A 57671-nucleotide genomic window follows, 5' to 3' on the forward strand; every position below is an offset into this window, starting at 1 on the left:
GTTGCTGGTTTACCAGAACCTGTAACAGTAGCACCTTTAATAGATGGTTGAGTTTCAGTTACTTGTAATACAACTGTTGAAGGTAATGAAACCCCAATTACTTCTGTTCCGTAGAATTGGATTTTAACTTCCATGTTTTCCAAAATGTATTTCAATTCGTTTTCGATTGTTTCTTCTGGAATTTCATATTGTTCATAGCTTTCTAAGTCCATGAATACACCAACGTTATCTTGGCTGTATAAGTATTGAACGTCTTTTGTATCGATGTGAGCACGTTCTACTTTTTCATCAGGTCTCATTGTAGTATCAACTGTTGATCCGTTACGAACGTCACGGATTTTCATACGCATGACAGTATTTCCTTTACCTGGTTTGTGGTGGCTGATTTCCAACACTTTAATTAATTTTCCATCAAGAATGAAAGTCATTCCTGCTTTTAAATCACTTACGTTAATCATGTTAACTCTCCTTCATATTTTGTTTACTATACGTTTATACCATATTTTTTAGAAAAATGCACTAATCAAGTCCAACTCTGTGGAAAATTTCATCAACTTGTCGAATATGATAGTGATAATCAAAGGCATCATTCAATTCTTCTACACTTAAATGTGACATAATTTCTTCGTGTTTTTCAATAATTTCTCTAAATGAACGTTGTTCATCCCAAGCTAGTGCTGTACATGGTTGTACTAAGTCATAAGCTTTTTCACGGCTTAATCCTTTATCAATTAATTTCAACAGAACACGTTGGCTATAAATTAATCCAAATGTTGCATCCATATTTTTAAGCATACGGTCAGGGAATACCGTTAAGTTTTTAACAATATTACCAAAACGATTTAACATATAATTTAGTAAAATCGTGCTATCTGGAATAATAATACGTTCTGCTGAAGAATGCGAAATATCTCTTTCATGCCATAAATTGACATTTTCATACGCTGTTACCATATGTCCACGAATCACTCTAGATAAGCCAGCCATATTTTCTGAACCAATCGGGTTTCTCTTATGTGGCATTGCAGAAGAACCTTTTTGACCTTTTGCAAAAAATTCTTCGACTTCACGTGTTTCTGATTTTTGCAAGCCACGAATTTCAGTGGCAAATTTTTCAATACTAGTCGCAATTAAAGCAATCGTTGAAATATAATCCGCATGTAAATCTCTCGATAAGATTTGTGTTGAAATTTCTTGAGGACGAATTTGTAACTGACCACATACATAGGCTTCTACAGAAGTTGGAATATTGGCAAAAGTTCCAACGGCTCCACTAATTTTTCCAGCTTCGACACCTTGGGCAGCACGTTCAAATCGTTCGATATTCCGTTTCATTTCTGAATACCATAATGCAAGCTTCAACCCAAAAGTCGTTGGCTCTGCATGTACACCATGCGTTCTTCCCATACAAACAGTATATTTATGTTCAAGCGCTTTTTGCCTTATAATCTCTAAGAAACGTCTTAAATCTTTGCGTAAAATATCATTCGCTTGTTTTAATTGATAAGCATAGGCAGTATCCACAACGTCTGTACTAGTTAGACCATAATGAACCCATTTTCGTTCTTCTCCTAATGTTTCACTCACTGCACGAGTAAAAGCTACAACGTCGTGTCTTGTTTCTTCTTCAATTTCTAAAATTCTTTCCACTGAAAAACTAGCATTGTCACGAATTTTTTGGACATCTTCTTTTGGAATGTCTCCCAACTCTGCCCAAGCTTCGCAAGCTAAAATCTCAACTTCTAACCAACAACGATAACGATTTTCATCTGACCAAATCTTGGCCATTTCCGGTCTTGTGTAACGAGTAATCATACAAATGCCTCCTATTTTAAAATCATATCTATATGTTCAATTCCAACTAGCTGATAAGGTTGTGACCAAACTTCGAAGCCTAATGATTCATAGAACTGCTGTAAATACGTTTGTGCATGAATCATAATCGGCTGATCGACATACCATTCTTGACAAATTTCTATCGCTCTTTCCATTAGAGCTCTTCCTTTTCCTTGTCTACGATAATCTTCATCCACAATGACACGTCCGATATGAGCTCCATCAACTTCTTGGAAAATTCGTAAATACGCAATCACTTTACCAGCTTCATCTGTTTCGAATAAATGCCACGCTCTTTTGTCAATTTCATCAATTTCTTGATAATTTAACTGTTGTTCAACAATAAAGGTTTGAATTCTTGCTTTGTAAATTTCAATGACTTCTTTTTTAGATAATTCGTCAAAATTTTTCAAGTACCACATATTTTCACCATTATTTTTCAAAATATTTTTTAGTATTTACTTCATCTTCTTTTAATTGAGCGATTAGTGCTTCTACTCCATCAAATTTTAATTCGTCTCGTAAATAATGCAACCATTTGACTCTTACTGGGAATTCATAAATATCTCTTTGGAAATCTAAAATATAGACTTCAATCGTAATTTTCGTTACATCATTAAACGTTGGATTCACTCCAATCGAAGCCATCGCAGGATACCATTTATCTTCTACTTGAATTTCTACAATGTAAACTCCTTTTTTCAATAAATAAGTGTCTGCAGAAACATCAATATTTGCTGTTGGAAATCCTAATAAGGAACTTCCACGTCCAAAACCATGAACAACTTTTCCAATCATCGTATATTCATAGCCTAATAATGCATTTGCTTCTTCGATTTGACCCGTTTCTAAATAGTTTCGAATTGCTGTGGAACCAATTTTTTGTTTTTCTGTCTGTTGTTCTGAAATCGTAACAATTGAAAATCTTTCTTTTGCATAAGTGGGTAATAAATCCATATTAGCAATCTCTATTTTCCCATAAGTATAATCAAATCCAGCAACAACTGTTACAGCATTTAGCCCAACCATATACTGGTCAACAAACTCTTGAGGACTTAATGAAGCAAATTCTTTTGTAAAATCAATAACGTAAAAAATATCTACACCAAACTCTTCTAATAACTCAACCTTTCTTTCAAAGGGTGATAGATATTGTAATTCGTCTGGATCTGCTCCTTGGAAAATAATGGAAGGATGATGATCAAATGACATTAACGCTAATTTCACGCCTAATTCTTGAGCTTTTTCCTTTGCTTGTTGAATCACTTCCTGATGCCCTAAATGAATCCCATCAAAAAATCCAAGTGCCAACACAATAGGCTCTTGAACAATTTGAGAAGACTCATAAGGATGGGTGATTTTTATAATTTGCATGTTATCTCTCTTTCCTTAAAACATTTTAATCGGTTTTAATAGTCCTTTTTTCTCAGGATGAGGTCCGTATAAGGCTATTAATTCACCTTCAATATAAAAAGTTGAAGGTTCTACCACTTGAGGTAATTCTTCTGTAGTTAACAGTGCTCCATTTTTTACTTTTGTAATAAAGTTTTCTGGAACATCCACTCTAGGGTATGTTTCAAACACTTCTTCTAAAGGTCGAAGGATGGATGAAGCTTGATCTTGTTCCACTAAAGCTTCTAATTGTGATAATGTCACACATTGTTCTGAAATAAATGGTCCACTTTTAATACGAGTTAATTGTGACATATGAGAAGGAACTCCTAGTTTTTCTCCTAGATCAACGGCTAATGTACGAACATAAGTCCCTTTACTACAACTCACTTCAAATGTCCATTTTTGTGTTTTCGTCACTTCATCATATTTAGGAGTCGAAGTTCGTTTAAACTCATAAATAGTAACTTTTCTTTCTGGACGTTCTACAGCTTCTCCTTTTCGAGCATATTCGTATAGTCTTTTACCATTGACTTTCACAGCAGAATACATTGGAGGAATTTGAGTAATTTCTCCTTGAAAAGTTTCCATCATGGTATCAATTTCATCAATTGTAAATGGAGTCATTATCTCTTCTTGTTTCACGATTTCTCCATGAGCATCTTCTGTTTCAGTAGCAATCCCTAAACAAATCTCTCCTTGATAAACTTTATTGGATTCTAATAAATACTCTACCACTTTTGTTGCTTTTCCAACGCAAATTGGTAAAACACCGTCTACTTCTGGATCTAATGTACCTGAATGCCCTACTTTTTTCGTTTGTAATAAGCGTCTCACTTTAAAGACACAGTCGAATGAAGTCATTCCTTTTTCTTTCCATAATGGTAAAATTCCGTCCATTGATTTCTTCCTTTTTCAACAAATTTAACTTAATAACTTATCATATTTTATCACAGATTTTCTTAAAAAAAAACAAATCCAATGCTAGAACAATTCTCTATCCTTAGTTAAAAATATTAATGCTAGGTGTTTTGTAAAAAAATATGATATGATAGAAATACATTAAGTTAAAAGGAGTGACGACATGTCTCGTATAATCATAGTGACAGATTCAACTGCTGATTTAACCGAACAAGAAATCCAAGATTTCAATATTCATGTAGTTCCATTAAATATTACGATTCAAGAGGAACATTATTTAGACGGTGAAACTATTACAAAAGAAGAATTTAAAAATAAAATGATTGCAAGTTCTGAATTACCAATGACTGCTCAACCTTCTATTGGGCGTTTTGTAGAACTGTATGATGAATTAGGAAAAGATGGGTCAGAAATTATTTCAATCCACTTAATGAATTCAATTAGTGGAACTGTGAATGCTGCAAGACAAGCAGCAGATATTACGGAATCAACTGTAACAGTTGTTGATTCAGACTTCACTTCTCGTTCAATGGGAATTATTGTTCGTGAAGCAGCGAATGCTGCCAAAGAAGGCAAAAGTGCTGAAGAAGTTTTAGAAGTAATTGAAAGTACTCGTCAACGTACGAAATTATATTTAACTGTTTTAAATTTAGATAATTTAATTAAGGGTGGCCGTATTAGTCGTGTCATGGGAGCTTTCTCGAATTTATTAAACATTAAACTATTTTTAGAAGTTATTAATGGTAAAATTGAGATTGTTCAAAAAGGGAGAGGTTTAAAATCTCTTCAGAAGAAATATGATGAAGTTTTTGAGGAAATGAAAGCTTGCCCTAATGGGATTCAAGAAATTGGGATTATGCATGCTGGATTGAATGAGTTTAATCAATCTCAAATCGATACTTTACGTGAGTTATTCCCAGATGCTAAACTAACAATTGTAATGACTTCACCAATTATTATGAGCCATACAGGTGTTGATGCGATGGCGGTTACTTACCTAACAAAATAATATATCTATTAAAAGACTTCTTATTATAGTAGTATTAGGACGGCAGTAGCTTCGCTTAGCGAATCTCTTGCCTAAATTTTGAGCCTAGGTCTCAAAATTTCCTAACAAATAAGCTAACAGCTTATTTGTTCCATACTACTTTAGGAAGTCTTTTTTCAAATAAATAAGACAAACATCTTCTTAGTTTTTTCTTCTAAGTTGATGTTTGTCTTTTCTGTTACATGAGGAAGTTTCCTACTAATATTCCGATATAGGTTCCTAATATATATCCTAATGTTCCTACTAACATGGTTGGTGCTACGAAGCGGTGCCAGCCTTTTGATACTGCCATAGCTGCTGCCGTTGTTGGACCTCCAATGTTTGCATTAGATGCTAAAATAGCTTCTTCAATTGTAAAGCCAAATACTTTTGCCCCTAAGAAGGTTACGAACATATTTACAAAAACCATAATAGCACAGAACACTAAAAGTAATGGAGATTTTGCAATAATCGCCTCAATGGAAGCAGGAATTCCAATTACAACAAAGAATAAGTAAATTAAGAAAGTTCCAATTTCATTTGCTCCATGAATTTTTTTGAAAAATGAAGAAAATAAAGTTGAAGCTGCAACTGTTAAAGTTGTTAGAATCAAATATTTATTAGAGATAAATTGAATCACAGTATTTTGTCCAAGAGTGGCAATTCCTTTTGATAAAGTAAAACTTACCGTTACAATCACTACAGCAATCGCAAATACAAAAGCAATATCTTGTAAAGTCACTACTGTTTTAGATTGATATTCTTTAGAATCTTCTAATTCTTCATTTGAATATGCAGATTTAAAATGTTTTTTGAAAAATGCCATAGATGGAATCATTAATAAAATTAAGAAATAAAATACCATTAATAAATTATCCGCTACAGTAGCTGCAGAAATTAATTCTTTTGGAATATCAAATGCAGAAGCAACTGCTACAAAGTTAACTCCACCACCGATATAACTTCCCACCATCATTCCTGCAATATGATTCAATACAGGAATCATTTTGCCTAAGAAAGCATAACCTACTAAAGCACCTAATATAGTTCCGACAGAACTAATTAAGAAAATCATTAATAGACGTCCACTTTCTTTCCAAATTTGTTTTAAATCACATGTGAATAACAACATAGGAATCGCTAGTGGCACTACAACATCCCATACTTGATCATAAACAGGAGATTCAACTGGAATGATGCCAACATTACTTAATGTAGCTGCCGCTAATAAACCAATAATCGGACCACTAATTTTTGAAGCCCACTCATAATGATTTTCTAAATAAATACTTACTGTTGCAATGACGATAATAATGGACCAAAGAATCCAAGTCTCATTTGCAGAAATCATAATACACCTCTTTTATTCATAGTGTTTTTATTATACCACAGTTAGAAAATTTTTCACGAAGTAATTATAATAAATCAAATAATATACTCTCTGTAGTAGCTAGGGACACAAGCAGCCTCGCTTTTGCGAGTCTCATTGCTAAAAATTGAGCCTAAGGTCTCAATTTTTCCCGTAATGAAATCCTTAGTCAGGATTCCATTACTTTAGCTACTACGGAGAATATTTTCATTTGTTATAACAATTTTACGTTGCATACTAAGAAGTATTAGTTTTTAAGATAAATAGAAACAAAAAAATCTATAGTAATATGCGTAAAAGTAGCCAGATGGCTACTTTTACTAGGAAAATTTGAGACCATGGCTCAAATTTTAGCCAAGAGACCCCATAGGGGGCTACTGGCGTCCTATATTACTATAGAAAAACTTTTTTGTTTATATTTAACGTTCCTCGTCCTCTTGTTGGATACTCTTCAACAATTCTTCGATATGGTTTCCATAATCAACAGACTCATCACGTTTAAAAATTAATTCAGGCGTTTTATAGAGAGATAAACGTTTCCCTAATTCACGACGAATTAAACCTTTAGATTTTTCCAATCCACGTTCAGTTGCTTGGCGCTCACTCGCTAAAGTTTGCAAAGTTGTATAATAAACCGTCGCAATTTGCAAATCGCCTGTTACATCTACCTCAGTAATCGTAATTTCTTGCACACGAGGATCACGAACTTTTTTTGACAAAATATCATTCACTTCTCTCAAAATCTCTTGAGAAACACGACCAACACGGAAATTCGCCATTTAATACTCTCCTCTCTTTATTCCATCATCTAACAACTATTTTCTTTTAATTTCAACCATTTCAAATGCTTCGATAATATCGTCTACTTTAATATCATTGTAGCCTTCAATCATAATTCCACATTCAAATCCTAATTTCACTTCTTTAGCATCATCTTTGAAACGTTTCAAGCTTGCTAATTCACCTTCGTAAATAACGATGTTATCACGAATTAAACGAACTTGACTAGAACGTTTTACAACCCCTTCAGTGACATATGAACCAGCAATTGTACCTAATTTAGACACTGTATAAGTTTCACGAACGATTGCAGAACCAGTAATTTTCTCTTCAAATTCAGGATCTAACATACCTTTCATCGCTGTTTCAATTTCATCAATAACATTATAAATAATACGGTGTAAACGAATATCTACTTGGTCAGATTCAGCTTGAATCTTCGCTTGAGGTGTAGGTCTTACGTTGAAACCAATAATAATCGCATTACTTGCTGTTGCTAAAGTAATATCACTTTCATTGATTGCCCCAACAGCTGTATGGATAATTTTCACACGTACGTCTTCAACTTCAATTTTTTGTAAACTTGAAGCTAATGCTTCTACAGAACCTTGTACGTCTGCTTTAATAATGACGTTAACTTCTTTCATTTCTCCATCTTTTAATGTTGAGAATAAGTTATCTAAAGTAATACGGCTTGATGCATTACGTTGTTCAATTAAAGCACGTTTTGCACGTTCTTCACCGGCTGCACGAGCTGATTTTTCATCTTCAAATACTACGAAGCGGTCACCAGCTTGTGGAGAGGCATTTAATCCTGTAATTTCTACTGGAGTTGCTGGAACAGCTGTTTTCACACGACGTCCTTGGTCATTCACCATTACACGGACACGTCCGAATGTATTCCCAACAACGATTGGGTCTCCAACTTTAAGAGTTCCTTCTTGAACTAATAACGTTGCGATAGGTCCTTTTGTTTTATCTAAACGAGCTTCAATAACTGTACCTAATGCTAAACGATTAGCATTTGCACTTAATTCTTGCATCTCAGCTACTAATAAAATCATTTCTAATAATTCTTCGATATTTTGATTGAATTTAGCAGAAATTTCAACGAAGATTGTATCTCCACCCCATGCTTCAGGAACTAAACCTAAATCAGATAATTCTTGCATTACACGACCTGGGTTAGCAGCTGGTTTATCAATTTTGTTTACAGCAACAATAATTGGAACATCTGCAGCTTTAGCATGGTTAATCGCTTCGATTGTTTGTGGCATTACACCGTCATCAGCAGCAACTACAATAATTGTAATATCTGTGATATCCGCACCACGAGCACGCATTGTTGTAAATGCCGCGTGACCTGGTGTATCTAAGAATGTAATTGGTTTGCCATCAATTTTAATTTGGTAAGCTCCAATATGTTGTGTAATTCCTCCAGCTTCTCCAGCAACTACAGAAGAATTTCTTAATTGGTCAAGTAAAGTTGTTTTACCATGGTCAACGTGTCCCATGATTGTAACAACTGGAGGACGAACTGCGTGTGAGTCGCTCTCAGCAGCTGCTTCTTCAAAGTATACATCTAAATCAGAAATATCTTTTTCGATTTTTTCTTCAGCATCCATACCATAGTCTGCTGCTAATAATTCAATCGCATCTTTCGATAATCCTTGGTTTAATGTTGCCATTACTCCTAATAAGAATAATTTTTTAATAATTTCTGCTGGTTCACGTTTAATCTTTTTAGCTAACTCAGCAACTGTCATTCCATCTGTATACACTAATACATCTGGTAATTCATGGAATTTACGTGCTGGAACTGCTGGTTTTTGTTCAGCATTCTTTTGTTGTTTACGGTTATTTTTTTGATGACGATTTTTCTTATTAAAGTTTTCTTGTTGATTACGTTCGCCACCACGTTTTTGATTTCCACGTTTGAAATCATTATTTTTTTTAGATTCACGATGATTTGAATATGATTCTTCATCACGAGATTGATGTTTTGGTCCTTTATTTGCTACTTTTTCTTGTTTTTGCATAGATTCCTTCTTATGTCCGTGTTTATTTTGATTTGGTTGATGATTTTTATCCTGTTGTTTTGGTGAATGTGCTGGTTTGTGTTCAGCTTTTTTCACTTCTTCTTTTTTTGCAGTTTCCTTTTTAGGTTGCGCTGCTTCTTTCTTTGCCTCTACTTTTTTAGGCGCAGGAGTTTCTTTCTTTTCAACAACTTTTTTTGGAGCTTCTTTCTTTGTTGAAATTGAAGCTTTAATTGTTGCAATTTCTCCATCTTCCATTGTTGACATATGGCTGTTATAACTAATGCCTAATTGTTTTGCTTTTTCGATAATGTCCTTACTAGGTAGTTTTAACTCTTTTGCAAGTTCATATACACGTGTTTTTGACATACGTTCACCTTCCTATTCGTTCATATCGTTAAATCCTTTCATCTTCATCAGACTTTTTGTAAAACCTTGATCAGCAATCGCGATAATCGAGCGTTGTTTTCCAATCGCCTGCGAAACTTCTTCCGTTGTAAATTGCTGAATAAAAGGGATTTCATAATATTCACATTTATTTTTGATTTTCTTTACGGTATTCTCACTACTATTTATTGTACAAATAACGAGATTTACTTTTTCTTTTTGAATACTTTGCAGTACTTGCTCTTCTCCAGATATTAGTTTACGGGCACGAGTCGCCATCCCTAATAAATTGAGAGCTTTCTTTTTATCAATGCTTTCCATCACTAAATAACTCTTTTCTAGCTTTTTGGTGATCCACATATTGCAATAGTTCTTCATAGAAACTATCTGGGATTTCGATTTCTAATTGACGTTCAAATAAATGATTCTTCCACGCTTTTTCAACAAGAGTCGGTTCTAATGTAATATAAGCTCCTCTTCCATTGACTTTTCCAGTAGGATCAATTTGAGCGACACCTTCACTGTTACGAACAATCCGTACCAATTCTTTCTTAGGCATCATTTCTCCAGAAGCTATACAACGACGCATTGGAACTTTTCTTTTTTTCATAAGATGCCTCCTTAATGATTATTCTTCAGTTTGAACTTCTTCACTTGAATTTTCTTCAACTGTAGGTAATTCTGAATCTAATTGGTCTAAATATTCTTGATAAGCTGATTCTGATTTAATATCAATACGGAAACCAGTTAATTTAGCTGCTAAACGAGCATTTTGTCCACGTTTACCAATCGCTAATGATAATTGATGATCTGGAACTACAACGATGCAACTATTACGATCTGAATCAAAGTCTACTTTCACAACTTGTGCAGGATTTAATGCATTCGCAATGTATACAGATGGATCTTCGTTCCATTCAACGATATCCATATTTTCTCCATTTAATTCATTTACGATATTTTGTACACGTTGTCCACGAGGTCCTACGCAAGTTCCAACTGGATCTAAGTTTGTATCTCTAGAACGTACTGCAACTTTCGCACGATCTCCTGCTTCGCGAGCAATAGAAACGATTTCTACAACTCCTTCGTAAATTTCAGGAACTTCTTGTTCAAATAAACGTTTTAATAAATCTGGATGTGTACGACTTACGAAAATTAATGGACCTTTAGTCGTGTTGTCAACTTTAGATACTAAAACTTTAATACGTTGATCTGGTAAATATTCTTCAGTAGGAATTTGATCTTGTTTTGTCATTCCTGCCACAATTTTACCTAAATTTACATAGACATAACGGAAATCTTGACGGTCAACAACACCTGTCATAATTTCATTTTCATATTCGATAAATTCATTATAAATATTTGTACGTTCAGCATCTCTTAAACGTTGCATAATGACTTGTTTAGCAGTTTGTGCAGCAATACGTCCAAAATCTTTTGGAGTTACTTCAAAACGAATTTTGTCTCCAACTTCATAAGCTTTATGTAATTCATGAGCTTCTTCAATACTCACTTCAAGTGTTGAATCAAATACATACTCCACAACTTCTTTCACTGCGTATACATGCATTTTTCCTTTTTTAGCATCAAATTCAACTTCAACATTTTGTGCTTGTCCATAGTTTTTCTTATAAGCAGAAACAAGAGCAGCTTCTAAAGCTGTAATTACAACTTCTTTAGAAATCCCTTTTTCTTCTTCAAGAATATTTAATGCTTTAATCATTTCTTTACTCATAATGTGACTCCTTTGTCAAAAATGTTTCTAATTGATTCCTAGAATTGAATCGCTAATCGAGCTTTTGCAATATTTTCACGCATAATCGTAACTGATTTTTTTCGCGTTTTAATTTTCACTTCTAAAGTCACTGACTCATCAGTTACTTCTGTTAAAAATCCTTCTAAAAACTTCTCACCTTCGACTTGTTGATAGAAAGATAAATGAACATATTGTCCAATCGCTTCTCTCAAATCTTTCTCAGTTTTCAGAGGACGTTCAGCACCAGGAGAAGATACTTCAAGGAAATACGCTTGAGGAATCGGATCTGGATCTTGTGCATCTAATAATTCACTAAATTTTTCACTCATAAATGCACAATCATCTAAATCAATTCCACCTGGTTTGTCAAGGTAAAAACGTAAAAACCAATTTTTCCCTTCTTTTACAAACTCTAAATCGACTAATTCAAACCCTTCTGCTTCAATAACTGGCAAAGCGAGTGTTGAAACTAATTCTGCTACTTTACTCATAGATAACCTCCTTTACATAACTGCGTAAAAAGAGTGAGCATTCCTGCTCACTCTCCTTTCCACGTCATTTTAATTCATAAATAGTATAGCACAGATAAAAATATCAATCAAACAAAACGCTCATAACTAATAAGAGCCACTACACTAAGACTAACAACTAACCCAAAATAGCCCCCCTTCAAGCAAACAGCATAGCGCATTTGCTAAACGAAAGAACGTTAATGAGATTTCCGTACACCACATCCTAAACGTACTCTCGTATTATGACCGAAACACCTGGGATTGGGCGCTGTTGTGAAATAAAAGCTTCCTGTTTCCAGGAAGCTTTTAAGGCAATTTTTGAGACCCTAGGCTCAAAAATTAGCCATGAGACTTGCAACGCAAGGCTGCTGGCGGCCTCACAACATCAGCCCAATCCCTATAAACTATAATCTAGTTTGGTACATAAGTACCCCACTCGCAATCGCTACATTCAACGATTCCGCTTGACCAAACATTGGAATCTGAATCACATGATCCGCAGATTCAATCAATTCTTGTCGAACGCCATTTCCTTCATTTCCAACCACAATTGCAACAGATTCTCTACCAGTTAACCATTTGAAATCTTTAGCCTCACGATGAAGTGCTGTTACAGCAACCGGAATATCATTTTCTTTTAATTTGGCATATACATCCGTTAAATTTTCATGATAAATCGCTACGTGAAATTGGCTTCCTTGCATCGAACGAACCACTTTATCATTATATAAATCCACACAGCCTTCTCCTAAAACAACAGCATCAAATCCTGCAGCATCGGCAGTACGAATAATTGTTCCTAAATTACCTGGGTCTTGAACTGCATCCGCTAAAAGATAACGCCCCTGAGGAACTTCGACCAATAGTTTCTTTTCTAATGGTACAATCGCTAAAATACCTTGAGTCGTTTGAGTCATCGATAACTTTTCAAACACCTCTTTTGAAACAAACATTGTTGGATAGCTTTTTGTCCATTTTTCATAAAGATGAATCGCATCCTCACTGACAACTAAACGTTGAATCGGAACAGTCGATTGAATGGCTTCTTCAACTAAATGTTCCCCTTCTATCATATACGCTTCCGATTTTTTTCTACCTTTGGAAGTTTGTAATTTCTGATAATTTTTAACCATTGCATTTTGGTGCGAACGAATAATTTCCATGTCCGTCTCCTTTATTGTTCCATCAAGTGACGGAACAGTTTTAATTGTTCTTTTTGATTCGAAAAATATTTAGACCGATGAGGGATTTCAAATTGAAACTTTTCTCCCTCTACTTCAAAACTTAATTCATCATTTGATAAAAATTTCTTTTGATACTGTACTTTCTCTACTCGTTCAATCGGAAATAGTAGAGGTCTTATATCAGAAAATGTGGCATCATCTTTTAACCACAAAAATACACAGCCCATTGAAGACCAATAACAAATCGCATAATCTTCGTGGATTAATCTTTTGACTTGAATCAACACCGCTTTGTCTTCAAAGGGTAAATGATATTCTTCTAAATGATTTTTCAAAAACTCCAATGTAAGCATCTAAGAAACTCCTTTTTACTTTTTCTTCCCTGATGATTTTTTATTTTTAAAGGATCTTTTATCTTTTGATGGATAAGCTTTTTTAGCTGTTCCTTTTTTGTCTTTTGGTTTGTAAGGTTTCTTTTCCACCACTTTTTTCTTCTGAGCAACTTGTAATTGGCTCGAATGAACTTGGAACGCTTCTAGTTTTGCATCAGCTGGAATGAGTTTTTTCAAGTCTCTTACTTCTTTTTCTGTCACAAAACTAATGACTAAACCATCTTTCCCCATTCTTCCAGTTCTCCCTGAACGATGAGTGTATACCTCTTTGTTTTCAGGTAAGTCATAATGAATCACGACTGGTAAATCTTCAATATCTAATCCACGTGCCGCAACATCTGTCGTTAATAAAATAGGAACTTCTCCTTTTTTAAAAGCTTGAATCGCTGCTTTTCGATTGATTTGATTTTCTTGGCTCGTTAATAAGGCACAAGGAATATTGTGATATTGTAATTTTTCTGCTAAAATTCCCGCATTTGCAAGTGAATTGACAAATACTAACGCTTGATATTCCTTCATATTTGCAAATTTTCTTAACAATTCATCTTTTTTACGAACAGGAGATTCAATATACACATGTTTTACATTCCTATTTCCTGCCATTTTCTGTTCGTTTTCAACCCATTTTGGTGTCATATTAATCCATTGGTGAATAGATTCTAATATTTCATTTTTAGTGGCTGAAAAACAAATCATTTGTCGTTGTGATGGACATTTTTTAATAAAGGAACGAGTTTGTTCTAAATGTTCTTGAGCCAATAAATAATCTGCTTCGTCTAAAACAAGTGTTTGAACTTGATGAAGTTTTAATTTTCTTTGATTCGCTAATTCTGTTAATCTTCCTGGTGTTCCAACGACTAATTCTGGTTTTTTCTTTAAGTTTTCAATTTGACGCTTTACATTAGCTCCTCCTGCTAAAACTAACATGGTTAATTCTGGCAATTTCCATTCACGAATGACTTCACCAATTTGTTGTGCTAATTCTTGACTAGGTACTAAAATGACCGCTTGTAATTCATGATTGATTTCAATTTTCTCCAATAAGGGTAATAAGTAAGCTAATGTTTTTCCTGTTCCAGTTGGAGAGACTGCTACTAGATCTTCCCCATTTTGAATCAATTCCTCTGTTGCTTCTTGAATCGGAGTTAAGTTTTTAAAACCTTTTTCATTCCATTTATTTTGAATATATTCTTTCATGATTTCTCCTTAATTAAATGTAATTCCTGCTGAATTTCTTAATGCTTCAATCACTTCTAAAACATTACGACTTATTTTTTTACTTTGTTCATATTGTTTTAGAGATTCTGGTGTACGTTCTAATAGTTTTGCTAAACCAATGGCTTCCCATTCTAATGGATTTTTACGAAGTTCATATTCCTTTATTTCCACAACTTCACTCATATATAGTGTTTTGACTTCTTTAATTTCTTGGCAGTCATTGATTTGCAACGTTTCTTTTCCAAAGTAAATTTCTTGAGGAAGACATACGTTTAACACTTTCCCAACAAAAATCGTTACGTCAAACGTTGGATATTCCAATAATACAATTCCATGTCCGTCTGCTTGATTTTGTAATTTACGTGCTTGATAATGAGCTTTTTCTGGCATTCCAAACCAGCTAATCGCATTGTAAATAGGATAAACTCCTAAATCCATTAAAGCACCCCCACCAGAAGCTAATGAAAATGAATTCGCAATCTCGCCTCTTAAAAATGCATCATATTTTGAAGAATATTTTGCATACGATAACACAGCTCCTTTTATTTCATCCAATCTAGGAGCAATCATTTTACCAATTTTTTGGAAGGCTGGTTCATAATAATGACGAATAGCTTCAATCACGAATAAATTTTTTTCCACCGCTAATTGATGAACTTCATCCCACTCTTCTATCGATAAAAAGGATGGTTTTTCAACAATAATATTTTTTTGATTCTCTAATAATTGTTTTGAATAGTCACCATGTGTATGGTTTGGTGATCCGATATAGGCAACATCCCAATTATTTTCTAATAAGAATTCACTCCATTGATTTGTCCAAGAAGGAATCTGGTGTTTTGTAGCAAATTCTTCTGCTTTTTCTATTGTTCTACTGTAAACAGATACGACTTCAAAACTATTCGTTTGTTGCACCGCTTCTACAAAAGAAGAAGATATCCATCCTGTGCCTATAATTGCTAATTTTTTCATGATCACCACTCCTTTTCTTCCTGGATAGTCTATCATATTTTCATTAAAATCTCTAGCAATCCCCGTTACATACAAAAAAGAGGCTGGAATTCCAACCTCTTCATTTTTAATATAAAGATAATCTTTTTTCTAAAATTTTCTGACCTTGTTCAAACACTAAACAGATACTCCAGTAGATTAACGCTACTAAAATATACATCGTCATATAATCGAATTCTCGACCTCCAACAATTTTAGCATTTTGAAAAATATCAGGTACCGTAATCATTGCTGCCAATGACGTTCCTTTTATCATATCTAATAAAACATTACTTAAAGGTGGTACTGAAATTCTAAATGCTTGAGGAACAATCACTCTTCTTAATGTTTGAAAATAATTCAATCCTAAGGAAGTAGAAGCTTCCCATTGTCCATAGTCCACTGCATCAATTGAAGAACGTAACACTTCACAAATATATGCACTACTTGCAATACTAAAACATAAGATTGCACAGACTAGAGCTGGAAGTTGAATTTTTAAATAAGGTAATCCGAAATATAATAAGAATAAAAATACTAATGTAGGAGTTCCTCTCATAAAAGAAACATGGAAATTAGCTATCATTCTTAAAACTCTTATGTTCGAACGTTTCATTAAAACAAACATGAAACCTAAGATCGTTCCAAAAATAAAACTTACTCCAGCAATTCCTAATGTATATTTTAAACCACTTAATACAAAGGAAAGACTATGAATCGCTAACTTAAGATTAAACAATCGTCATCGCCTCTTATTCTACATCAGAAAAATCAATTTTTTCTAATTTCAAGTCTTTTGGTTGAGTTACATCTTCACCAGCAAAGAAAGTTTTAGAAATTTCAGTTAAAGTTCCATCTTCTTTCATTGATTTTAATGCTTCATTGAATTTTTGTTGGATAACTTCATTTCCTAATTTAATAGAGAAGCTTGCGCTATATGGGTTTGCGTAAACACCTTCGTTAATTTTAATTGGGAAAGTATCTTTACCGAATGCTACAGCAATTTTTTGTAAGTAGTAGTCATTGATAATCACATCTGTACGACCATTTACTAAATCAGACATATAAACATCATTTGTAACATTGTCATAGATAACTAATTCTGCACCTAATTTTTTAGCAATTTTCATGTAGTTTGTACTTGCAGCACCTGCAGCTTTTTTACCTTTTACATCAGCCCAAGAATAAATTCCTGAATTGTCGCTTTCACGAACTACCATTGATGTAAATGAATATTTATGAGGTTCAGTACGTAAATATTTGTCTACATATTTTGAACCTTCTTCAATTGAATAGTTAGCAATATCTACTTGACCGCTATCTAAAGCTGTTAACATACCGTCAACACCCATTTCAGTGAAGTCAACTTCTAAGTTTAAGCGTTTAGCAACTTCTTTTACAATCTCAACATCATAACCAGTTAAAGAGTTGTCTTTATCTGTATGGAATGATTGTGGATATAAAGTACCTGCTGTTGCAACTTTAATTTTTCCTGCTTTTTCAATTGCATCCCAATTTTTTTGTGCTTGTGATACAGTATCTTTGCTTGTAGTAGTACTTGTTGAAGTCGAACAAGCTCCTAAAAATAATGTTGCAGCAACTGCACCTAGTTTAAACCATTTGTTCATGATTTTACCTACCTTTTTTCATAAATTTTTGACTAACATAAAATAGCATACTCTGAGAAAGAAATCAATTATTTTTTACTGTTTTTAGCAAAAAATATAACAGATTTAAAAACCTGTTATACAAACACTTAAACAATATTGAAACTTTTTATAACAATTAAAGGTACAGAAGTAAGCCTGAAATAAACACAATTCTTCCAAAACACATCCTCACACTCCAAAGAGAAATCACCACCCATGTACACCAATAGGCAAACAGCGCAACGCGCGCCTTTGCCACACGATAGAACATAGGTGTGAAATAAAAGCTTCCTGACCACAGGAAGCTTTTAAGGCAACATTTGAGACCCTAGGCTCAAATGTTAGCCATGAGACTCGCTTTGCGAGGCTGCTGGCGGCCTCACACCCTAAAGAGAAATCCCAATGATATTATCTCACTGATTCTTTGATACGCTTCGCCACTTTTTCAGAAATTCCCAGTTTTTGAATCTCTTCAACTGTTGCTTCTTGGATTCCCTTCATTGTTTTAAAATGCTGCAATAGTTTTGTTCGAGTCTTCGGTCCAACTCCTTCAATCTCATCAAGAATAGAAGAAAAAGCATTTTTACTTCTTACTTGACGATGGAATGTAATCGCATATCGATGGACTTCCTCTTGAATTCGTTGTAATAAATGGAATGCTTGGCTCGTTGGATCTAATTCAATTTGTTCATAATCTTCACCATACAGTAAATGAGCAGTCTTATGTTTCTCATCCTTTACCATTCCAGCAATCGGAATGTATAATCCAAGTTCATCTTCTAAAACTTCCATAGCAGCTCTCATCTGAACTTTTCCACCATCCATCAAAATTAAATCCGGTAAAGGTTTCTGTTCTTTTAATAATCTAGAATATCGTCTTCTCACGACTTCTTGTGTTGTTAAAAATTCATGACTCCCTTGTACGGTTTTAATATTGAATTTTCGATAACTCTTCTTTTCCGGTTTTCCATCTCGATAAACGACCATTGCTGATACAGGATTTGTCCCTTGAATATTCGAGTGGTCGAATGATTCAATCACGCTTAAACGACTTAAATCAAGTGCTTGTCGTAATTGTTCAACCGCACCTAATGTTTTTTGCTGACTATTTTCATCAATCTTGAATTTTTCAAGTAAAGCTACTTCACTATTTTGTGTCGCCAAATCAAGCATTCGTTTCTTCGGACCTCTTTGAGGAGTTAAAACTTTGACTTCTAATACTTCAGCTAGTAACTCCTTATCAATTTCAGCTGGTACTAAAATTTCTTTTGGCAATATATGATTTTGTTCTTGATAAAATTGTACGATAAAGGATGTTAATTCCTCTTCTACTGAATTATAAATAGGGAATAAAGCTGCTTCTCTCTTAATAATTGTAGATTGTCTTAGTAAGAAAACTTGAATAGAAATCCAACCTCTATCCATATAGAATGAGAATACATCACGATTTGTAAAATCTTGAGACATAATATGCTGTTTCTCTACTGTTGTTTCAATATATTGAATTTGATTTCGATAATCAATTGCTCGTTCAAATTCTAATTGTTCTGAAGCTTCATCCATTTTCTTTTGCAAATCTTGCTTAATTTCTTTTACATCACCTTCAAGAAACCGTTGAATTTTTTTCTTTTGTTGTTGGTAAATTTCTGGTGAAACTTGATGGTCGCAACAGCCAATACATTGCCCTAAATGGTAATAGAAACAAGCACGTGTTTCATTCTTTCCACATTTTCTCAATGGATAAATCTTTTGAATCAATTGTTGCGTTTCTGTTGCAGCATAAACATTCGGATAAGGTCCAAAATACATGCCTCCATCTTTTTCAACGCTACTTGTAATCACTAGTTGAGGATCTCGTTCATTTGTAATTTTTAAATAAGGATACATCGTTCCTTGTTTTAATTTAATATTGTAATAAGGTTGGTATTTCTTAATTAAATTAATTTCCAACAATAATGATTCTTTATTCGTTTTCGTCACAATAAATTCAAAATGATGAATTTCACTCACTAATTTTTCAGTTTTAGTATTATGTGCTCCACGGAAATAGGAGCGAACTCGATTTTTTAAGTTTTTTGCTTTACCAATATAAATAATTTCATCCTCTTGATTTTTCATCAAGTAACATCCTGGTAAATCAGGCAATTGTTTTAACTTTTCTTCAATTAATTCACTTGCCATCTTTTCGCTCCTTTCCCCTACTATAATGCAGTTTGATAAATAATTCTTGCATCTTCTAATTCTAGATTATGATGCTCTGATAAATGAATTTTCTCATGACGTCCTAATCCTTCCACTAATGCTTCAATCACTGATTCATCTAATGAAACATCTTTGAATCGAATCGGTGCCCCTAATGATGCGAAGAATTCTTCTGTTTTTTCAATGGCTCCATTGACGATTTCCTCGGGTGTTCCTGATAAATCCCAAACTCGTTTTCCATATTGAATCAATTTGTCCCATTTTTGTTCTTTACGAACTTTCATCATCGCAGGTAATACAATTGATAATGTACGTCCATGGTCGATTCCATGATTTAATGTAATTTCATGCCCTAATGCATGAGTTGCCCAGTCTGTCGGTACTCCTGCAGAAATGGTTCCATTTAATGCATTTGTGGCACACCACATAAAGTTCGCTCTTGCAGCAAAGTCATGATTCTCTTCATCAATAACTGTTGGTGCTATTTCAATTAATGTTTGTAAAATCCCTTCTGCATATCTGTCTTGTAATTTTGCATCTACAGGGTATGTTAAATAATTTTCCATCGTATGAATAAAGGTATCTAATACACCATTCACTAATTGACGTTTTGGTAATGTATAGGTTAATTCAGGTTCTAATACTGAAAATTGAGGGAATGTTACATCTGGTCTAAAACTTACTTTCGCTTTTAATTCTACAAAAGTAATTACCGCTCCACTATTCATTTCTGAAGCAGTTGCAGGTAATGTTAAAATTGTTCCAAACGGAACAGCTTTTGTAACAGGAAGACCTTTTCCAAAGCCTCCTCTAAACATATCTAATGGATTGCCATCAAAAACACTTGCTGCAGCTACAAACTTTGTTCCATCAATGACAGAACCACCACCAATCGCTAGTAAATAAGTAAAACCTTCTTCTTTTACACGTGCAACAGCTTTAATTAATGTTTCGTATGTTGGGTTTGCTTCGATTCCTCCAAACTCATCCCATTCACGATTTCCTAATGCTTGTACAGCACGATCAAAGGCTCCATTCCGTTTAACAGAACCTCCTCCATATAAAATTAATACTTTCGCATCTTTTGGAATTTCTCCATCAATATCCTTAATACGATCTTTTCCAAATAAAATTTTTGTTGGGTTTCTAAATGTGAAATTACGAATTCCTAATTCCATAGTATCTCCTACCTTTCTATTTGATGATATCAAGCTCTAGGTATTGAGGCAAATCACACGACTTAAAAAGAAAAAAACTCCTGTAGGAATTTCCAACAGGAGTTGTTACAGATTAAACTTCATCCATTATTTAAAATATCTTATTTAAAATAAATTTCTAAATATTTATCCAATCTCTCGGCTGAAATTTCTTTTTCTAATTTTGATATTTCAGTTGGACTTAAACTAATCTCACCATGACATACACCAGCTTCATCATAAGCAACAATTACTTCGCCAATGTCTTCCCGTTGTTCTCGTTGAACTTTTGCAAAGTGCTGTAATAAAGTTTGTTCTACTTCTGTCGCACAATGCTCACGTAATAGGCAAAAATGTTCTGCAATTGCTGTTGGAATGTAATAACAATCCACTAATGTCATTGCTTCTTTTGAATTTTTAGATGCTTTACCTTTAGGTTTATTTTTTTGACGCTTCATGAATAACCTCTCTTGATTTCTCTGAATCTAGTATACAAAAAAATTACCCATAAGGCAAAAAGTTATCTTTAAATTTTATTAAGGTTTTCTTTTTTTGCATATTCTGATAATTTTAAGGCATTCTCTAACTGCATTTTATAAATACTTGTTTCACCTTTTTTCCAATCATTAACTGTAGTATAGCTAATCCCAGTATCTTTACTTATTTTATAAGCAGTATATTTTTCTAATAACACTTCAATTAATTCAATATCTACTATCATTTTTTAGTTCTCCTTGAAATTCCATATTTTTCTATATATTTTTTGTCCCGGGAGTAATTCTATTTTGAATTGTCTCTTTAATATTTACCGATGTATTTGGTGTTGTCATTCTTTTTTGTAACTCTTCAAACTCTTTTTTGTTCGTTATTTTTACACTCGCATTCATCAAAATCCCTACCATTTTACCCCCTCCTTATTCTATTTCTATTAAACAATTTTCTTTAACTGTAGTATACATGAAAAGTGTCACCAATAAAATAATTATCATATTTAAATACTATTTTTCGATTATTTTTTTAAAATCTTTTAAGATTTTATTAGCTATTTTCCAAATGGTTCATTTCATGGTAGAATAGTAAACGAAATTGTTTCTTAAAGGAGTCAATATGTTAACGATCAATATGCTTACACGAGCAGATAGTGTAAAAGGACAAGGTGTTCTATCTGCTACAGAAGAACAAATTAATCTCGTAACAGAAGGTTTAAAAGACTATCAAGTCGTTGTGAATCAATTAAAAACATACAATATTACTCATATTCATACGATTAATCCAGATTTTTTAATTAAATCTGTTATCACAAGACAAAACCGTCCAATGATTGCTTCTGTTCACTTTTTACCGGAAACTTTAGAAAAAAGTATTTCCCTACCTCGTCCGATTAAAGAATTATTTTATAAATATGTTCTTCAATTTTATAAACAAGCAGATTATTTAGTAACCGTTAATCCACGTTTTATTGAAGATTTAGAACATTATGGAATTCCAAAAGAAAGAATCACTTATATTCCAAACTTTGTATCACGTGATACTTTTTATAAAATTACGGATCGTTCAAAAGCAACTCTTCGGGAATCTTTTGGATTAGATCCAGATAAATTTACCGTTGTATCTGCAGGACAATTACAAATGAGAAAAGGTGTTTTAGAATTTATTGATTTAGCGAAAAAAATGCCTGATATCCAATTTGTATGGGCAGGTGATTTTGCTTTTAAAGGGATTTCTGAAGGTCGTAAAGAAATTATGGAACATATGGATGAATTACCAAGTAATGTTCATTTCCTAGGACTTGTAGAAAGAGAACGGATGAATGAATTCTTCAATATGGGAGATGTAATGTTACAACTTTCATTTGAAGAGCTGTTCCCTATGACGATTTTGGAATCCATGAATGCAAATATTCCATTATTATTAAGAGACTTAAGAGAATATCGCCCTATTTTGTTTGATTATTACTTAAAAGGAAATTCTCAAGTACAATTCCAAGAAATTTTACGTGAATTGCAACAAGATGAAGCTTTCTATCAAGAAGCTTGTGAAAAATCTAAAAAAGGAGAACAATTCTACTCTAAAGAAAATGTACTCCAACAATGGCAAGCTTTTTATGATAAAGTAGCTGTAGAAAACCATTTAAAATAAAGGAGTAACTATGACTGAAACACAAATTAAACAAGGTAAGCCTTTATCTCCCTTTGCACAAAGAATGATGCATGCTTCTTCTGTTGCTGGAGCAATTGCTACAGTTATCTTTTGTATTTGGGCTTATCAAAAAGGTTTATTTACTTCCCAAGAAGCACTTAGCGAGTATATGCAACGTGCAGGCATTTGGGGACCACCTATTTTTATCTTATTACAAATTTTACAAACAGTTATTCCTATTATTCCAGGTGCTTTAACTAGTATTGCTGGTGTATATATTTATGGAATGTTTATTGGAAATGTCTACAACTATATCGGTATTATTATCGGTTCTATTATTGCTTTCCATTTAGCACGAATTTATGGACAACTATTTGTAAAATCAATGGTGAATGATAGCACCTATCATCGTTATATCGGATGGCTAAATCGTGGAAATAAATTTGATTACTTCTTTACTTTCATGATGGCTTTTCCTGTTTCACCTGATGATTTCCTATGTATGCTTGCTGGTTTAACAAAAATGAGTTATAAAAAGTTCATCATCATTATTTTAATTTGTAAACCTATTACTTTGGCAGCATATACTTATGGATTAACAGCGATTATTGATTATATTTGGGCTTTTTTCAAATAAATATTAATTTTTCAAACTATTTTTAGTTTTTTGCTAAAAATAGTTTGTTTTTTTATACTTTCATTTTATAATAGGCTTATATAAAAGCCGTTACATTTTTATGGGAAAAGAAATGATAACGATTGCATTTTTTATATAAAATAACGAAATGGGTTAGGAGAAAACGGAATATGTATCATAGTATTACAAATTTTATTGAAAAAGCTAAACTGGAGAAATTATTAGATCCAGTTGACGAAATTTATACAACGAATCAATTACTGCATCTATTAAAATTAGATGATTATAAATCAACTGATATTTCACAAGAGCAATTGCCATCTTTAGAAGATTCGGTAGATGAAATTATTGAATTAGCAATTGAATTAGGAGTCATTGAAGATATTTTACCTGAAAAAGAAGCGTTTGAAGCAGCTGTTATGAATTTATTAACGCCTCTTCCATCCATAGTAAATGAAAATTTTTGGAAAAATTATAAAGAAAATCCAGAAAAAGCAACTGATTATTTTTATGAATTAAGCCAAAAAAATCACTACATTCAAACAAGAGCGATTGCTAAAAATATTCAATTCCCATATTCTGGAAAATATGGCAATTTAGAAATTACGATTAATTTATCAAAACCTGAAAAAGATCCAAAAGCTATTGCACAAGCAAAATTGGTAAAACAATCGAGTTATCCTGCTTCTCAATTAACAATGACAAACGAAGGATACTATGGACGTTTTAACCACCCTGCTCGAAGTAATCATAGAATTATTCGTTTAGAAATTAATCATGAAGACTGGGGATTCCAGTATTCTCCATATTCTTATTTTAACGAACATTCTATTTTCTTAACACAAGTACCTCGTCCGATGCAAATTACAGAGCGTTCATTTGAAAATTTAATGGATATTTTACGTCAGTTCCCACACTATTTTGTTGGTTCAAATGCTGATTTACCAATTGTTGGTGGCTCTATTTTAGTTCATGATCATTATCAATCTGGTCGTCATATCTTTCCTATGGATGTTGCTCCAATTTTAGAAAATTACACATTTAAAGGATTTGGTGGAACAGTTTCTCGTTTACATTGGCCTTTATCTGTTATTCGACTTGCAAGTAAAGATACAAAACAAATCGTTCAATTAGCTACTCATATTTTAGAGAGATGGAGAAATTATTCAGACGAGAGCGAAAATATTTTAGCATTTACGGGTGAAACGCCTCATAATACGATTACACCAATTGCACGTGTTCGTGATGGTATTTATGAATTAGATCTAGTGCTTAGAAATAATCGTACGACTGAAGAATATCCAGATGGTATTTTCCATCCTCATGTGGATGTGCATCCAATTAAGAAAGAAAATATTGGATTAATTGAAGTGATGGGGTTAGCAATTCTTCCTCCTCGTTTAAAAACTGAACTGAAAGAAGTTGAAAACTACTTACTTGGAAAATCTCATCAAATGCCTGCAATGCATGAAAAATGGGCTAATGAAATTAAGGATAGCGAAGAAATTACAACAGACAATGTTGAAAGTTTGATTCGTCAAAAAGTTGGTGAAATTTTTGAACGTGGTTTAGAAGATGCTGGTGTCTTCAAACAAACAACTGAAGGACAAGAAGCATTTGGAAGGTTTATTTCTTCCTTACAATAAACTTTTAAAATATATTTATTTCTGTAGCAAGGACGCCAGCAACCCCTTCGGGTTTCATGGCTAAAAATTGAGCCTTGGTCTCAATTTTTCCTATATCAGAAGCCATATTGACTTCTGATATTTCTGCTACTGCAAAAAGTATTTTGGTTTCTTGTCATATACTCTTTTATGTATTTTACGTAAAATAGCAGCCAGTTACGCTGTCTCATGTTACTATGAAAAGGCATATTTTAGTTACATAACATAATACGTTTTTGTACTTAAAAAGCTTAAAATCATTCTTTAGCAATGATTTTAAGCTTTTTAATTTATCTCTTTAAAATAAACACAATAAATACAATAATTGCACTTATAATACAAGCCAATCCTATAATAATAACTCCTAATAACACAGGTCTTTCAGAAAGACTTAATAAAAATTCTTCAAAATTTATATTTGATTCTGCGTTATCTGTAATTGTTGTGATTTCTTTTTGTTCTTCAACTTCTTCAGGAATAATTGTTACAGGATAAGCTAATGGTTCAATTTTTGAAGTAATACGAGGAAGATCTGTTTCAATGACAATTTTATCCTCTTTTAAACTATATTTAGGTGTTTCACCAATTCGAACTAATGTCTTAATATCTTTATCTAGTTGAACCTTCTCTCCATCAATAGTATGTTCTCCAGCTTTAAGAACTGTTTGAGTCTCATATTCTGAAAAAGCTTTTTTCAATAGTCCATTTCCAATTTGATTCTTAAAGTAAGAACTATTATCTTTATCTTCCCAAGCTCCAACGCCTAAAATAACTTGAATAAAACGAGTATCTTCTTGCTTGGCAGTCAATAAATGGTTAAATGCCGCGCTAGGACTTGAACCTGTCTTGAACCCATCTACTCCTGGAAATCCTTGGTACATTCCTGGTATTGAACTGTTATAAGTATAAAATGATTCTTCATAAGGAGTTCCTTCCATAACCGTAATGAATGGATTTTTTGTGAAATTTGTAATTTCAGGAAAATCTTTTAGAAAATGATAAGCTAAAATCGCTAAATCTCTTGCTGTTGTTTGATTATAACGATTATGATCATAACCCTCAGGAGAATAATATCCAGCAAATGCAGAAGCAACAGCTCCACTAGCATTATAAAATCTTGTGTTTTCCATTCCCCATTCTTTAAACTTAGCATTCATTTTATTTAAGAATTCTGTATCTGATAAACCAGTAGCCCTAGCTACCATTAATGTTGCAACATTTGAAGACGGATAAAACATCATATAGAGCAGCTCTTCAATTGGATAATCTACACCCGCAACGATAATATTATTACTAATTTCCCAAATAGTAGAAATCGCTCGATATTCTTCAGTGGCTGTTACAACTGTATTTAAAGATAACTTTCCTTCTTTCATTGCTTCAAAAGCCATATAAGCTGTCATCATTTTAGAAATACTTGCCGGATCCCAGGGTTGATCAATATTACTTCCAAATACAATTTCTCCCGTATCTGCATCGACCATAATGGTACTTTCTGGTCTATAATTTTCTTCAACACCATACCCATATTCCGCAATTGCTTCCATTACATCTTGTCTAAATGGAATAGCTACTGTTGTTTGTTCAGTTTTTACTTCTTGTTTGGTTTGTTCTGATTCAACTGTTGTTTCTTGCACAGCCTCTTTTGTACTTGAATCATTTTCTTCCGCTAGAATAGCACTTGTACATAATAGTGAAGCCATAAGGAAACTTAATCCCAAAATATTTTTTATTTTCACGAATTATCCTCCTCTATCAACTTTTACATTCTACCCTTTTTTGAAAGAATTAGCAAAAAATCTTACTAAAAAATAAAGAAAAAACGATTCAACTTAACTCATTGAATCGTTCTTAGAATTCAGATTATTAAATACCGTTTTAAATAGAATCTCCATTAAAAATTGAATTTTTAACAATTACATAATCCACTTTACGAATAGATTCTAAGTCTGAACCACCTGCATATGAAATAGATGATTGTAAGTCTTGTTGCATTTCTACTAATGTATCTTTTAACGATCCTTTATAAGGAACAATAATTTTTTTCCCTTCAACATTTTTACGTTCACCTTTTTGGAATTCAGATGCACTACCAAAATATTCTTTGAATTGTTCTCCATTAATTTCAACTGTTTTACCTGGTGATTCTTCATGACCAGCAAATAATGATCCAATCATTACCATTGTAGCACCAAAGCGAATTGATTTTGCAATATCACCGTGAGTACGAATTCCGCCATCCGCAATAATTGGTTTACGGGCAGCTTTTGAACACCAACGAAGGGCTGCTAATTGCCAACCACCTGTACCGAATCCTGTTTTAATTTTTGTAATACATACTTTACCAGGTCCAATACCAACTTTTGTGGCATCAGCTCCAGCATTTTCTAATTCACGAACGGCTTCTGGAGTACCAACATTCCCAGCAATTACGAATGTTTCTGGTAAATGTTCTTTTATGTGTCCAATCATGTCAATAACTGAATTCGCATGTCCATGGGCAATATCAATAGTAATATAATCCGGAATTAAATTTTTCTCTTTTAGTTCTTTAATAAATTCATATTCATGAGGTTTTACACCCACACTGATTGAAGCAATAAGATTTTTTTCATGCATTTTTTTAATAAATGGGATTCTTCCTTCTTCATCAAAACGGTGCATAATATAAAAATATCCATTTTCTGCTAAAAATTCTGCTACTGATTCATCAATAATCGTTTGCATATTCGCAGGTACTACAGGGATTTTAAACGTATGTTTCCCTAATTGAACAGTTGTATCGCATTCTGAACGACTATTTACAATACATTTATTCGGTACTAATTGAATATCTTCATAATCAAAAACTTTCATTTCAAACATGAGGTAACCTCCTTAAATAAGCATTTGTTTCATATCTGTTACCACGAAATATTTTAACTTATTTTGACTAAAATGTAAACAAAAAAACTGTGTTTTATGAACATTAATTACTTCAACATTTACATTATGTAGTAAAACACGAACAAAATAGTTGAGTTGAGTAAAAAAATGACTTTCTAAAGTAGTTTTAGCCATGAGATCCAATAACGAACCTGCTAACGTACTTGCTACATTTAGAAAGTCAATTAAAAATAAATGATTTTATTTCAACGAATCTTTCACTAATCCGAAGATAAACTGCGTTGAGTCAAATGGTTGTAAATCATCCATTTTTTCTCCTAATCCAATAAATTTCACAGGAATATTCATTTCATGACGAATCGATAAAATTACGCCACCTTTTGCAGTACCATCTAATTTTGTTAAAATTAAACCTGTCACATCAATCGTTTCTTTAAATTGTTTTGCTTGAACTAAAGCATTTTGTCCAGTAGTTGCATCTAACACTAATAAAGTTTCATCTGCTCCAGTTTCAATTTCTCTAGAAATAATACGGTTCATTTTTTCTAATTCTTTCATTAGATTCACTTTATTTTGCAAGCGACCTGCTGTATCAATTAATAAATAATCAATATTTTCTGCTTTCGCTTTTTTAATAGCATCATACACAACAGAAGAAGGATCTCCACCTTCTTTACCACTAACAACTGGAACTCCTACACGTTCGCCCCAAATTTCTAATTGTTGGATGGCTCCAGCACGGAATGTATCTCCCGCTGCTAATAATACAGAATGCCCTTCTTGTTTCAATCTCCAAGCAATTTTACCAATCGTAGTTGTTTTACCAACACCATTTACTCCGACAAATAGTAATACAGTTGGTCTACCTTCCGCTTTTGCTAAAGTTGCTAAATTGTCTTCCCCTTTTTCATAAATGTCTACCATTTTTTCAATAATAACTTGTTTGACATCATGAGCATTTTTAGCATTTTTCAAACGAACTTCATCTCTTAAAGCATCCGTAATCGCTAAAGTCATTTCAAAACCTACATCTGAAGAAATAAATGTTTCTTCTAAATCATCGAAGAAATCTTCATCTATCGTTCTAAAATCTGCTAAAAATTCGTTTAAATGATCTGAAAAACTTTTACGAGTTTTTTGCATTCCTTGGTCATATTTATCAATAACAATCGAAGTTTCTTGTTCTTGCTGTTTAATGACAGCATCTTCACCGGTAAAGGCACGTTTAATACGATCAAATAATCCCATTATTTCACTCCTTCTCTTTCACGTTTATTTTGTTCCAAAATGTGGTAAATGGCATGAGCTACCCCAGATTCTTCATTTGTCTTTGTAATGAATTTGGCAACTTCTTTTACTTCTGGAGAACCATTTCCCATTGCTACTGGAAAACCAACAGTTGTTAACATCGATAAGTCATTTTCTTCGTCTCCACAAGCTGCAATTTCATCTACTGTAATTCCTAAAATTTCAGCTAGATTCGTTAACCCTGTTCCTTTAGAAACTCCTTTTGGAACTACTTCTAATAAGAAAGTACGTGACTTCATACAATTGAATTTTTCAAAGAAAGCTTCTGGTAATTGACGAATTCCTTCATCTAATAGTGATTCTTCAATACATAGCACTGCCTTATAAAAAACGTGGCTTTCTTCAAATTCCGATGGATTTTTTGTAATGAACTCAATTGGATGAGGTAATCCTGGATAAATAGAAGGTCTTCCTTCAGGATAAGTTGTTTCATAAGCTCTTTCTAAATCAATCATTACAAGCGGTAATCCTACTTTATACGCTTCTTCATAGCAGTATTGCATATCATCTCTCGAATGACCTTGTTTAAATAAAATTTCTTGGGATTTTGTTTTTTGAATAATTCCACCATTGTAGTTAATAGAAAAATCATCATCACCTAATAAATCTAATTCTTCTAATAAATGGTAAATACTCATTAATGGACGACCTGTACAAAGAACAATTTTTACTCCTTGTTCTTTAGCCAGTTGAATGGCTTTTTTATTTTCAGGTGTTACTTTTTTATCATCGGTTAGTAATGTTCCATCTAAGTCTAGTGCAATGACTTTTATCATACAATCTCTCCTTTTTTTACTCTAGGGGGGTGCAAACGGTGTTTAGGGGGTGCATTTTGCATCAGGGGGGTGCATTTCCTAGAGCTCGTCATTCCTTTGATTCCATTCTTGTATTATACCAAATTTTTAGGTTTGTGACTATTCCTAAAGAAAAAGCCATATCACATTGATATAGCTTCTCCGTTTTTTAGGGTTATAGTGACTGATTTGTCTTGATGTATTTCAATTTTTTCTACAAACGTATTGAATAATTGTTCATCAAATGTAGTTAAAAGTTCTTCTTGCTGTTTGAGTTCATTTATGAATCCTTTCAACTCTTTCACTCGATTATTTTTCAGTAATCTTGAACTTATTTTTTGCTGCTGTTGCTTTTCGCACTGTTCATATTGTTCGACTAATTTCTGGTAAGTTTCATGGTAGTCTTTCTGACTTTGAGTAACTTTGGCATTTTGGCCTACTAAATCAACTACTTGTTGATGGATATTTTCAAGTTGTTTTGTCAAAGTTTCGATTTCAAATTCTAATTCTGATTGATTCATCAGTTGGTTTAAAAGAACCGTTAAATTATCAATAATCTCATCTTTATTTTGAAGAACATGGTTAATAGCTTTAACACTCCAATCATGTATCTGTTCATCTGTAATATGTGGAGTAGTACATTTTTCTTCACTTTTATATTTATGATTACAACGGTAAATAATCTGCCTATATTTACTGGAAGAATGCCATACGTGTCTTCCATATGAATGACCACAACATCCACAAATGAGCTTACCATAATAATTTTTACTTGTCCCCCATTTCGTACTTGTTTGAAGTAATTGTTGAACCGAATCAAAGGTTTCTTTATCAATGATGGCTTGATGGTTATTTTCTACATAGTACTGTGGTAATTCACCCGCATTATTTTTTCTTTGTTTTGTTAAAAAATCCGTGGTAAAGGATTTTTGTAATAAAGCATCTCCTTTATACTTTTCATTTTGCAAAATACTTTTAATAGTTGTATAACTCCATTTTGTTTTACCTGCGGGAGTAGGTATTCCTTGTTTAGTTAATGTTTTAGCAATACTACTTGGACTAACACCGAGTAATGCTTGTCCAAAGATATATTTTACAATCTTTGCTTGTTCTTGATCTACTTCAAAACCACCATCTGCTTTTGCTTTAAATCCTAATACAGTTTGATAACTAAAAGTAACTTTCCCTTCTGCAGCAAGTTTTCGTTTACTCCATGTTACATTTTCAGAAATACTTCTACTTTCTTCTTGAGCTAAAGAACTCATAATCGTAATTAACAATTCACCTTTTGAATCAAACGTCCATATATTTTCTTTCTCAAAATAGATTTCTACACCGGCATCTTTTAGCTGACGCACCGTTGATAGTGAATCGACTGTATTTCTTGCAAATCGACTAACGGATTTAGTAAGGATTAAATCAATTTTTCCATCCAATGCATCTTCAACCATTTCTTTAAACCCAAGTCTATGTTTTGTATTTGTCCCACTGATTCCTTCGTCAGAATACATCTTTACGAATTCCCAATCTTCTCTTCCGGCAATATACTGTGTATAGTATGCAATCTGAGTTTCATACGAATTTTGTTGTTCATCTTGATCTGTTGATACACGAGCGTATCCTGCAACTTTTCTTTTCTTTACGCTTGGTAATTTTGACTGCTGACTGATAAAAGTTGCTGGTTTAACGGTAATCACTTTTTTACTCATCTCGTTCTCCCTTCTGACGTAAGTTTCTTTTAGCTTTTTCCTTTTGTACGTTATCAAACAATTCCTTGGAAATAATTGGTTCATGTGCTTCTTCTACAATAAATTGTGTTCTCTTTCCTGTATTAGGAACACTTCTTCCTTTTTGAGAATCGACATACGTTTTTTGTAAAAGAAGGATTCCTGTATAGGCTTCTTGATTTAAAATTTTATGAACTACACTTCTACTAAAGTTATTTCCTTTACGAGTTTTTAAATTTCTATCATTCAAACTTTCTACGATTGTTTTAGTAGTGTTTCCTTCTATGTACTGTTGAAAAATATCTTGAATAATACTTGCTTCATTTCTTTCAATTTCATAATGGTCAATTTCCCACCGATAACCAAACATATCTTGTGGAATATACGGTAAGCCTTGTTCAAATTTCTGTTTTACTTTCCATCGAACATTATCAGAAGTTGACTTTGCTTCTTCTTCAGCTTTTGTTGCTAATAAAGTAAGTAATAATTCCCCATCAGTTGTGAGCGTATCAATATTTTCATTTTCAAAACGAACACTTACATTCAAGCTCTTTAATTCTCGAATCGTTTTAAGTAAATCAACTATATTACGTCCAAATCTAGAAATAGACTTTGTTAAAATCACATCGATTTTTCCTTCTCGACAATCCTTAATCAAACGTTTAAACTCATTTCTCTTTTTTAAGGATTGTCCACTTACTGCTTCATCTACATAAACTCCAACATATTCCCAATTTGGATTACTTTGTATCAACTCGTTATAATAACTAACTTGATTAGAGAGTGACTGTAATAAGTAGGTATGAGAAACTCGTGCATAAGCTGCAACTCTCAATTGATGATTCGAGAGTTTTGAATATGACGGTATTTTAATCACATTTTTCATGTTGTTTCCTCCTTTTGTATTACTATATATCACTCTAAATCTGTTATTTATCAACTGATAAATCAATGTATTGGCTGATAATTGGCTCATATTTTTTAAGCATCTTTTGTTTAAAATGTAGATATTCTTCTTCAGTTAATATTCCTTTTTGTAATAATTCCTTCGCATATTTCATAGTAATCTGATAATGGCATTCTTTTTGTAAGGCTTCATTAGTCATGGTTACCTCCAAATCGTGATGCAATATAACAACTATGGCAACAATACTTCCGTTCAGAATTGGCATAAGACTGAAACATTTTTTGACAATTCAAGCATTGATGGCTTGTATATGATTGTCGATTTACCTTATCAAGATGACTATTCCACCATTTCATCCGACAGGCATCACTACAATATTTCTTTTGTCTTTTCCCTTTGGTTTGCTTTAAAATCTCCCCACAAACAGGACACACATTAGTGGCAGCTGTTAATCCTTTATCGATTTCTCCTCTTTGACAAATAGACTTCACAGTATTGGGTGAGATATCTAGAATCATCGCAATACGTTTATATCCTAATCCATTTCTTCTTAGTTTTATGATTTCTTCTTTTTTGTTCATAAATCATTCCTCCTAATAGATAAAGGACAGATACTAAATTTTTAAGTACCATTTTTTCCTTCTATATCTCAGGCAAGAAAAAATATAAAAAAATTAACCCAAAAAGAAAAAGCCTACCAAGGAATTTCTTCCTCAGTAGGCTAGCAAGTGCACTTAGTCTTAATTCTTCTTCAAAAGAATCGCTGACTTGATTTCTTTCTCTCCTGCTTGCAAATTTCTCTTGTCAATGTCAATCTGAATTAAATCAACGGGTGTAAACCCCATATTCTTTAAGGCTGTGAGAATTTCCATCAAGGCAGTCGATGTTTCGCTAATCGTCACTTCTATGAAGCCAAACCGTTCTAAGTTTTCTTCAATTGTATCCGTCTGAAAATCCTAAGTATTCAATGTCAAGTCTGTCCAATTTTACTTCTTGTGTATATTCGTAAACCCATAAGATATGCCTGTAAATGACATTTAATGCCGTTTTCTGTTTCTTATCTTACAAATGTGAAGATGTATAATAAAGTGATATTTTTCATGAGTTTTAGTTCCTTTCCTTGGTGTGCACCATATTCCCACACATCAAGCGAATAGTCAAGAGAATCATTGGCAAGCAATCCTTTACCTCATTAATAACTCCGGTCAATACCAGCTTTCTTACTAGAAAGGTATATTTTCTTAAATAGCACATAGCCAATCACTAAAAAAAAGCCTGACTGAGCTAACAATAGCACGTATTCGATCAAAGCAATATTTATCCCTTGAATCAAGTTTTGCGTCATTTCAATTCCAAGTGAAATTGGAAGAAATCTACCAATCATAATTGCCCATTCTGGCATCATCTCATGTGGTAAGATGGCACCTGTGAAGAACAAGAGTGCATAGGAGATAATTGAATCAAATGAAGCTGTCTTTGTATATTTCAACGTCAGAGCCACTAATACCAACGTAAAACCAAAAACGCCAACAGTGGTTATCAAGAAGATGAGAACATACCAGATATTAAACGATATCTGAATCGAAAGAATAACACTCAAGACAAGCGATACAATAGCAACCTTTATCAGATTGACAATTAACCACACTAATGTCCTTACTATAATCAACTGTTCAAAAGGAAATGGCTTAATGATGAGTTGATCTAAGATTCCCATTTGTTTTTCTGAAGAAACAGAGACCGCAGCCTCACTAATCACCGAACTTAATAAATACCAATATACAAATCCTACATAACTCTGATCAATTTGTTGGTGTTGAATTAATAAAAACATGTAAAACACAATTGTTGTGACGACAACACTTACAATGTGATCCGGATAATAGGTTCTAACTTCATGTAAATATTTCCATAATTCCGCCTTAAATAACTTCATGATGAGTTCCTCCTCTTTGACTATAGAAATAGTCCAGTGTTTCTTCAACCGTAGGACTTAATTTCTCAATCTTGATTAAATGAGACATTAAATTATGCTCTACTAAAAGTGCCGTTAACTCATCAATAGAATTTCGTTTCACGTATGATTTTCCTTTTTCAATGCGACATTGTAGCTCTTGATGAATCACTTCTCCCTCAATAACCGCTTCAAATTCTTCTACATGTGGAACTTGTTGCAAGAAGTCCTGATAATCTCCCTTATAGACAACCTCTCCTTCATCAATCACAATCACATAGTCTGCTAGTAACTCTATAATCTCTGCTTGGTGTGAGGTAAGAATTATTGTTTTATTCTGTTCTGTTGAAAGTTGTTTAATTTTTTGACAAAGTTGCTTTGAACTTTGAAAATCTAATCCTAAAGTTGGCTCATCTAAAAATAGCACTTCTGCATTTGTCATTAATGAAATAATTAATGAGAGCTTCTGTAACATTCCTCGAGAATAGCCACCAACTGGTTCATCAATAGCATCTCTGAGGTCGAACTCATCAATTAACGCTTGAATACTATCATTCATATAGCTTATGTTTTGTTTTGATAATCCAAGAAAGTATTCAATATTTTGTTTACCTGTTAAAAATGGGTAAACATTATCGACAGATTCTAATACGGCACTTACATTTTGGTAGTAAGAATGTCCAATATCTGAGAGATTCTCTCCCTTAAATAAAATGTCTCCCTTATCTGCACTGATCATTCCTAACATCAATTTAATTAATGTTGTTTTTCCAGCACCATTTTTACCAAGAATCACCGTAATTTTATTTTCTGGAATTTCAAAGGAGACATTCTTTAAAACAGTTTTACAGTTATATCTTTTTTCAATATTCTTTACTTCAAATACCATGTGCTACTTCTCCTTAAAATAGTAATCAAATACCATTTCTACATCATTTTGTTCAAATTCTTTTTTAGGACATACAAAATCCCCATTATTTTTTCTATATAAACACCCACCATCGCAAACAGGTAAAAATTTACACTGTCTGCAAGCAATAGACACATTATTTAACTCACTAAATTTAGCTTGTTGAAATTGATAGTAAATCGTATTATACAAATTAACATGGCATTGCCTATACTTTTCTGTACCTACAGCTTCAATACAAGCATATAAATATCCATCAGCTCCAATTGTAAAGTTATTTTTTTGAAACAACGAACAAGTAAGATATGTATCTCTATAAAAGGGAGAAAAACGATATCCATATCTATTTGATAGTTGATGAATATTCTTCCAAATCAAGTCTGTTTCTTTTATAGTTGATCTAAATTTCTTGCTTTGAGTATCAATAACAAAACTATATACAACTGGATAAACAATCTGTTTATACTCTAAATCCATTAGCAGCTCTTCTATATGCTCTATATTTTGTAAATTCAAATTACAATTAATATTCACTGAAACTTCAGGAAAATATTCCTGCATCATTTTTAAATTTTTCGTAATTTTATCGTAACTGCCTCTCCCACTTTCTGAAACTCTTAAAGAATCGTGTATTTCTTTTGGACCATCTAGAGTAATGAGAAAATCTTTTAGTCCATATTGAATCATCTTCTTTAAGATATTTTTATTTCCAAATGTTCCATTTGTAACTATGCTATAAATTTTAGGTGTTTGAATATCTCGATTTAGTGCTTCCATAATATCGATGATTCTTTTAGAATGCAATGTTGGTTCTCCACCAATAAAACAGATATCGATTAGCTCAGGACTTGTCTTCGTAACTACATTAGATATAAATTGTATAATTTGAAACATAGTCAAGTCATTCATTATAATTTTATTTTCGATGACATTTTGATAGCAATAACCACACCTTAAATTACAATCGTAATTTAAATGAATAACAAATCGATTAACATAATCCGAATATTTATAAACCTCTTTGGATATTAAATATTTTTCGTATTCATCAGCTGTATTATCAATAATAAAATCTGAATCTGTGAGTAACTTTCTCGTATCTTCATCTAATAAAGGCAAGATATGATTAATTGGTTTATTTAAAAGAGAAAAGTCACAAGAAATACTTAGGGCGGTTCTATTTATCAAATGATATAATTCGATTTTGTTTTCGTTATATTGAACCAATGCGTACTTACTTAATCTCATAATATCCCTCATTTACATTTTTCAAAAAAATAATAGCATGATTTTGAAGTATTAAAAGATTTTCTTCAATACCTCTATAATTCTTAGTATAAAAATCCTCTTGTTGCATTTTAGCAAATTCACTTATATTACCATTGTGATTTAAAAATTTTTCGATATTTATTACATTGATAAAAGACTCATAATAGTATAATTTCAATAAATCCTTTAACAATCCGTTATGAGTTTCACTAACTTTATCTATTATCCTGTATATTTTTTTCTCCTGATAAAAAAATCGAAAATCCTCTGTAATAATATGAGTTAATTGGAATTTATTAACACATATTCCAAATAACTCATTGTCTACATGAAGATAAACATGATAAATATCCGATAATGAATTAATAATATCAGATACCATATTAAATTTATTGATGCATCCCTTCGTTAACTTTAAATCAATTCTCTTCCCACTAAAATAAAGTCCTTTTAATATGTACATTAAACATTTAACTTCATCAAAATCTTCTTCTTTGAAATATCCTTGTTCAGCAAGTTCCCTCTCCAACTTATTGACTATATTATTTATACTTTTTTTACTAAGCAAACTTTTAAGTGTATTTTTTTCTATTTCCACATATTTTCCTGATAGCACTGAATACAAAATAAATTTATCACATTTGTCGATTTTAATAGTAAACTTACTCAGTTCCACTCCATCCCCTCCCAGTTAATATCATCTATATGTTGAATATATGTTCCTTCCATTCCTTCAAAAAAATTATCTATAGGAGCTAAAAATTTATTAAACATATTTTCATGTAAATACAATTCATACTTTTGTGAGATGCCACCGACTTCAATCACTCTACCATGTAAGTCCAACTCACCAGTAATCAGTGCGGTATATTTATTTAGTGAATTCAAAAATACTAGCTTAACATAAATTGCTAATCCAGCTGAGGGACCATTTTTAAAAATTTCTGAATTAGAAAAATGAATATGAAACTTTTGGTTCCAATCATTTTTTCGTATTCTATATAGTGTCAAAGCTAACAATGTAGAATCTACAAGTGATTCTCCGATATATCCCGTTATTAAATCTTTTTCTCCAAAAATAGGAACAATCTGAATTTCAAAATAAGCGATTTCTCCGTCTTCAGAAACTCCCGCAGCAAAAACTTTCATTCAATTCACCTCATTCAATATAGAGTTGGGACCAAATATTATTCTTTATTGACTATCCTCTAGTTATGGTTTTATCTGTTCTTTGCGTTTTTTTACAACAAGAGTATTTTTTTGCTAAATCGACAACCTTTTCACTTTTATTTACTAGGGTTACTACAACGTTTTTTGTATTGTGATATTCATTCACTTGATTTTTATTCATCGTTTTTTCCTCCTTAGTCCCTAACTCTATATTGTTATAATAACACAGATTTTTGATGAATTCTATAGGAAAACTTTCGTAAATAGCGAAAAATATCACAAAAAACCATTCACACGATTTTGGACAGCTTGATAGTCATAACCAGCACTTTCTAATCGAGCTTTACGGTCAGAGCCATTGCCCCAGTCACCTTGAATGACTTGCCAAGCAATCTCGTCCAAGTTCACTGACGGAGTGTCGCCACTCAACAAGCGGTTGACAATTCCTTGGATGGTATCAGCGTTGTAGCCCGCATTCGACAAGCGGGAAACACGGTCACTTCCATTGCCCCACAAATCTTGAATAACTTCTCGTGCAATGTCCTCATTAGACTTGCTATTTGATGGCGTTTTATCTGGTTCACTTGTACTTGGTGCTACAGGCGAATCGCCTAACATCTCATCTACCGTACTACCCAGACTCGCAAAATAATTCATTCGTTCCACAAAATAATTTTTCACACTTTCGGTTGTTCCACCATGTAAGGCTAGACTTCTATGTGGGCAACTAGTCGGTACAAATTCATGATGAAGTCTCACCGTATCGGTATTGATTGGTAAGCCATAGAATAACAAGTCTTCGGTTGCTTGCATGAGAGTCATATCTTCGTTTTGAAGGAATTCTTCATCACTTACCTTCATACTTTCACAGACCTCATATCCAATTGAATGGATATTACTCCACCATTCACCTGTATGATACCCAATGTTATAAGTATCAATCACTCGTGCAATACAATTACGATTACAGTAATAATGGGCAATACCAAGTGATTTCTCTCTATAACGTAACCATTCAATATATTGGTATGGTGTCATGCTTCCAGCATCATTATGAATGACTACAAAATCAATACTAGATAATCTACCCGCATCCATTAATGTTTCATTGATTTTCTCAACCATTTTATTCTCCCTCTTTCTTCGTAAGTTGATTTAAGATGTTTTTTAACTTTTCAGGAACTGGTAAGCCCAATTCTGTCGCATTTTCCAAAATAGAAATTCCTTCGTTCGATAAATAAAAAAAGATTACAACTGCTCGTAATACTCCAGATTGTCCTAATATATAAGAGTCTAAAATATTAGCGATACCCACCAAAATAAAAATGGTGACTTTACGTGCAATCCCCTCATATCCAACGGCACTTGATAATTTTTTCTCTTCCACGGCATAAAGTACCCCAGTCACATAATCTAATATGACAAAAATCACTAAGGCATACAAAATCCCATCCATGTTCCCTAAAAATTCTCCTAGAATTCCTCCTATTGTAGAAACTATAATATTAAAACTGTCAACTGTTGCTTTCATTTTCATTTCCTCCTGAAATTGTATAAATAATTTTCATTGTTTTATCTGCTGTTTTTTCAACTTCCTTAGACAAATTATTAATTGTAGCTGCATATGGCGATACCAAATATAAATGTCGATAATATTGAGGGTCAGAATAACCTCTTTTTACTTTTTGGTATAGAATGACAAATGGTCCATATGAAATTGGTTTAGACCCAAAAGGAAAATATTTTTCAGCTGTTTTATATACTTTGTCATTCTCATCTATTACAAAATTCAGTCCGCCAATCATGTTCCCTATCTGATAAAGTGTACAATTATAAGAGCTATCGTAACCTTGATATAGACTAAAATCAGACTCTAGTATAGAAACATCTACTGGATTATTAATATTAAATTTAACTATTTTAGCTGTATCTGAATCATACGCATATACATATTCTCCTCTTAATAAAGAATGGGTTTTATGATCATCATAATACGATCCTAGTTTTGATAGCTTAATATTTTCTAACGTTAAAATCGTTTCTTCATAACTTGCATCCTCCTTGTTAATAGTCATTTTATAAATATTAGTATTTTGTCCATTAACTTTTGAAATTAAAAAATAATAATTCTTTGCGTCATAATAAACACATCCAGTTTCAGGATCAAAACTTCCAATTTTTTTAAATATTACAGAAAACTCTTTTAATGGCTTCTCCAAAAAGAAATCAAAATTATCTGAAAATTTATATTTTAAAAATGGCTCTCGAAATTTTTTAAAGACTAACTTTTTATTTTCTATCCAACAGGATGTCAATGTGTTATTTACAAAATCCCCATCAAAAGAATAAGTATATTTTGCCCATATCTCATCAGGGACAGAGCTATACTCTTCTGAACTTAGTAGAACCATACTTTCAGTTCTTCTTTTCTTTGTACCATAATAACTTTCTCCTGCTTTAGCATTCGTCAAACATAAACTCGAGATTTTACCATTGGCTTTGGATGTACCAAAATCCCATACAAACTTATACCCATTTCCAGTTTCTTTTGATTCTTGTTTATTTAGACTTCCTTGAAGCACATTCTCCAAATCTCCTGCTGTTTGTCCGGCATACCCTATACAATTATTCGTTGTAGGCACAAATACAATATTCTTATCTTCTTCAATTATGTTTTCATATAGTAAAATTCCTCCTAATAATTTATTAATAATAGGAAAAAATTCTTTCTTTTTTGAATTACAAATCATTCCGCATGGATTTAATGTAAGAATTTGTTCAAGTACATCCGTTACCATATTCGTATCTTCAATTTTTTCTACTTCTTTTGTTTGTTGATTTGTCAACTCAATTACAGTTTTACCTTTCAGCATTAATCTCCACCTCTTTTTCCTCGTAATCAAAGTTCATCATAGTTAGTTTTAATGAGTTAAGTCGTAAAACGTCCGTTACTTTATATTCAGGAAAATCGTCAACCTTCAATTCAGCAGAGTTATCTTTAAAACTAATCATGCTTTTTAAAGCTAAATTCCTTAATGGAATTGTTTCATTAACCTTAATTTTTCCATCCCACGGAACACTACCTCCAAGACCACTACCAACTACAATCGCTTGAATTCCTTCTATCGGAATTTCTATTTCTCCATCATCTACACTCATCTCCACAACAAAATGATTAATGACTTTTTCAGGAAGGTGCTTCAAAGGATACATGACAGTTATTAAATCATTTCCTTCTCCACATTCAGTTGAAGGTTGAACTTGTTCAATTGGAAATTCATTTAAATAATATTTTAAATGTAACCTTTGTTTCTTTACGGTTGTTCGAAAGATTGTAATTTCTTTTCTTTCTTCTCCATCCAACATTTCTAGTTTTTCCTCAACTTTAATCATTTTTCTTTTTTGACTGAACAGAATTGTAGCCATAAAAAAAGCATCCGTTTCTTTATTGGATGCAAATTCAAAATCAATAATGGTTTGATTTTTTTGTTTAATCTTTATGGCAGATAAGTTCGTATAAGTATTCACTGCAAGTTTATCGGATTCAATCGATTGTAAAATACCTTGAATATTTTTATCTTGCTTACTTTTATTAGCAGACTTTAAAGTATTTTTCCCGACACTTTTAATTCGATATTTTCCGTGAATGGTATATTCAATACTCGTTATTATGGATAAGTATTGTTGGTTCAAAACATAAAAACTTATTAAATCCCCCACTTCTAGTGCAGGATTACTAACGATTAAACTGTCTAAAGGAGTATATTTTATTTTTGTGACTTCTTGTAGAATTGCTTGGCACATTCTGGTTCTTTTATCTGGCAATCCTAATTGCATTAACGGGTTAACTCCCACATTCATCGTCAATCCTGTATCGACCTCAAGAGCATAATACTCTGAAATTTTTGTTTTTAAATTTGTACTTTGTATTGCCGTATAATCAACCTTAAAATCTGAAATACTTAATTCATATCGATTTTCTTCTCTTACATCCCAAACAGAGTCTTGTAAATATCTTTTTAAATATAGTTTCCCATCACGTCCTATTGTCGCAAATGTTGCAGTCGTCATCCCAATATAATGCAACAAATCTCGAAAACTTTCGATATCGTGTTCCGAGTAAACTCCAACTTGTTCCTTACCATTTGGTAATATTTCAACCATCTCTTTAGACATTCCCAATTCTACATGGCATTTCTTACAACAAAATTCTAATAATTCAAAAATTGAGCCATAGGTATCGCTAAAATTTAGTGTTTTATCAAAACGAACCATATAATCATATCCCTTTAATTGAACAAAGTGTTTAGTTCGGTTAGCTTCTGCTATCTCAAAAATTCCCATCGGTATAGTTTCAATACTGTCATTATTTAACTTAATATTGAAAAATAAATGCACAATTCCATTTTCAAGACTAGCAGTTGTTAGCTTATCTAATTTTAGAGTAATTCCCATTTCAGAAGCATAAACAGTACCAAATTCTAATTCATTAGTCCCTGAACAAGAATGCGTAATAGAGCCACTATCTAATAATATGTGCTTATCATCGAATTCAACCACCGTTTCATCCTTTAAAAGAATTTTTCCTGTCCAAAAAATTTGTCGACTTTTCTGTTTAATAGCTGTATTAAATTTTTCAGTTACAGGTATCATTCTAATATTCCTCCAATGTAAATGAAACTTGCCATAAACCATAATGGTTTGTATTTTTTAATAACTGTACTTGAAAGTCGGTACAATAACCCTGAATTTCTTTTTCTTCTAACGTGTAAGGATCCATATAAATAATGGTTAATAATGCGTCTTTCACTAATTTTGATACCTCAACTAAGCGTTGACTAGACAAAGTAAATTTTAATGCAATAGAAACAACACCTTGTCTAATAATATCTCGATGAGTAATTCCCGCCTCTGTCATACCACTACTAGCCCCTTCAATATCTTTCGTTTTTAAATCAAAATCATCAGGCGTCGGTAATAGTTGATTATTAATTTTTAAATACACATGTTTCATCATTCCTTCCCCCTTTGTATTCAAAATAACTAATAAAGACAGTAATAATCATCAGAATTATCATCTTCCTCCTGATTTTATTAACTGTCTATGTTGAGCATCTAAAATAAATTCATCTAATAAATTTCCTCCTAGATAAATAGGAATCACAATTTCTTCCTTATTATTTTTAGAATTCGTCATATCGTTAACAATTCTTATTAAATCCTGATACTGGTTTCTGAACCCTTTAGCATCACTTGAAGTTTTCATTTCAGGAATGTTAGGATTAATAACTAACTCATTCGATAATTTTGAAATAGATTTTTTTATAACTCCTTTACTTTTTTCTAGACTGTCTGATAACCCTTTTACAAAGTCAGGCATCCATTTTTGATAATCTGTTAACGGTCCAACTTCAGGGACACTAAAGTGTAAATAGCTCCAAATTGTACTAGCAACATTTGAAACTGCATTAATGACTGCTGATATTTTGCTTGTAATCCCTGCAACGATACCACTAATTAAATCACTTCCCCATGAATAGGCAGAACTAATAAGTCCAGAAATATATGAAACGGCATTATCAAATCCACTTGAAACCGTTGAATAAATGTTATCAATTGTTCCTGAAATAGCAGAATACATACTGTCAAATACTGATGAAACAGTACTTAAAATGGAATTAACTAAATTACTAATCGTTGAATAAATATTATTCCATACTGATTGCATAGTATTTCGAATCGTTTCTAAAACGTTACTAATAATTTGTTGAATTGTTTGCCAACTTTTTTGAATAAATTCTTGAATAGTTGTTAAAATCGAAACAACGACATCATGAATAGAAGTAAAAATCGTATGAACAGTTTCCTTAATCGTTTGCCATACCGTACTTGTTATTTGGGCAACCGTATTCCATACTGAATTAATAATAGTTTGTATTGCATTTAACACTGCTTCTATTCCTTGTCGAATCCCAGTCCAAACGGAAGAAATAGTTTCTTTAATTTGATTCCATATATTGCTAAATATTTCTTGGATAGTTGTTAATATGTTACTAATATAAGTTTTTATATTTTCCCAAATAGAAGTGACTGTTGTTTGTATCGACTGACAAATAGTAGAAAAAGTATTTTGGATAGCTTGCCAGGCAGTGATACAAAAGGCTTTAACTTCATCCCAATTTTTTATTAAAGCGATACCTATTGCTATTACTGCAGCAACAGCTGCAACAATAGCAAGTACGGGAGCAGATATTGCACCTACAACAGTACCAATAACTCCACCTATCGCAGAAAATACCCCTGATAGTGTTCCTATTGCGGTAATAATACTTCCAATGGAACTAATAATTGTTCCTAACACTACTAATAATGGACCAACAGCAGCTACTACCAAACCAATCACAACGATAGCTTGTTTAATAGATGGATCTAAATGATCAAACCAAGTGGCAAGATTTCCAATAATGACTGCTACTTGTTGCAAAATAGGACCTAAAACATCTGATATACTTTCTCCTAAACTTCCTAAAGCCAATTTAGCATTGTTCATAGCTACTTGAAACTGGTCAATACCATCTTCTGTTCCTTCAAAAGTGGCATTAACCACTTCCCCATATTCACTCATACTACCTGATAATTCATCAAAAGATATACGTCCCTCACGAATTGCTTTTGTCATCTCAGTAGCACCTTTAGCTCCAAAAATTGAAGTAGCAATCGATAAGGCTTCAGTTTCACTGCTAGCATTTTTAATGGAATCAATGGTTTTCTTCAGTGCTTCATCCATTGATAATCCATCTTTAACATAAGCTGCAACAGCTTTTTTCAATCCCATTAATGCTTGATCCGCATTAACCCCATTTGCTTCAAACTGTGCTAAAAGATTGATGCCTTGTCCTAGTGATAATCCCATCTCCTTCATGACGGATCCATATTGTTGGACACCATTCATCAAAGTATCAACGCTAATTCCCGTATCTTGTGCTTTCTGAGTAATTAAGCCTAATACATTCGCAGTTTCTTTAGTATCAATTCCCCATTGCACCATGATTTTATTTGTTAATCCAATAGCGTTATTCAAATCTGTTTCATTTATTTCGGCAAATTTTATGAATAACGTTGATAGTTCTTGAAGTTCTTCTCCAGTTACATGAAAACGAGTATTTACTTCTCCAACTGCTACACCAACATCACTCATATTTACAGGAAGCGATTTGAATATATTATCTGCAACTTCTTTTAGTCCAACAAACGCATCACCTGTAGCACCTGTTTTTTTGACAATTGTGTCATAACCTTCATCGATTTCATTAAAAGCAAGTGTAGCTGCAGCACCTACAGCTATGATTGGAGCAGTAACATTTTTACTTAAAGTAGTCCCCACAGAAGTAATCTTTTCTCCTACTGCAGAAACCTTTTCTCCAACTTTTTTTGTAGTTGCCTGAAAACCACTATCCGTATTTTTTAACTGTTCATTTAATTTATCTAATTCCTCTTTAGTTGCAATGATTTCTCTTTGAAGTCCTCTAAACTGTTCTTCCGTTATTTCTCCATTTTGAAACGCTTTTTTTGATTGTTCTTCAGCTTGTTTTAATGCTTCAAGTTTTTTTGTAGTTTCATCGATTGAAGTACTTAGCAATTTCTGTTTTTGTGCTAAAAGCTCTGTATTATGAGGATCCAATTTTAACAATCTCTCTACATCTTTTAATTCACTTTGCGTCTGTCTAATGTTTGAATTTACTTGTTGTAAAGATTGTTGAAGTTTGAGAGTGTCTCCGCCAATTTCTACAGTAATTCCTTTAATTCTATTAGCCACTCTCATCACCTCCTAAAACTGATCCATATCTTCTTGAGTCGCAATAACAGCAAATTCAAATTGGTCGTTATTCTTTTCAATATACATATCATTTACTAAACCAATAGTTACTGATGATAAATCATTCATGGATAGACCTAATTCAACTGCCCTTAACAAAAAAAGAGCGGTTGTCATCTTCCGCTCCGTTGATTTTGCTTTTTTAAAGGGACACTCATTGTCCTTGTATTTTTTGTCCATAACTGTATTAATTCAGGTAAAACTTGATAAATTGAAAATGTAGAAAACTGTTCTAACCATTCCGTAACATTTCCTGAAATTTTATTATTAGCGTGAAAAGCCATGATATAAGCAATATTCTCAAATATTTCTAAACTTTCTACATCAACTTCACCTTTTGATTTAGAGATTTTTTCTAAAACTAATAAGTCCATATAAATATCTCTTGAAAACTTATTACGATATAATCTTGGAATTGCTGCAGATGCTTTAAATTTTACTTTTTTATCATCTATAGTAATTTCTTTAAAAATAGCCATTATCCTTCCATCCCTTCTGCTACAGGCATATAAACTTCTTGATACCAATTATTATAAGTTGCTTCTGTTGTTTCCTTTCCAGTTTTAGCTTTTACTGGTCCTTCCTTTAAAGGTCTTGCTTTGATGGATAAGGTTTCAGATTGAACCTCACGTGTTTCCTCATTCGATTGCCCTTCAATTTTAGGTCTTCCTGCAGAGCAGTTATATAAAACGTGTCTAATCTTCTTTTTATCTCCATCAAATTCAAAGAGTAATGCAAAATTTTCTGTTTCACTATTAGCATCTTCGATTAAAACTTTGTTTTTGTCTGCAGTTTCGTGCAAAATATCTCTTCTAAAACTTTCAGGAATTAAAGCAAGTTCTAATTCACCATCGTATCCCATATTATTATTAATGGTGTAGTATTGAATTCCATCAGCATAAAAGCTGTCTGGTTCACCATTTGGATCCAAACTTAATTTCACAGCACCTGGAATGGGTACTGGTTTTTCAAAAGTTGTTTTTTCACCTTGATTTAACTTGGCATAATAAACATGTGACAAATTAAATTTAACTTTGTTTTCCATTATTCTTCCTCCATTTCAAATTCATAAATTGTTTCGTAAAGAGATTCACTCTCAATCCACAAAGAAGATTTTTGATAATAAATATCATTTCTTTCAAGAACATTTTCCATCGTTGATTCATTTTCTATGTCCTTTTTATCACTATACAGTTCCAATCTAACTAACATAGTTTTATGATAAATTTTCCCATCTGCTGAAAAATGATGGTTCTTTGGAATAAGATAAATCAAAAATGGAGGTTCAGGACTTTCGCCTTCTGCAAAATGATGATAGGCATAAGGAAAATTAAATTCCCGTAATAGTGATAACAATCTATCCATCTAATCCCTCCATGACTCTCTTTTCAAAATTCTCAATTCCACGTTGTTCTGCTGGAGCAATATGAGGAATGGCTTTTGAACGTCCACCATTTCTCAATGCGTGTCCAAATTCTAATAAATGTGTCAGTTGGTAATGCTTCTCAGAATGAACTACAACATTTATACTATTACTATTTTCTTTTACCTTTTTTACTCTCCAGCTTTTTGCATATTTTCCTTTTCTGATTGGAGCAGTAGCTTGAATATCCTTTTTCACATCATCTGCAACATCTAGCACAATTTTCTTAATATCTTCAGAGATATGATTTGCATATTCAATTAATTGTTCTCCTATAGCATCTCCCAATTTATCTACTTGGACCATTTTTCCACCCTCTTTGTATGGATTTTAATCAGTTTATTTTGATAGTGCATATAATCTATACCAATAACTTCATACTTCCTATTTTGGAAAATAACACGAAGTTTTGTACTCTCTAAGTAAGAAACTTCCTTAGAATATCGAATGGTAAAACTCAATTGCGTATCATCATAAACAACAGCACGACCTTCTTTTTCATTTGGCTTAATTTCACTAACTGAAGCATAACATTCGTAAAATTTATCCCACTTATTTCTACGATTTCCAATATCGTCCACCTCGATTTTAGGAGTAAGTAAAGTAATTCTGACATTAAAATCACTAACAGACATTAAAATCCTCCCTTTCGAATTCCAAATAATAACGACCTTAAGGTTACTGTTAAATCATTCATATTAGCGTCTTCTCGGTGTTCGTATAAATAAGCAACTGAGAATAAAATAGCTACACGAGCAATCTCTTCATATTCTTGAAGTTCAACTTCATCCTTTAATCTTGCTACTTGCCAACAAAGAGTAGTACTTGTTTGAATGAGAGTTGACAAAAGATGGTCGTCATCAGAGCTGTCAACTCGCAAGTATTTTTTCACTTCTTCTAAACTAACCATCTTTTTCCCTCTCTTTCATTAACCTTTAACAGGTAAAATCTGAACAGCTTCAGGTAAAATTAGTTTTCCATCCACTCGTTCTTTTGCAACAAAACCAATCATTCCATTACCAGCAAATAACTCAGTTAATTGTTTAAATGAACGTGTTCCTCTATCACCAATGTTGTAATAGCTGAAATCTCCAAAGGCAATCTTTCCTTCAGGAGCAAAAGCTGAAGTATAAACAGAATAACCAAGTAAGGTGTCTGGCTCACCTACTTGGTAAGATGGTTGCCACATATAAGCCCCATTTCCATCTTTTAATTTACGAATAGTTGCAATCAATTTATCGTTCATAATAAAAGCAGCATTTTTTCGATAAGGACGCTTCAAGGCATGAATCAGGTTGATAATGTCATCAGACTTAAATGCGGTTACTTCGGTTAAATGAGTACCCCCATTTGTTTCGTGGAAAATACCAGTTGGTTTTCCCGTTCCATCACCATTTAAGAAAGCATCTTCTTCTGCATTCGCTAATGCTTTACCAAATTGTTCTAAAATATAATCCTCTAAATTAAAAGCACTATCGTAAAGTAGTTCTTCAGTAACTTTGATGGCCACATGAAGTTTATGTGCGTCTAATAACACTTGTTTAAAAGTAGCTTCCCCAAATGTTAACTGACCACCTTCTTCAATCCATGCTGCAGCTGGGTTCGTTGCTGCAATATTAATTTTGTGGTCTCCACTAGTTGTAATAATATTCGCTAAACTTCGCATAATATTTTCGCCATTTAAAGTTTGAATTAAACGATTGTCATACTCTTCAGGTACAAGATATCCACCATCTGCATCCACTTTTTCCTGTAATACATTATCGATTTGTCTGAAGTTAGAACGTAATGCTTTTAGCATAGCTTCTTTATAAACAGAGGAAGGTTTTACTTCACTTTCCTTCATATCTCCCATTGGCTTAGCTGTTAATGGAGTATTAACTGGTTTCGATAATTCACGCTCCATTGCATCCATTCTAGTAGTACGATCAATTTCATCTGTAAATTGTTGAATCTTACTCTCCATCTCATGATAAGTTTTCACATCTTCATCACTTAATAGACCGTCTTTGTCCTTCTTACTTTCCACGAAAGCTTTAGCACCTTCCCATGCTTTTGCACGTTTTTCAATTAATTCTTGTAATTTTGTCATTGTTTTTCCCCCCTATTTTTCCAATAAAAATAGCCGTTCCATTAAGGAGTCGGCTGAGACTTTATTTTTTGTTATTTGTGGCGGTTGCCATGTATTTTTTAATTTATCCATTAATGAATTAGTAAGCAGTGTTTCTGAATACATCATAGATACAGATGGAGGTTCAAGATTTTTTGTATTTCGTTCCATCATCTCATCTGCAAATCCTAACTCAACAGCTTTTCTTGCATCCATCCAAGTTTCGTTGTCCATTAACTTAGAAAGTTTATTACGTGACAATCCTGTTTTCAGTTCGTAAGCATTAATAATGGATTCCTTAACTTCTTGTAACATCTCTATTGCTTTTTCCATTTCTGATGTATTTCCATAAGCAATCGTCATTGGATTATGAATCATCAGCATGGCAACTGGACTCATCTTCACCGTTGTTCCTGCCATTGCAATCACACTTGCAGCACTCGCTGCAATTCCATCAATTTTAACAGTTACATTTCCTTTATGTTCTATCAAAAGATTATAAATTTGTGCTGCTGCAATACAATCTCCCCCCGGTGAATTTATCCAAACGGTTATATCTCCTTGATGGTTTTCTAATTCTTCTTTAAAAATTTTAGGTGTCACATCATCATCAAACCATGATTCTTCTGCAATCGTACCATTTAAATAAAGTACAGCTTCATTCGGTTCATTTTTATTATTTTGAATGATTTTCCAATTCCAAAATTTCTTCATTTATTCCTTCCTCCGTTTCTTTCAATTTTGCAAATGCCCCAGCATTTTTCAATGGAAGCATATTGCCATTAATAAGATAAAGATTCCCTCCTTCTTCATCAGAAATTAAATCAAGATTTTCTAAAGTTCGAATATCATTTGCACTCATCCAACCATTTTGTCTTGCAGTTGCATATCCATTCATTCGACTTTGATAATCGCCTCGAAGCAGTCCATCCACATTAAATTTGATGTAAAATTTTTTCTTTTCATCTGTAGTTAATAATCTTCTAGTCATGGCTTGTTCAAAACGAGTTACCCATGGATCTAAAGTATATTTAACAAACTCAAGTGACTGTTGCTCGATATTAGAAAAACTAGATTTCTCTAAATCACCAACCATATGAGGTGGCACTCGAAATATTCGTGCTATTTCATTTAATTGAAACTTCCTTGTTTCAAGAAACTGAGCTTCATTTGGTGCAATAGAAATTGGAGTGTATTTCATTCCTTCTTCTAAAATAGCAACTTTATGACTATTACTTCCTGAGAAACCTTTCGCCCAACTCTCACGCATTGCTTCCGGATTCTTCACTACACCGGGATGTTCTAGTATTCCACTTGGTGTTGCACCATTCGCAAAGAAAGCTGCACCATATTCTTCAGTTGCAATTGCCATTCCAATTGCATTTTTTGCCATTGCAATTGGACTATACCCAACTAAACCATCAAAGCCTAATCCTGGAATGTGGAGTATATCTAATGGTTCAAGACGAACAATTCCTCTTTCTTTTGTATTCGCATCACTATCACTCACTAAATATTCATAATACAACTGCCCCCGTTCATCACGATCAACTTTCATTCGATCAGGCATAAGTGGGTAAAGACCTAACACTTCTCCCTTTCCATTACGAATTATCTGAGCATATGCATTCCCCCATAATAATAAATGCGTCATCAGCGTTTCTCTAAAAATGAAACTTGTCATCTCAGTATTTGGTTCATCATGCAATAAGTTATACAATGGATGGCTAATAGCTTTTTTAGAATTACTTTCTGTAACTTCATAAATATGCAGTGGTAAACTTGCCAAAGTTTCTGATAGGATACGTACACAACTATAAACTGCTGTCATCTGCATAGCTGTTCTTTCCGTTACTCGTTTGCCACTTGAACTTCCTCCCATTAGAAAACTATAGGTACTTCCATTAATTCGGTTTTGTGGTTTATCTCTACTTTTGAATAATTTAGTTATTATATTCACTAGCTTTACCTCCTAAATTTGTGTATAAAAAAAGCACCTCATTTGAGATGCTATTAAATATTTTATCATTTATTTTTTTATTTCTTCAACTATTTCTTCACCCATATTAAGTTTCAAAATATGATTTAGTTTAAAACTTGGATTAAAGGGATTACTACATTTATACGCCTTATTATAAAATTTAATTTCAGGTATAACTTCTATCCATTTAGTAGCTGCTCTAGAAAGAAGAATTATTACATTTTTATTTTCTATTCTTTCCCTAATAATATTAAATACAAATTGTTGACTAGGTAAATATTCCTTCATTTCCTTAACAGTAGAATTAAATATATCTTTCATTCCAAAAAATTTCTTTGAATGATACGGAAAAAATTCAACTAATGCAATATTTTTTGTAAAAAATATATCCAAATCTTTTGTATCTTTACTAATCTTATTTTTAGAAATTTTTTCAGAATATTTATCAGAAAATAAAGGAGATAATCTACTCCAATAACCTTCGTTATTTTCTGTATAATAATCAAATTCAAAGAATTTAGGGTCTTTAAATGTTAAATTATTAATTATCTTTTCCTGATACTCTTTATTCTCATTGTAAAAAGATAAATACTTTTCACCAATTCCAGGGTTAAGATTTAGAACTAAAACTTTAGCATTACGAATATCACCAACAAAATGAAGGGGAATAACACTCAAATCTAATTTAAAATCATCGTCTAACATTTTATATTTTTTGTTTTTTTGTATTTTATTCAGAAAAATTTTATCACTAGATGCAAAAAAATTACCATTTTCTTCTGTAATAGATTCCCAAACATTTTGTTCCATTTTATCACCTCATAACAAATTATTTACAATTATCACATAAACAACAATCCACGTCCATCATAAACACTTTCAGTATTAACATTTCCGCATCTTATTGCACGGTCAAGTGCCATTATCGTTGCTATTGCACCGTCAATTTTCTCAGTAGACTTTTCTTTATCAGCTTTAATATTCCCCGCTGGGTCTCTCCTGATATAAATATTATCCATATTCCATCTCAAAACTGGATGTCCACCATGTGCTAATTTTTCTTCTAAAGTTAATTTCATTAATTCCTTTGTTGGTGGACTCATATCTTTAAAGCCTTGTCCAAATGGCACAACTGTAAACCCCATATTTTCAAGATTTTGGACCATTTGAACAGCACCCCATCGGTCAAATGCAATTTCTCTAATATTATAAATTTCTCCTAAATGTTCAATAAATTGTTCGATAAATCCATAATGGACAACATTCCCTTCTGTTGTTTGCACGTATCCTTGTTTCTCCCATAAATCATAAGGGACATGATCTCGTCTTACACGAAGGTCGAGTGTGTCCTCAGGTATCCAAAAATACGGTAGTATCATAAATTTGTCGTCTTCATCTTGAGGTGGGAATACCAAAACAAAAGAGGTCATATCGGTAGTGGATGATAAATCTAATCCACCATAACAAACACGACCTTTTAAGGTTTCCTCATTCACTTTAAAAGCACATTTATCCCATTTTTCCATCGGCATCCATCGAACAGATTGTTTCACCCATTGATTTAAACGTAATTGTCTAAAGGCATTTTCCTCTGCAGGATTTTGTTTTGCCGAATCACAGGCAGCTTTCACTTTATCCATTCCAACTGTTACTCCTAAAGATGGATTAGCTTTCTTCCAAACTTTCGGATCAGTCCAATCATCATTTTCATTTGCCCCGTAAATTACTGGATAAAACGTTTGGTCTATTTTACGTCCAGCAATAATATCTTTAGCTTTTTGATGCGTTTCATAACAAATTGAATTCGTATCTGTTCCTGCTGTTGTAATTAAGAAATAGAGAGGTTGCATTCTTGCATCGCCACTCCCTTTTGTCATAACATCAAATAACTTACGATTTGGTTGAGTATGCAATTCGTCAAACACTACTCCGTGAATATTGAACCCATGCTTTGAGTAAGCCTCAGCTGATAACACTTGATAAAAACTATTAGTAGGTGTGTAAATAATTCTTTTCTGTGACGCAAGAATTTTAACTCTTCGATTGAGAGCGGGGCACATTCGAACCATATCCGCAGCTACATCAAAAACAATAGTTGCTTGTTGACGATCAGCTGCACAACCATATACCTCAGCTCTTTCCTCACCATCCCCACAACAAAGAAGCAAAGCCACTGCAGCAGCAAGTTCGCTCTTTCCCATCTTTTTAGGGATTTCTACATAAGCAGTATTAAACTGTCGATACCCATTCGGCTTTAATATTCCAAATAAATCACGTATAATTTCTTCTTGCCATGGCAATAGTTCAAAAGGTTTTCCTGCCCATGTTCCTTTAGTATGACTTAAACATTGAATAAAATTTACGGCATAATCAGCATGAGATTCACTATAAATTGAATCTTTAGCTTTAAATTTGGTAGGCTTATATTTTTTATTCACCGTACTCTCACCTCCTAATTTTTTGTACTAAAAAAGACCACTTTCGTGATCTTATCCACTCTTTAAATCAAGTCATCTAACACTCGATATTCATTTTGTAATCTTTCAATTTCTTGTTGCATACATGTCCATCTAAATTTATTTTTACAAGCTCTTTGTTCTTTTTTTAGTTTTTCAATCGTTTCTTTGCGTCCTATTAAAATGTCTTTTGCTTCTGTTACGTCTTGAATAATGGCTTTATAATCTTTTTCGAATGTTGTTATGGTAATAAACTCCTTCTCTTTTGGTAGTCTATATATCACTCTAAACCACTATAATAGCAAGTTATTTTCCCAATAAATCGAAATATTCTTTTCGATAATTTTTAATAAACTCAACTAATTCAAAATATCCTAACATCATAGCTATTCTTTGAACTCCAGTATAGTCCAACATATTCACTAAACCTGTAGTTCTTACTTCTTCAAATTGAAATTGAATCGTTTTATTATAGTGAACAATTCTAACTTTATCCTCACCATAAATAACATTTAAATGACTGCCATTATCCCACTCAACCATTAATGAACCAATATCATCCACACCAAGAATTGTACCTAAAGTTCCAACAGGAGGAGCTTGAGAATCGTCCATAAAGACTAGTGCCACTCTACTTCCTTTTGGATATCTTTTCCTAATTTCTTCAACAATCTCTCTACTTAGAAATTTCATCTTTAAGACCTCCATTTCTAAAAGCAGATGATCCAGATAATTTTTCAAGAAGTATCTTTCTATCCATTTTAAATTCATCACCTATAAAACCAAGTCTTAAAAGAAAACATCTAAAAGTATACTTTTCATTTATAACTTCTTTGGAAAATTCATTTATGCGTTTAGCTTTGACACTCATCTTGCAAAGTGCTGTAATAAATTTTGTATATGTCATTAGATGTTCATTATCGATATTTTCAAACCAAGGAAAACTTACTTTTTCTTCATCTTCCTCTGTTCCAAGACTTATAACTCCAAGTGCCTTTTTAATTAAATCCCCTTTGTTTTCCAATATTTTTTCTAGGTTTGATAAATTTACCTTCTCTATTGGAATTGCTACTGTAAGCCCCTGAGTGACCACAGTTTCGCTTTTCGGAATTTCTATTGCATAATCATTTGCTAGAATTTTCTCAAGATTTTCTAGGTCTTTATCAGTTGTTGATTTAACCGTACCTTCTTTACTCACAATAAATGTTCCTACCTCATAAGCTGCACTTGGCATACCTAAGTATTTGGCTTTATAGCCAGTTAACGATTCAATTGCCTTAACTAACTTTTTTCTTTCTGCACCTTTCAGTTCATACTTTAATTCCATACTTCTTACCTCCTTTAATTTGGTATGTACATATATCACTCTAAAGGCTGTAAATAGCAAGTTATTTTTAAGATTTATTCAAAATAAAAATGAGCAATTCCTGCTAGTACAAAACAGACATTCGGAAGGGCTACACCATTCCCCCACATCTTATATTCTGCAGAATCTGTATGAGGATTTTTAAGCCACTTTCTTATCTTTTTTTCACTTCTAGGTTTAGTAGCTTTTGTTACAACTCTTCTATATGTTTCAAAGACTTCAAACCAAAATTCTAGTTCATCTTGTGTCGGATTTTCTGTTTCAAGTCCATCGCACCAACCGTCTGGGAATCCTTGAAGTCTTCCACATTCCTTTGGTGTAAGTCTTCGTACAATATATTTTTTACCATCAATGTCATTAACAACTGGAGGGTCTTTATAGTCGCTTGCTACTAAAGTATTCGCTAAATTTTCTACTGCTTCAGTATGATGCGAATTTTTACTTATTGAATAAACAATAGCAAGGCCTCCTTGATTACCATCTGGTGAATTTAATCCAGTATTTATAGTCCTTGCAACATCCGTTTCATAGATATTGGCTCTATGATTCTTAGTGTTTTCTGAAGTGATTCTGACATCAAATATATCTACTTTATCTTCAACTACAAAAGGTTGATTATTTCCACCAGTTCCAAGACTTGCTCCTAGTGTATTACTAATATCAATTGGACCTTTGATTCTAGAGTCCTGTCCATGATTTTCAAATACTAAGGGTGGATGATTACCTACGCTTGCTGTAATTGTTCCACTTTTATTTTCATAAATATCCATCCTCTGACCACCTTGGTCATTTAAGCACAGATTTTCGCACCCATTTCTAATGCCAGTCTTAGAATCTTTGGCAGTTCTTTCCCACGGGCATTTGCTCTTTTCAAGATGCCAAGACATGCCTTCGGACTCAAATAATATTTTTCTGGCACTTTCTCCATTAAAATCGCAGACAAGATAGATTCGTCTTCTTCTTTGGGGGACTCCCCAGTGCTGAGCATCAAATACCCTCCATGCGAGGCTGAAATCATCTGCCATGATAAGTCCTGCATTTTGCCACTTGTTAGGTCTAGGTGCATCAATTTGATATCCTTTGATTTCACAGATTTCTTTAAGCACTTTTTTAAAGTCTTCTCCCTTGTTTGAGGAGAATGCACCAGGGACATTTTCCCAAACGATGTATCTTGGTTTTGTTCCATTCGTCTTCTCCCTCATTTCTTTAATAATTCTTATTGCTTCAAAAAACAAATTAGAACGAGAACCATTCAGTCCCGCTCTTTTCCCTGCTATGGACATGTCCTGACAGGGACTTCCAAAAGTAATAATATCCACTGGCTCTATTTCATAGCCTTTAATATCTGACACATTCCCTAGATGCTTTACTTCCGGCATTCTTTTTGTAGTAACCCTGATGGGAAATGGTTCAATTTCTGATGCCCATATAGGTTTAATTCCCAATAACTTTGCTCCAAGCAGAAAACCCCCACTTCCATCAAAAAGACTGCCAAGAGTTAATTCCTTACTCATCAGCAGTCACCTCACTATATAAATATTCTTTTCCATCTCTTAATACTAATACATCTTTATCAGTTCCAACCTGCTCAATATATCTTTTGACGATTACATCACAGAACTTTTCATCAAGTTCAATAGTATAACAAGAACGGTCTGTTTGCTCACAAGCAATTAACGTGCTGCCACTTCCACCAAATGGATCAAGTATTAGGGTGTTACTCATACTTGAATTGGTAATTGGATAAGCAAGTAGTGGAATAGGTTTCATAGTAGGATGATCTGCATTTTTCTTAGGCTTTTCAAATTCCCATATGGTGGTTTCTTTTCTTCCTGAATACCACTGATGTTTCCCTTTCTTCTTCCAACCATATAAACATGGTTCATGTTGCCATTGATATGGACTTCTACCAAGAACAAGGGATGGTTTCTTCCAAATACAGCATCCGGATAGATAAAATCCTGCATCGTTGAATGCTTTTCTAAAATTCAATCCTTCCGTGTCTGCATGAAAAACATAGATAGATGCATCATCCGCCATCACCTTTTTCATATTAGAAAAGGCATCAAGTAGAAAGTTATAGAATTTATCGTTATCCATATTGTCATTTTTTATCTTTCCTGCACTGCCCTCATAGTTAACATTGTAAGGCGGATCGGTTACTACAAGATTTGCTTTCTTTCCATCCATTAGACTTTGATAGGTTTCTTCTTTTGTTGAATCACCACAGATAAGTCTATGTCT

At 32.9% G+C, this 57671-nt stretch carries 64 protein-coding genes (1 of these 64 running past the window's edge); 4 read left to right on the top strand and 60 right to left on the bottom strand.

Annotated features, from left to right (window positions below; translation table 11 throughout):
* The 5 genes from RWO76_RS00005 to truB form a co-directional block, all read right to left on the bottom strand.
* A partial coding sequence (locus RWO76_RS00005) for an elongation factor P (RefSeq protein WP_314350018.1) occupies window positions 1–458 on the bottom strand: 458 nt, incomplete at its 3' end.
* A gap of 61 nt (window positions 459–519) precedes the next feature.
* Window positions 520–1815: an adenylosuccinate lyase gene (gene purB, locus RWO76_RS00010; protein WP_314353446.1), complete on the bottom strand. Its 1296-nt coding sequence runs from the start codon at window positions 1813–1815 to the stop codon at window positions 520–522.
* Between the two features lie 11 nt (window positions 1816–1826).
* On the bottom strand, window positions 1827–2258 hold the full coding sequence (locus RWO76_RS00015) for a GNAT family N-acetyltransferase (RefSeq protein WP_314353447.1): 432 nt from the start codon (window positions 2256–2258) through the stop codon (window positions 1827–1829).
* A 10-nt stretch (window positions 2259–2268) separates the two neighbouring features.
* Entirely contained in the window at window positions 2269–3210 is a 942-nt protein-coding gene (gene ribF / locus RWO76_RS00020) for a riboflavin biosynthesis protein RibF (protein WP_314353448.1), read from the bottom strand.
* Between the two features lie 15 nt (window positions 3211–3225).
* On the bottom strand, window positions 3226–4128 hold the full coding sequence (gene truB, locus RWO76_RS00025) for a tRNA pseudouridine(55) synthase TruB (protein ID WP_314353450.1): 903 nt from the start codon (window positions 4126–4128) through the stop codon (window positions 3226–3228).
* A gap of 184 nt (window positions 4129–4312) precedes the next feature.
* Here truB and RWO76_RS00030 point away from each other — a divergent pair, with 184 nt between their 5' ends.
* Window positions 4313–5158 carry a DegV family protein gene (locus tag RWO76_RS00030; protein ID WP_314353451.1) on the top strand — a complete coding sequence of 282 codons (846 nt, stop codon included), beginning with the start codon at window positions 4313–4315 and terminating at the stop codon, window positions 5156–5158.
* Window positions 5159–5375: 217 nt separating this feature from the next.
* On the opposite strand, the gene RWO76_RS00035 is transcribed toward RWO76_RS00030, so the two are convergent.
* From RWO76_RS00035 to RWO76_RS00120, 18 genes are all read right to left on the bottom strand, one after another.
* A complete protein-coding gene (locus RWO76_RS00035; RefSeq protein ID WP_314353452.1) occupies window positions 5376–6527 on the bottom strand; it encodes a DUF819 family protein in 1152 nt (383 codons plus the stop codon).
* 437 nt (window positions 6528–6964) lie between these two features.
* Window positions 6965–7324, bottom strand: coding sequence for a 30S ribosome-binding factor RbfA (gene rbfA, locus RWO76_RS00040; protein WP_227931372.1), 360 nt, complete (start codon window positions 7322–7324; stop codon window positions 6965–6967).
* Window positions 7325–7360: 36 nt separating this feature from the next.
* Complete coding sequence (gene infB, locus RWO76_RS00045; protein ID WP_314353453.1) at window positions 7361–9730, bottom strand: translation initiation factor IF-2; 2370 nt, start codon at window positions 9728–9730, stop codon at window positions 7361–7363.
* Window positions 9731–9742: 12 nt separating this feature from the next.
* A complete protein-coding gene (locus tag RWO76_RS00050) occupies window positions 9743–10069 on the bottom strand; it encodes a ribosomal L7Ae/L30e/S12e/Gadd45 family protein (RefSeq protein WP_314353454.1) in 327 nt (108 codons plus the stop codon).
* Window positions 10056–10358 carry an RNase P modulator RnpM gene (gene rnpM / locus RWO76_RS00055; RefSeq protein ID WP_006702589.1) on the bottom strand — a complete coding sequence of 101 codons (303 nt, stop codon included), beginning with the start codon at window positions 10356–10358 and terminating at the stop codon, window positions 10056–10058. The genes RWO76_RS00050 and rnpM overlap by 14 nt, the downstream gene beginning before the upstream one ends.
* Window positions 10359–10376: 18 nt before the next feature.
* Window positions 10377–11486: a transcription termination factor NusA gene (gene nusA / locus RWO76_RS00060; protein ID WP_314353455.1), complete on the bottom strand. Its 1110-nt coding sequence runs from the start codon at window positions 11484–11486 to the stop codon at window positions 10377–10379.
* Between the two features lie 38 nt (window positions 11487–11524).
* On the bottom strand, window positions 11525–11998 hold the full coding sequence (gene rimP, locus RWO76_RS00065; protein ID WP_314353456.1) for a ribosome maturation factor RimP: 474 nt from the start codon (window positions 11996–11998) through the stop codon (window positions 11525–11527).
* A 425-nt stretch (window positions 11999–12423) separates the two neighbouring features.
* Complete coding sequence (locus RWO76_RS00070; protein ID WP_314353457.1) at window positions 12424–13182, bottom strand: RNA methyltransferase; 759 nt, start codon at window positions 13180–13182, stop codon at window positions 12424–12426.
* A gap of 11 nt (window positions 13183–13193) precedes the next feature.
* Window positions 13194–13556 carry a hypothetical protein gene (locus tag RWO76_RS00075; RefSeq protein WP_314353458.1) on the bottom strand — a complete coding sequence of 121 codons (363 nt, stop codon included), beginning with the start codon at window positions 13554–13556 and terminating at the stop codon, window positions 13194–13196.
* 15 nt (window positions 13557–13571) lie between these two features.
* Window positions 13572–14792: a DEAD/DEAH box helicase gene (locus RWO76_RS00080; RefSeq protein ID WP_314353459.1), complete on the bottom strand. Its 1221-nt coding sequence runs from the start codon at window positions 14790–14792 to the stop codon at window positions 13572–13574.
* A 9-nt stretch (window positions 14793–14801) separates the two neighbouring features.
* Window positions 14802–15785 (bottom strand): Gfo/Idh/MocA family oxidoreductase, encoded by a 984-nt coding sequence (locus tag RWO76_RS00085; RefSeq protein ID WP_314353461.1) that lies wholly within the window; start codon window positions 15783–15785, stop codon window positions 14802–14804.
* A 106-nt stretch (window positions 15786–15891) separates the two neighbouring features.
* Window positions 15892–16542, bottom strand: a complete 651-nt coding sequence (locus RWO76_RS00090) for an amino acid ABC transporter permease (protein ID WP_314353462.1) — start codon at window positions 16540–16542, stop codon at window positions 15892–15894.
* Between the two features lie 13 nt (window positions 16543–16555).
* Window positions 16556–17431 carry a transporter substrate-binding domain-containing protein gene (locus RWO76_RS00095; protein WP_314353463.1) on the bottom strand — a complete coding sequence of 292 codons (876 nt, stop codon included), beginning with the start codon at window positions 17429–17431 and terminating at the stop codon, window positions 16556–16558.
* A gap of 429 nt (window positions 17432–17860) precedes the next feature.
* Entirely contained in the window at window positions 17861–19633 is a 1773-nt protein-coding gene (gene uvrC / locus RWO76_RS00100) for an excinuclease ABC subunit UvrC (protein ID WP_314353464.1), read from the bottom strand.
* Between the two features lie 20 nt (window positions 19634–19653).
* A complete protein-coding gene (locus RWO76_RS00105; protein ID WP_314353465.1) occupies window positions 19654–20832 on the bottom strand; it encodes an iron-containing alcohol dehydrogenase in 1179 nt (392 codons plus the stop codon).
* 140 nt (window positions 20833–20972) lie between these two features.
* Window positions 20973–21308: a hypothetical protein gene (locus RWO76_RS00110; protein WP_314112663.1), complete on the bottom strand. Its 336-nt coding sequence runs from the start codon at window positions 21306–21308 to the stop codon at window positions 20973–20975.
* 68 nt (window positions 21309–21376) lie between these two features.
* Window positions 21377–21571: a hypothetical protein gene (locus tag RWO76_RS00115; protein ID WP_314353466.1), complete on the bottom strand. Its 195-nt coding sequence runs from the start codon at window positions 21569–21571 to the stop codon at window positions 21377–21379.
* A 31-nt stretch (window positions 21572–21602) separates the two neighbouring features.
* Window positions 21603–21752: a hypothetical protein gene (locus tag RWO76_RS00120; RefSeq protein ID WP_314353467.1), complete on the bottom strand. Its 150-nt coding sequence runs from the start codon at window positions 21750–21752 to the stop codon at window positions 21603–21605.
* Between the two features lie 205 nt (window positions 21753–21957).
* Between RWO76_RS00120 and RWO76_RS00125 the strand changes: the two genes are divergently transcribed.
* The 3 genes from RWO76_RS00125 (at window position 21958) to galT (ending at window position 25272) form a co-directional block, all read left to right on the top strand.
* On the top strand, window positions 21958–22989 hold the full coding sequence (locus RWO76_RS00125; RefSeq protein WP_314353468.1) for a glycosyltransferase family 4 protein: 1032 nt from the start codon (window positions 21958–21960) through the stop codon (window positions 22987–22989).
* A gap of 10 nt (window positions 22990–22999) precedes the next feature.
* Window positions 23000–23626: a TVP38/TMEM64 family protein gene (locus RWO76_RS00130; protein ID WP_314353469.1), complete on the top strand. Its 627-nt coding sequence runs from the start codon at window positions 23000–23002 to the stop codon at window positions 23624–23626.
* Window positions 23627–23796: 170 nt separating this feature from the next.
* A complete protein-coding gene (galT, locus tag RWO76_RS00135; RefSeq protein WP_314353470.1) occupies window positions 23797–25272 on the top strand; it encodes a UDP-glucose--hexose-1-phosphate uridylyltransferase in 1476 nt (491 codons plus the stop codon).
* Between the two features lie 308 nt (window positions 25273–25580).
* Here the strand turns inward: galT and RWO76_RS00140 are convergent, their stop codons facing one another.
* The 37 genes from RWO76_RS00140 to RWO76_RS00325 form a co-directional block, all read right to left on the bottom strand.
* Window positions 25581–27029, bottom strand: coding sequence for a serine hydrolase (locus tag RWO76_RS00140; RefSeq protein ID WP_314353472.1), 1449 nt, complete (start codon window positions 27027–27029; stop codon window positions 25581–25583).
* A 139-nt stretch (window positions 27030–27168) separates the two neighbouring features.
* Entirely contained in the window at window positions 27169–28146 is a 978-nt protein-coding gene (gene guaC / locus RWO76_RS00145; protein WP_399543025.1) for a GMP reductase, read from the bottom strand.
* Between the two features lie 270 nt (window positions 28147–28416).
* The gene (gene ftsY / locus RWO76_RS00150) at window positions 28417–29424 is read right to left on the bottom strand and encodes a signal recognition particle-docking protein FtsY (RefSeq protein ID WP_314353476.1); all 1008 of its coding nucleotides are present in this window, start codon (window positions 29422–29424) and stop codon (window positions 28417–28419) included.
* Window positions 29424–30260: a Cof-type HAD-IIB family hydrolase gene (locus RWO76_RS00155; protein WP_314353478.1), complete on the bottom strand. Its 837-nt coding sequence runs from the start codon at window positions 30258–30260 to the stop codon at window positions 29424–29426. Before RWO76_RS00155 ends, ftsY begins: the two co-directional genes overlap by 1 nt.
* A gap of 161 nt (window positions 30261–30421) precedes the next feature.
* Window positions 30422–31987: a recombinase family protein gene (locus tag RWO76_RS00160; protein WP_314353479.1), complete on the bottom strand. Its 1566-nt coding sequence runs from the start codon at window positions 31985–31987 to the stop codon at window positions 30422–30424.
* Window positions 31980–32891, bottom strand: coding sequence for a recombinase family protein (locus RWO76_RS00165; protein WP_314353480.1), 912 nt, complete (start codon window positions 32889–32891; stop codon window positions 31980–31982). Before RWO76_RS00165 ends, RWO76_RS00160 begins: the two co-directional genes overlap by 8 nt.
* 43 nt (window positions 32892–32934) lie before the next feature.
* Window positions 32935–33111: an SHOCT domain-containing protein gene (locus RWO76_RS00170; RefSeq protein ID WP_314353482.1), complete on the bottom strand. Its 177-nt coding sequence runs from the start codon at window positions 33109–33111 to the stop codon at window positions 32935–32937.
* On the bottom strand, window positions 33104–33493 hold the full coding sequence (locus tag RWO76_RS00175) for an RNA polymerase subunit sigma-70 (protein ID WP_314353483.1): 390 nt from the start codon (window positions 33491–33493) through the stop codon (window positions 33104–33106). The genes RWO76_RS00170 and RWO76_RS00175 overlap by 8 nt, the downstream gene beginning before the upstream one ends.
* A 611-nt stretch (window positions 33494–34104) precedes the next feature.
* Entirely contained in the window at window positions 34105–34848 is a 744-nt protein-coding gene (locus RWO76_RS00180; RefSeq protein ID WP_314353484.1) for an ABC transporter permease, read from the bottom strand.
* Window positions 34835–35755, bottom strand: a complete 921-nt coding sequence (locus RWO76_RS00185) for an ABC transporter ATP-binding protein (RefSeq protein ID WP_314353485.1) — start codon at window positions 35753–35755, stop codon at window positions 34835–34837. Before RWO76_RS00185 ends, RWO76_RS00180 begins: the two co-directional genes overlap by 14 nt.
* A gap of 3 nt (window positions 35756–35758) precedes the next feature.
* Window positions 35759–37024 (bottom strand): radical SAM/SPASM domain-containing protein, encoded by a 1266-nt coding sequence (locus RWO76_RS00190; protein ID WP_314353486.1) that lies wholly within the window; start codon window positions 37022–37024, stop codon window positions 35759–35761.
* The gene (locus tag RWO76_RS00195) at window positions 37011–37721 is read right to left on the bottom strand and encodes a hypothetical protein (RefSeq protein WP_314353488.1); all 711 of its coding nucleotides are present in this window, start codon (window positions 37719–37721) and stop codon (window positions 37011–37013) included. The genes RWO76_RS00190 and RWO76_RS00195 overlap by 14 nt, the downstream gene beginning before the upstream one ends.
* Entirely contained in the window at window positions 37712–38194 is a 483-nt protein-coding gene (locus tag RWO76_RS00200; protein WP_314353489.1) for a S16 family serine protease, read from the bottom strand. Before RWO76_RS00200 ends, RWO76_RS00195 begins: the two co-directional genes overlap by 10 nt.
* Window positions 38195–38246: 52 nt before the next feature.
* Complete coding sequence (locus tag RWO76_RS00205; RefSeq protein ID WP_314353490.1) at window positions 38247–38396, bottom strand: hypothetical protein; 150 nt, start codon at window positions 38394–38396, stop codon at window positions 38247–38249.
* A gap of 95 nt (window positions 38397–38491) precedes the next feature.
* Window positions 38492–39340 carry an N-acetylmuramoyl-L-alanine amidase gene (locus RWO76_RS00210; RefSeq protein ID WP_314353491.1) on the bottom strand — a complete coding sequence of 283 codons (849 nt, stop codon included), beginning with the start codon at window positions 39338–39340 and terminating at the stop codon, window positions 38492–38494.
* Between the two features lies 1 nt (window position 39341).
* Complete coding sequence (locus tag RWO76_RS00215) at window positions 39342–39746, bottom strand: phage holin family protein (RefSeq protein WP_314353493.1); 405 nt, start codon at window positions 39744–39746, stop codon at window positions 39342–39344.
* A complete protein-coding gene (locus RWO76_RS00220; protein ID WP_314353495.1) occupies window positions 39730–41088 on the bottom strand; it encodes a hypothetical protein in 1359 nt (452 codons plus the stop codon). Before RWO76_RS00220 ends, RWO76_RS00215 begins: the two co-directional genes overlap by 17 nt.
* Window positions 41075–42868 carry a hypothetical protein gene (locus tag RWO76_RS00225; protein WP_314353496.1) on the bottom strand — a complete coding sequence of 598 codons (1794 nt, stop codon included), beginning with the start codon at window positions 42866–42868 and terminating at the stop codon, window positions 41075–41077. Before RWO76_RS00225 ends, RWO76_RS00220 begins: the two co-directional genes overlap by 14 nt.
* Before the next feature lies 1 nt (window position 42869).
* Window positions 42870–43229, bottom strand: a complete 360-nt coding sequence (locus RWO76_RS00230) for a hypothetical protein (RefSeq protein WP_314353497.1) — start codon at window positions 43227–43229, stop codon at window positions 42870–42872.
* A 60-nt stretch (window positions 43230–43289) separates the two neighbouring features.
* Window positions 43290–46031: a phage tail tape measure protein gene (locus RWO76_RS00235; RefSeq protein WP_314353499.1), complete on the bottom strand. Its 2742-nt coding sequence runs from the start codon at window positions 46029–46031 to the stop codon at window positions 43290–43292.
* A 12-nt stretch (window positions 46032–46043) separates the two neighbouring features.
* Window positions 46044–46208: a hypothetical protein gene (locus tag RWO76_RS00240; protein ID WP_314353501.1), complete on the bottom strand. Its 165-nt coding sequence runs from the start codon at window positions 46206–46208 to the stop codon at window positions 46044–46046.
* A complete protein-coding gene (locus RWO76_RS00245) occupies window positions 46205–46570 on the bottom strand; it encodes a hypothetical protein (RefSeq protein WP_314353502.1) in 366 nt (121 codons plus the stop codon). The genes RWO76_RS00240 and RWO76_RS00245 overlap by 4 nt, the downstream gene beginning before the upstream one ends.
* Window positions 46570–47136 (bottom strand): major tail protein, encoded by a 567-nt coding sequence (locus RWO76_RS00250; protein WP_314353504.1) that lies wholly within the window; start codon window positions 47134–47136, stop codon window positions 46570–46572. Before RWO76_RS00250 ends, RWO76_RS00245 begins: the two co-directional genes overlap by 1 nt.
* A complete protein-coding gene (locus RWO76_RS00255) occupies window positions 47136–47456 on the bottom strand; it encodes a hypothetical protein (RefSeq protein ID WP_314353505.1) in 321 nt (106 codons plus the stop codon). The genes RWO76_RS00250 and RWO76_RS00255 overlap by 1 nt, the downstream gene beginning before the upstream one ends.
* Window positions 47449–47820: an HK97 gp10 family phage protein gene (locus RWO76_RS00260; RefSeq protein ID WP_314353507.1), complete on the bottom strand. Its 372-nt coding sequence runs from the start codon at window positions 47818–47820 to the stop codon at window positions 47449–47451. Before RWO76_RS00260 ends, RWO76_RS00255 begins: the two co-directional genes overlap by 8 nt.
* Window positions 47808–48149 carry a phage head closure protein gene (locus RWO76_RS00265; RefSeq protein ID WP_314353509.1) on the bottom strand — a complete coding sequence of 114 codons (342 nt, stop codon included), beginning with the start codon at window positions 48147–48149 and terminating at the stop codon, window positions 47808–47810. The genes RWO76_RS00260 and RWO76_RS00265 overlap by 13 nt, the downstream gene beginning before the upstream one ends.
* Entirely contained in the window at window positions 48149–48424 is a 276-nt protein-coding gene (locus RWO76_RS00270) for a head-tail connector protein (RefSeq protein WP_314353511.1), read from the bottom strand. Before RWO76_RS00270 ends, RWO76_RS00265 begins: the two co-directional genes overlap by 1 nt.
* Before the next feature lie 18 nt (window positions 48425–48442).
* Entirely contained in the window at window positions 48443–49606 is a 1164-nt protein-coding gene (locus RWO76_RS00275; protein ID WP_314353514.1) for a phage major capsid protein, read from the bottom strand.
* Between the two features lie 12 nt (window positions 49607–49618).
* Window positions 49619–50338 carry a head maturation protease, ClpP-related gene (locus tag RWO76_RS00280; protein WP_314353516.1) on the bottom strand — a complete coding sequence of 240 codons (720 nt, stop codon included), beginning with the start codon at window positions 50336–50338 and terminating at the stop codon, window positions 49619–49621.
* Window positions 50301–51584, bottom strand: coding sequence for a phage portal protein (locus RWO76_RS00285; protein ID WP_314353518.1), 1284 nt, complete (start codon window positions 51582–51584; stop codon window positions 50301–50303). The genes RWO76_RS00280 and RWO76_RS00285 overlap by 38 nt, the downstream gene beginning before the upstream one ends.
* A 69-nt stretch (window positions 51585–51653) precedes the next feature.
* On the bottom strand, window positions 51654–52415 hold the full coding sequence (locus RWO76_RS00290; protein ID WP_314353519.1) for a hypothetical protein: 762 nt from the start codon (window positions 52413–52415) through the stop codon (window positions 51654–51656).
* 32 nt (window positions 52416–52447) lie between these two features.
* The gene (locus tag RWO76_RS00295) at window positions 52448–54043 is read right to left on the bottom strand and encodes a terminase TerL endonuclease subunit (RefSeq protein WP_314353521.1); all 1596 of its coding nucleotides are present in this window, start codon (window positions 54041–54043) and stop codon (window positions 52448–52450) included.
* Between the two features lie 62 nt (window positions 54044–54105).
* Window positions 54106–54345, bottom strand: coding sequence for a hypothetical protein (locus RWO76_RS00300; RefSeq protein WP_314353523.1), 240 nt, complete (start codon window positions 54343–54345; stop codon window positions 54106–54108).
* Between the two features lie 22 nt (window positions 54346–54367).
* Window positions 54368–54754, bottom strand: a complete 387-nt coding sequence (locus RWO76_RS08805) for a DUF4314 domain-containing protein (RefSeq protein ID WP_399543018.1) — start codon at window positions 54752–54754, stop codon at window positions 54368–54370.
* Window positions 54738–55388: a virulence protein gene (locus RWO76_RS00315; protein WP_314353525.1), complete on the bottom strand. Its 651-nt coding sequence runs from the start codon at window positions 55386–55388 to the stop codon at window positions 54738–54740. Before RWO76_RS00315 ends, RWO76_RS08805 begins: the two co-directional genes overlap by 17 nt.
* 74 nt (window positions 55389–55462) lie before the next feature.
* Window positions 55463–56941, bottom strand: a complete 1479-nt coding sequence (gene dcm, locus RWO76_RS00320; RefSeq protein WP_314353527.1) for a DNA (cytosine-5-)-methyltransferase — start codon at window positions 56939–56941, stop codon at window positions 55463–55465.
* Window positions 56934–57671, bottom strand: partial view of a site-specific DNA-methyltransferase gene (locus tag RWO76_RS00325; protein WP_314353528.1) — the 3' portion only. The gene runs 498 nt beyond the window's last position; the window shows 738 of its 1236 coding nt (coding positions 499–1236); the start codon falls outside the window, past its right edge — the gene reads right to left on this strand; the stop codon is at window positions 56934–56936. The genes dcm and RWO76_RS00325 overlap by 8 nt, the downstream gene beginning before the upstream one ends.

It is taken from the genome of uncultured Granulicatella sp. (genome assembly GCF_963521425.1).
GTDB lineage: Bacteria > Bacillota > Bacilli > Lactobacillales > Aerococcaceae > Granulicatella.

Bases quoted from the DNA above. Each gene is read 5' to 3' on its own strand.
- RWO76_RS00130 (WP_314353469.1), top strand. From the start codon at position 23,000: ATGACTGAAACACAAATTAAACAAGGTAAGCCTTTATCTCCCTTTGCA.
- RWO76_RS00155 (WP_314353478.1), bottom strand. From the start codon at position 30,260: ATGATAAAAGTCATTGCACTAGACTTAGATGGAACATTACTAACCGAT.
- RWO76_RS00125 (WP_314353468.1), top strand. From the start codon at position 21,958: ATGTTAACGATCAATATGCTTACACGAGCAGATAGTGTAAAAGGACAA.
- uvrC (WP_314353464.1), bottom strand. From the start codon at position 19,633: ATGGCAAGTGAATTAATTGAAGAAAAGTTAAAACAATTGCCTGATTTA.
- RWO76_RS00185 (WP_314353485.1), bottom strand. From the start codon at position 35,755: ATGGTATTTGAAGTAAAGAATATTGAAAAAAGATATAACTGTAAAACT.
- RWO76_RS00120 (WP_314353467.1), bottom strand. From the start codon at position 21,752: ATGGTAGGGATTTTGATGAATGCGAGTGTAAAAATAACGAACAAAAAA.
- RWO76_RS00250 (WP_314353504.1), bottom strand. From the start codon at position 47,136: ATGGAAAACAAAGTTAAATTTAATTTGTCACATGTTTATTATGCCAAG.
- RWO76_RS00080 (WP_314353459.1), bottom strand. From the start codon at position 14,792: ATGAAAGAATATATTCAAAATAAATGGAATGAAAAAGGTTTTAAAAAC.
- RWO76_RS00050 (WP_314353454.1), bottom strand. From the start codon at position 10,069: ATGGAAAGCATTGATAAAAAGAAAGCTCTCAATTTATTAGGGATGGCG.
- RWO76_RS00245 (WP_314353502.1), bottom strand. From the start codon at position 46,570: ATGGCTATTTTTAAAGAAATTACTATAGATGATAAAAAAGTAAAATTT.
- rimP (WP_314353456.1), bottom strand. From the start codon at position 11,998: ATGAGTAAAGTAGCAGAATTAGTTTCAACACTCGCTTTGCCAGTTATT.
- RWO76_RS00030 (WP_314353451.1), top strand. From the start codon at position 4,313: ATGTCTCGTATAATCATAGTGACAGATTCAACTGCTGATTTAACCGAA.
- RWO76_RS00290 (WP_314353519.1), bottom strand. From the start codon at position 52,415: ATGGAACAAAATGTTTGGGAATCTATTACAGAAGAAAATGGTAATTTT.
- RWO76_RS00165 (WP_314353480.1), bottom strand. From the start codon at position 32,891: ATGAAAAATGTGATTAAAATACCGTCATATTCAAAACTCTCGAATCAT.
- RWO76_RS00205 (WP_314353490.1), bottom strand. From the start codon at position 38,396: ATGAATAAAAATCAAGTGAATGAATATCACAATACAAAAAACGTTGTA.
- RWO76_RS00170 (WP_314353482.1), bottom strand. From the start codon at position 33,111: ATGACTAATGAAGCCTTACAAAAAGAATGCCATTATCAGATTACTATG.
- RWO76_RS08805 (WP_399543018.1), bottom strand. From the start codon at position 54,754: ATGAAATTTCTAAGTAGAGAGATTGTTGAAGAAATTAGGAAAAGATAT.
- RWO76_RS00070 (WP_314353457.1), bottom strand. From the start codon at position 13,182: ATGGAAATTATTCGTTCGCACCAAAATGCAATGGTTAAAAATTATCAG.
- RWO76_RS00275 (WP_314353514.1), bottom strand. From the start codon at position 49,606: ATGACAAAATTACAAGAATTAATTGAAAAACGTGCAAAAGCATGGGAA.
- RWO76_RS00255 (WP_314353505.1), bottom strand. From the start codon at position 47,456: ATGGATAGATTGTTATCACTATTACGGGAATTTAATTTTCCTTATGCC.
- RWO76_RS00085 (WP_314353461.1), bottom strand. From the start codon at position 15,785: ATGAAAAAATTAGCAATTATAGGCACAGGATGGATATCTTCTTCTTTT.
- truB (WP_314353450.1), bottom strand. From the start codon at position 4,128: ATGGACGGAATTTTACCATTATGGAAAGAAAAAGGAATGACTTCATTC.
- purB (WP_314353446.1), bottom strand. From the start codon at position 1,815: ATGATTACTCGTTACACAAGACCGGAAATGGCCAAGATTTGGTCAGAT.
- RWO76_RS00075 (WP_314353458.1), bottom strand. From the start codon at position 13,556: ATGCTTACATTGGAGTTTTTGAAAAATCATTTAGAAGAATATCATTTA.
- RWO76_RS00260 (WP_314353507.1), bottom strand. From the start codon at position 47,820: ATGGTCCAAGTAGATAAATTGGGAGATGCTATAGGAGAACAATTAATT.
- RWO76_RS00265 (WP_314353509.1), bottom strand. From the start codon at position 48,149: ATGTCTGTTAGTGATTTTAATGTCAGAATTACTTTACTTACTCCTAAA.
- RWO76_RS00270 (WP_314353511.1), bottom strand. From the start codon at position 48,424: ATGGTTAGTTTAGAAGAAGTGAAAAAATACTTGCGAGTTGACAGCTCT.
- RWO76_RS00215 (WP_314353493.1), bottom strand. From the start codon at position 39,746: ATGAAAGCAACAGTTGACAGTTTTAATATTATAGTTTCTACAATAGGA.
- RWO76_RS00115 (WP_314353466.1), bottom strand. From the start codon at position 21,571: ATGATAGTAGATATTGAATTAATTGAAGTGTTATTAGAAAAATATACT.
- RWO76_RS00095 (WP_314353463.1), bottom strand. From the start codon at position 17,431: ATGAACAAATGGTTTAAACTAGGTGCAGTTGCTGCAACATTATTTTTA.
- RWO76_RS00230 (WP_314353497.1), bottom strand. From the start codon at position 43,229: ATGAAACATGTGTATTTAAAAATTAATAATCAACTATTACCGACGCCT.
- dcm (WP_314353527.1), bottom strand. From the start codon at position 56,941: ATGAGTAAGGAATTAACTCTTGGCAGTCTTTTTGATGGAAGTGGGGGT.
- RWO76_RS00220 (WP_314353495.1), bottom strand. From the start codon at position 41,088: ATGCTGAAAGGTAAAACTGTAATTGAGTTGACAAATCAACAAACAAAA.
- RWO76_RS00160 (WP_314353479.1), bottom strand. From the start codon at position 31,987: ATGAGTAAAAAAGTGATTACCGTTAAACCAGCAACTTTTATCAGTCAG.
- nusA (WP_314353455.1), bottom strand. From the start codon at position 11,486: ATGAGTAAAGAAATGATTAAAGCATTAAATATTCTTGAAGAAGAAAAA.
- RWO76_RS00225 (WP_314353496.1), bottom strand. From the start codon at position 42,868: ATGATACCTGTAACTGAAAAATTTAATACAGCTATTAAACAGAAAAGT.
- rbfA (WP_227931372.1), bottom strand. From the start codon at position 7,324: ATGGCGAATTTCCGTGTTGGTCGTGTTTCTCAAGAGATTTTGAGAGAA.
- RWO76_RS00315 (WP_314353525.1), bottom strand. From the start codon at position 55,388: ATGGAATTAAAGTATGAACTGAAAGGTGCAGAAAGAAAAAAGTTAGTT.
- RWO76_RS00180 (WP_314353484.1), bottom strand. From the start codon at position 34,848: ATGAAGTTATTTAAGGCGGAATTATGGAAATATTTACATGAAGTTAGA.
- galT (WP_314353470.1), top strand. From the start codon at position 23,797: ATGTATCATAGTATTACAAATTTTATTGAAAAAGCTAAACTGGAGAAA.
- RWO76_RS00110 (WP_314112663.1), bottom strand. From the start codon at position 21,308: ATGAAGCGTCAAAAAAATAAACCTAAAGGTAAAGCATCTAAAAATTCA.
- rnpM (WP_006702589.1), bottom strand. From the start codon at position 10,358: ATGAAAAAAAGAAAAGTTCCAATGCGTCGTTGTATAGCTTCTGGAGAA.
- RWO76_RS00105 (WP_314353465.1), bottom strand. From the start codon at position 20,832: ATGGAATTAGGAATTCGTAATTTCACATTTAGAAACCCAACAAAAATT.
- RWO76_RS00190 (WP_314353486.1), bottom strand. From the start codon at position 37,024: ATGAGATTAAGTAAGTACGCATTGGTTCAATATAACGAAAACAAAATC.
- RWO76_RS00210 (WP_314353491.1), bottom strand. From the start codon at position 39,340: ATGGTTGAGAAAATCAATGAAACATTAATGGATGCGGGTAGATTATCT.
- infB (WP_314353453.1), bottom strand. From the start codon at position 9,730: ATGTCAAAAACACGTGTATATGAACTTGCAAAAGAGTTAAAACTACCT.
- ftsY (WP_314353476.1), bottom strand. From the start codon at position 29,424: ATGGGATTATTTGATCGTATTAAACGTGCCTTTACCGGTGAAGATGCT.
- RWO76_RS00015 (WP_314353447.1), bottom strand. From the start codon at position 2,258: ATGTGGTACTTGAAAAATTTTGACGAATTATCTAAAAAAGAAGTCATT.
- RWO76_RS00175 (WP_314353483.1), bottom strand. From the start codon at position 33,493: ATGAACAAAAAAGAAGAAATCATAAAACTAAGAAGAAATGGATTAGGA.
- ribF (WP_314353448.1), bottom strand. From the start codon at position 3,210: ATGCAAATTATAAAAATCACCCATCCTTATGAGTCTTCTCAAATTGTT.
- guaC (WP_399543025.1), bottom strand. From the start codon at position 28,146: ATGAAAGTTTTTGATTATGAAGATATTCAATTAGTACCGAATAAATGT.
- RWO76_RS00200 (WP_314353489.1), bottom strand. From the start codon at position 38,194: ATGAAAGTTTTTGCTGCGGGAGTTTCTGAAGACGGAGAAATCGCTTAT.
- RWO76_RS00240 (WP_314353501.1), bottom strand. From the start codon at position 46,208: ATGACAACCGCTCTTTTTTTGTTAAGGGCAGTTGAATTAGGTCTATCC.
- RWO76_RS00035 (WP_314353452.1), bottom strand. From the start codon at position 6,527: ATGATTTCTGCAAATGAGACTTGGATTCTTTGGTCCATTATTATCGTC.
- RWO76_RS00280 (WP_314353516.1), bottom strand. From the start codon at position 50,338: ATGAAGAAATTTTGGAATTGGAAAATCATTCAAAATAATAAAAATGAA.